The following is a 55,848-nucleotide window of genomic DNA, read 5'->3' on the forward strand; positions in this document are numbered from 1 at the left end:
CGATTTGATGAACATTATTCGCTTTAATTTCGCTTGGTAACAAATGTACGCTACCGACTAAATGTCCTGCTTTAAATTCATCATCTGAACGCAAATCCACTACAACACCATCAGAATTATTAACCAATTGGGTCGCAATCGCGTTGTTAATTACGCGATATTTACTGGTTGCGCCTTTATAGAAATTCATCAAAACTGCGCAGAAGATACCTACCCACGCCATCACCATCACAGGATGATGGCTAACAAATTGTTGTAGTTGCTGAGTAAATGTTAAGTCCATTGTTCCTCTCTCTGTGAAATTCAAGCGGTCGGATTTTGCAAAACTTTTGCGCAAATCCACCGCTTGTGTGTCATTTTCCCTCAATATGAAGGCAATTTATGAAAGATTAAGCTTGAACTTGAGATTGCATTAACTCATCAAAAGAAAGTGCTTTATCTGTTACTTTCGCTTTTTCAAGTACAGCATCAACCGCTTGCTCTTCTAACACCACATTACGGATGTTTTCAGTTAATTGACGGTTTTTCGCATAGTATTCTACCACTTCAGCTGGTTGTTCGTATGCTGATGCGATATCTGCGATCATTGCTTCAACGCGTGCTTCATCGACTTTTAATTCGTTTTGGCTGATTACATTTGAAAGTAATAAACCTACTTGAACACGGCGTTTTGCATCTGCTTCAAATAATTCAGCTGGTAATTGTGCTGCCATTTCTGGTTTACCACCAAAACGTTGAACCGCTTGTTGACGTAATACATCCACTTCTTCCGCGATTGCTGCCGCTGGTACTTCAATATCATTTTGTGCGATTAAACCATTGATAACTTGGTTTTTCACACGTGCAGTCACTGCATTTTTCAATTCACGTTGCATGTTTTTCTTAATTTCTGCGCGTAAATCTTCAACTGATTTTGCGTTACCGAATTTTTTCACGAATTCTTCAGTTAATTCAGGTAATACAATGTTTTCTACTTTTTTCAAGATAATTGCGAATTTCGCTGCTTTACCTTTTAAGTTTTCTGAATGGTAATCTGCTGGGAAAGTCACATCAATATCAAATTGTTCACCCGCTTTGTGGCCAACGATACCCTCTTCGAAACCAGGGATCATACGACCTTGACCCATTGCAAGTGCGAAATCAGTTGCTTTACCGCCTTCAAACTCTTCACCATCTACAGAACCTACGAAGTCGATAACAACGCGATCTTCTGCTTTCGCTGCTTCTTGAGATTCAGCCCAAGTTGCTTGTTGTTTGCGTAATACATCAACCATTTTGTCTAAATCTGCTTCTGTGATTTCAACAACTGGTTTTTCAACTTCAATGTTTTCTAAGCCTTTTAATTCTACTTCTGGGAATACTTCAAAAGTTGCAGAGAAAGAGAAATCTTGACCTGGTTGATAGTTGTTTGGTGTGAATGTCGGACGGCCTGCTAGGGCAATTTTTTCTGCCATTACGCCTTCGAAGAATGCGCGTTGCATTTCATCAGATAACACGTCTTGACGTGCTGCTAAACCGAAACGTTGTTCGATGATTGAGTGTGGCACTTTACCTTTACGGAAACCATCTACGCGTGCATTTTTTGCATAGCCTTTTAATTGCTCTTTATATGCTGCTTCGATTTTGTCTGCTGGCACAGTGATAGTAACGCGGCGTTGTAAGCCTTCTAAAGTTTCGATAGAAATTGACATTCTTAAACCTCAATGAGATATATTATTAGATACAAAAATAGACAATCATTGTACTCATCAAAAGAAGATCTGGCAAGCCTTTGCCACAAAAACCATAAAAAAACGGAGCGTGTCTTCAACACGCCCCGCTTCTATATCATTGATTATAATCCTTTTGGAATACGGATTTTTTGACCTGGGAAGATCTTATCCGCATCTTTGATCACTTCTTTATTCGCATCAACAATCGCCGTATATTTTGCGCCATTGCCGTAAGCTTTTTCAGAGATCTTCCAAAGGGTATCCCCTTTCTCAATCACATAAAACTCATCATCGCTACCAAGTGACTCACCGTTTGCAATTTGTAAATTGTCGATATTTACGCTTGCAATACCAGCAATGTTACCTGTCATCAATACCGCTTTTTCAACTGCTGCCGCTGTTGCTGCCACACCAGTAATACTCGCAATACCATTTTCAACTTTCACTTCTACATTTTCAACGCCTGGATTATCGGCATTTAAATGCGCAGTAACTGCAGAAGAAGCTTCTTCTTCTTTGTTGAATAATTTGTTACCAATGTTTGAAACAAAATCAAATAAGCCCATTTTTGCATCCTCATTTTTTGCTGAAAGGGAGTTAATTTTACCACCATTTTATCGAAAATATGTCATCCTTATGTTAGAGTATTGTAAAAGTCTGTGATGAGGAGAATACAAATGAAACTCGCAGAAGCACTCATTGAACGTGCGGATTTACAACGCCGTTTAGCGCAATTAAAACAGCGTTTAATCCAAAATGCGCAATATCAAGAAGGCGAATCGCCTGCTGAATCGCCCGCACAATTACTGATTGAATATCATCAAACAAGCTTGGCTCTTGCCAATTGGGTCGTCAAAATTAACGTGGCTAATCATCAGGTGACGCTTGAAAATGGCATGAATATGGTTGAAGCACTGGCTCAACGCGATCGTCTTAAAACCGAACATGCTGCTTTGCTTGACCTTGCTAATGCAGCCATGCCAACCATGGATCGCTATAGCCATAGCGAAATCAAAATGCTCGCGGCTGTGGATATTCAAGCACTTCGCAAGCAAATTGATGAATTAGCTAAATCACTGCGCCAACTTGATACGCAAATTCAGCAAGCAAACTGGCTGACTGAAATTTAATCAATTTGGTGTTTCAATTTCAAGGCGAATACGACCTCGCTTAAGGGATAGCAAATTTATTCATCGAGATGAAGAGCAATCTCACTTTATTTATCGTGTCGCTCTGTAATGCTTATTGTGTAAATTGTATTGTGTACACTGTACTACCATGTATTGATTGAAATTGAAAAGGGTGGGATTGGGGTTTTACGAACAAGCGGTCGGATTTTGTAAAAGTTTTGCAAAATCCGACCAGTTCTATTTTTCATCGCTAGGATTTCAGATAGAATATCTGACAATTTTTACATTTATTGTTAAAGGACTCGTTGTGAAACAAGTGCAATTTTACTTGCTAAATCAGCCTAATAGTGAGCTCAATCTTGCTTGCGAATTAGCCGCTAATGCGTGGCGATTAGGCAAACGCGTGTTAATTGTCTGTGAAACGGAACAACAAGCCTTTGAAGTAGATGAATTACTTTGGGCACGCGATCCAAACGCCTTTGTCCCCCATAATCTTTCTGGTGAAGTCACGCAATATCCCACGCCAATTGAAATCACTTGGGCTGATAAACGTAATGCGCAACGCCGCGATGTGCTGATTTCTTTACAACATCACATCCCGAATTTTGCACAAAGCTTTACCCAAGTTATTGATTTTGTCCCGACAGAAGAAGAACAAAAAGCACTTGCGCGCGAACGTTACAAACAATATCGCGCAGCTGGCTGGCAACTTTCCACTCAACCAGCCTAAATTATACCATCTACATTTTAACGAGATTTTTATGAACCCAATGGATTGGCTTTATATCTTACCTGCAGTGGTATTTTTTAGTCTATTGATTCTTTACTGCTACTTTCTTGAACGACAGATTATTTATTTTTACGTCAGCTGCGATAATCTTTTGGATATTGATTATCCTGATTATGTCTTTAACGGTGCATTTTTCGATACTGTAAATAAACAGCTAGAATCGCATTTGGTGCTATACGCACAATCACATTTCTATCAATTAGGCATTGAACATCAATACGTAAAAATTACAGCTAACGTTAATTACGAAAAAGTGTCTATTGCCTGCTATATTGAAGCAACCCGTCAGCAACAAAAACGGATTCAGCAAGAAAGCCTAACCAGCATCAACATTAGCAAAGAAATTGAAGCGTTTTACCGTTTTATTGAAATTATCAAAAAACCGAAATACGCCCAAATTACCAAAACAAAAAATAGTACGCTCGAAAAATACGAGCTGGTCAAATAATTCAAGGGAGCACCAGGCTCCCTTTTCTTCAAGCATTTAGCACCATTGTTTGCTAAAATATCTGCAACAATTTTTCATCTGCGCCATTCTTATGATTTACTTTATCGCCGATCTACACTTAAACGAAGCCCAACCTGAAATTACTACGCATTTTTTGCAATTTATGCAACAAAAAGCACCGCTTGCAGAGGCTGTTTATATTTTAGGTGACCTTTTTGATTTTTGGATTGGCGATGATGAAGATTCAGCCCTTATCGGCCAAGTTAAGCAAGCTATTTCTAGCCTGACTCAAACAGGCGTGCCTTGCTATTTCATTTGCGGAAATCGGGATTTTCTCATCGGCAAGCGTTTTGCAACTGCCTGTGGCATGCAATTACTCCCTGATTATGCAACGTTAGATTTATATGGTAAAAAAACCTTAATTTGCCATGGCGATACGCTGTGCATTGATGATGTGAAATACCAACAATTTCGTCGGAAAGTGCATCAAAAATGGCGCCAACGCCTCTTTTTATGTTTACCCCTTGCGCTTAGATTGCTTATTGCACGGAAAATCCGCCAGAAAAGCCAACAAGATAAGCAAGGAAAAAGTGCACAAATTATGGATGTGAACCCACAATTTACGGCGCAAATTATCGAAAAATTTGATGCGACGCAGTTGATTCACGGGCACACACACCGACAAGCGGTACATTTTGAACCGAAATTTACTAGAATTGTGCTGGGAGATTGGAAAGCAGATTATGCCTCAATCTTAGCAGTCGATGAACAAGGCGCGAGATTTGTATGATTGATGTCATAATCCCTTGCTTTAACGCAGAAAAAACGTTAATGCGCGCAGTAGAAAGCGTGCTTGCGCAGCCTGAACTTGGCACACTTTGGCTCATTGATGATGCCTCAACCGACCATACGCTTGTTGTTGCAGAACAACTGGCACAAACTTTTTCAGCGCAAATTAAAGTTGAATCTTTACCTAAAAACGGGGGCGTTGCTAAAGCGCGCAATTGGGGGGCATTACAAAGCCAAGCAGAATTTGTCGCCTTTTTAGATGCTGACGATGCTTACGAACCAAACGCTTTGCAAGTTGCTCAAGCCATTTTTCAAGCAAGAAATGATGTCAGTTTGGTACGCTTAGCACTTAACCCCATTGATCTCCCTGCTCGTTATCATGAACATCCCAACTTCCCCCAAATATGGCAAAGTATGCGAATGACCTGTGGGGGTAATGTTGTTTTTCGTCGTGCATTTTTTCTTGCTTGCGGTGGCTTTCCACAAGATGAATTATTTCGCACCTTTGGTGGGGAAGATGGCGCACTTGGCATTGCCACAACGCGGTCCGCATTAGTCGCAACTGCTTTTGACTCACCGGGCGTGCAACATTACTGCAGAGATGGCATGCACGCAGAACGCCTGCTTGATGCTCTCTTATTTAACAAGCTACCTGAAGGCATTACCCCAGAACATATTGCTGAAGCTGAAGCTGTTACTGCGCGTATCTGCCAACAACTCCACTACTTAAAAACCGGCTTAACATCTGCTCAAACGGGTATCATCCCGATGACCATTACTTGGGCATAAAAAATCTGCAGCTTAATCAGTTAGCCAATTTATCTAACTTTTAGATGCAGATCTCTATTTTATTATTTAGCGCAAAGCGATTGGAGTGATTCAAGCGTTTTATAAGCAGTCATATCTGCTTGAAGTGGGGTAATTGACACACAATCTTGGTTGATTGCAGCAAAGTCTGTTCCTTCTCTTTCATCAATCGCGACACCGTTCGCGCCTAACCAATAAACACAACCACCGCGAGGGTCATTGGTTTTCACAATTTCAGCTGCTGGTGAGCGCTTGCCTAAGTGGGTGATTTTTACCCCTTTAAGCTGTTCATAAGGTAAATCTGGGACATTGATATTAAGAATTTCCCGCTGAGTCACCATGCCTTCTTTCAGCTTAGGAAGTAAATCCACTACCACGCGTGCTGCTGTTTCAAAATGATTTTTTCCAAAAAGAATGCCGTGGTATTTATCCTCTCCCTTTCTACCAACTAAAGAGACTGCAATACTTGGTAAAGGTAAATAGCGCCCCTCTAAAGCTGCAGCTACTGTGCCTGAATAAACCACATCATCCCCTAAGTTAGCCCCATGATTGATACCCGAAATCACAATATCAAAATCATTCAGAAACAAACCATTTAATGCTAAATGGACACAATCTGCAGGCGTACCAGCAATGACCGCATAATTGAACTCATCAAAAGCATGTACTCGTAATGGTTCAGTTAAGGTTAAGCAGCTTGATGCTGCGGTTCGGTTGCGATCAGGGGCAATAAGTGTGACTCTATGTCCTGCTTGGCGTAAAGCGCGTGCCAAAGTTTGGATGCCTTCAGCATGGAAACCATCGTCGTTACTAATTAAAATGTTCATTATTTATGCCTCTTCATCCAATTGAATCAATTCACGCACTAAGGCTGTCGCATAGCTACCACTTTCTAAAAAGAATCGTAGTCGTAAGCCTTCTGCTTCAAATACCCAACTCAGTTCTTTAGGCTGGCAAAGCATCGCTCGACGTGCTTCGTTCATTCGTGCATTTTTCATTAAGCCGATTAAGGCTTGTTGTTTTTCGATTATTGCTTTTTCTGCCGGATTTGCTTGGCACTCAAGCGAACGTTCGCCAATTAACGGGGCTGTCAGGTGAACATCACCTTGTAATAAACGTGTTTGACAGTTTTCAACTTCTTCAGGCGAAACATTAAAAAAGCTATTCGTGCCATTAAGTTGTAAATAGTCATAGGCTTCAACTTGCCCTATTTTTCCACTGGCAATTCGATCGGAAACCACTAAATTAAACACTTCGCTACGTGCCGCAGAAAGATAGAAGCTGCGCTTTTTGCGATCTTTAACTTGAATTTCACCTGCTGCCCAGCGGTGTGCTTGGGTTAAATTATGTCCATCTCGTCCAAAACGCTGTTCGGTAAAATAGTTTGGAAATCCGCCCGCTTGTAATTGGGTTAAACGTGTTTGGAGATCTTCACTTTCTTTCACATCACGCAAGAAAATCTCAAAATGGTTACCCGCTAATGCACCAACACGAATTTTTCGATTGTGACGAGTCACCGCAAGCACTTCTACGCCTTCACAAACAAATTGACTGAAATCAGGCGTTTCTTTACCTGCAAGGTGTAAACAGAACCATTGCTCAGTAACTGCATGGCGATCTTTTAATCCTGCATAACTCATATCACGATCGCTAATGCCCGCAAATTTTGCTAATTTTTCGCCAACAAATAACGTGTTTGCATCAGTTTTACGAATGTGTACAACAACAAATTCACCTTCTCCAGCTAATGGATAACCTAATTCTTCACGCACAATAAAATCTTCATAATAAGCCTTAAGGCGGCCAACTTGTTGTGGTTTGCCCAATAAATAATTTAATTTCATTTAAGATATTTTTAAAAGAGTAGAAAAGGGCTAGATTATACGCTAGTCCTTGTGATTGAGATCACAAAAAATGGATAAAATAAGCAAATTCTCCCTAAAATTTGGTATAGTTTGCACGTTTATTTTAACTTTATAGGAGAAATCAAAATGGCACGTCGTCCACTAGTAATGGGTAACTGGAAATTAAACGGCAGCAAAGCATTCAATGCAGAGCTTATCAGTGCATTAAAAGCTGAATTACACGGCGTTACCGGCTGTGATGTTGCAATTGCCCCACCTGTTATGTACTTAGCGCAAGCTGAAGTTGCTTTACAAGGCTGTGGTTGCAGCTGCAGCGGTAAAGGCGTGGTACAACTTGGCGCACAAAACGTAGATGTGAATGTACAAGGTGCATTTACAGGTGATATTTCAATTGAAATGTTAAAAGAGTTTGGCGCGAAATATATCATTATCGGCCATTCTGAGCGTCGCACTTACCACAAAGAAAGCGATGAGTTTATTGCGAAAAAATTCGAAGTGATTAAAAAAGCAGGTTTAGTGCCAGTATTATGTATCGGCGAATCTGAAGCAGAAAACGAAGCAGGTCAAACTGAAGCGGTTTGCGCACGTCAAATCGATGCGGTCATTAACGCATTAGGCGTTGAAGCGTTCAATGACGCAGTCATTGCGTATGAGCCAATTTGGGCAATCGGTACTGGTAAATCTGCAACTCCAGCGCAAGCGCAAGCCGTTCACGCATTTATCCGTGGTCATATCGCAGCAAAATCACAAGCTGTAGCAGACCAAGTGATTATTCAATACGGTGGTTCTGTAAACGATGCTAACGCGGCTGAATTATTTACCCAACCAGATATTGATGGCGCATTAGTGGGTGGTGCATCATTAAAAGCACCAGCATTTGCAGTGATCGTTAAAGCCGCAGAACAAGCAAAAGCATAATGACAAGCGGTCAGATTTTGTGAATCTTTTGCAAAACTGATAATCATAAAACTGAAAAATCGACACCTTTGGGTGTCGATTTTTTATCTTATCACGCTAGCACCAACGTTTAATTTTATGCCCAGCTGAGGCAAATAATGCCCCGAAAACAACAATAAATGCCCCAATAATACTTAAAAAAGGTAAATCTGGTTCATGGAAATATGCGGGTTTCCATAGGTAAGCCAATTCGGAAAAGCCTAAGGTAAAAATCGGAATAAGTGGCATGAGCAAACTAACTTTAGAAACATCCCAACGGTTTAACGCCTCAGCATAGCTGCCGTATGCAATAATCGTATTTAAACAACAATAAATTAAACAAATCAATGCAAATGGGCTTAATTTCTCACTTTGTGAAATATCTGCAAAGGGGGTAAAAACAATGCTGCAACCAATATAAATCACCAATAAAATTTGCAGGGAATTAAATTTCTGCAACATGATTTTTTGTGCTAACCCGTAACCAATCCACACAAGGCTTGCCACAAAGCCACAAAAGATACCGAAAGCATAATTATTCATTGCCGCAAAATCAGCAAATCGGTTATGGAAGAAAAGCCCAAGCCCAGTCAGCACCATAACAAAGCCTATTTTTTGGTGAGATTTGATGCTTTCTTTAAAAATAAATACCCCACAGAGCATCATCATAAAAGAAGATATTGGGCTTAAAACTTGGCTGGCCATGGGCGGAATATAGCGTAGCGCAACATTAAAAAGAAAGAAATTACCAGATAATCCAATGATCCCGATAAGCACGAAATAACGATAATTCAGACTAAAAGCGGTCAATTTTGGTAATTTTTTTGCAAAGGCTAACAGGATAAATACACCAACAGCTGCCGCAACAAAACGATACCAAACAATAGTTTGTGCGTTCAGTTCTTTAAGCACGGGCTGTAAAGCAATGGGTAAGGTTCCCCACATTAAAATAGCACTGAGCGTAAAGAGAAAACCTACCAACGGTTGTTTTTTCATAATTGTGTTATGTTTAAATACAGAAAAGCCTCGCGAAATTGCGAGGCTTTTAATTTTTCATTTTGAAATGAAGTAAACTCGTTATTATTCAGCAACGATGCTTACATATTTGCGATTTTTCTCGCCTTTCACTTCAAATTTAACTTTACCGTCTGCAGTTGCAAATAAAGTGTGGTCTTTACCCATACCTACATTTGAACCTGCGTGGAATTTAGTACCACGTTGACGAACAATGATGCTACCTGCTAAAACAGACTCGCCACCGAAACGTTTAACACCAAGGCGTTTAGCTTCAGAATCACGACCGTTACGAGTTGAACCACCAGCTTTTTTAGTTGCCATCTACTTGATCTCCTCTGAAATTATGCTTGAATCCCAGTGATTTTCACTTCTGTGAACCACTGACGATGACCTTGTTGTTTACGGCTGTGTTTACGACGACGGAATTTAACGATTTTAATTTTTTCGCCACGACCGTGTGCAACAACTTCAGCCACTACTTTAGAACCCGCTACAACTGGGGTACCGATTTTAACATCTTCACCGTTAACGACCATTAACACTGAGTCAAATTCAACTTTTTCACCAGTTGCTACTTCAAGCTTTTCTAAACGAACAACTTGACCTTCACTTACTCGGTGTTGTTTGCCGCCACTTTGGAAAACTGCGTACATATTTACTCCGCTATGTGTGCTATTTGCTATCTTGCGTAAGCACGATTTAAATTCATAAAAATAGGGCTTGAATTCTACGCAAAAACACATCAAAGAGCAAGTCTGAATTTCACAAAAATAGAAAATAATTGCAATTTATTTTCCTTTTCTTGGTCTTTAATGTGATGCTCCACTAGAAAATAGATTGATGACTAAAACGCCGAGAATAATCAATCCCATGCCAATAAACCCTGCAACATCTGGTTTTTGTCCGAAGACAAAATAAGCCACTACAGCGGTTAACACAATGCCTACGCCTGACCATACCGCATAAACAATGCCTAGCTGTAATGATTTTGTAATAATAGAAAGTAAATATAATGAGACGGCAAAAGCAATCAACGACACAACGGTTGGAAGTGCTTTTGAAAAACCTTCGCTGGCTTTGATACAGTTGCTGCCAATGACTTCAATCACGATGGCAAAGCCCAATAAAACCCATGGATTCATTTTTTCTCCCAATGAAAAAGCCCATCACAATTGTGATGGGCAATCTTTTATCTTTATGTAATTAGCCTGCAACTGCGATACGTTTCATATCTGTCATATAGCCACGTAACTCTTGACCAATTAATTCAACCGGGTGGTTACGGATTGCATCGTTTACATCACGTAAAGTAATGTTGTCGATAGCAACAGCTGGCGTTGCTTCACCTAAGTCACCTTTTTGTAAGGTTGGGATGATTTCTTTAGCAAGAATTGGGGTTGCTACGTTAGAGAATAAGTAGTTACCGTATTCTGCAGTATCAGAAATTACTACGTTCATTTCATATAAACGTTTACGCGCGATAGTGTTAGCGATTAACGGTAATTCGTGAAGTGATTCATAGTAAGCTGATTCTTCATAGATACCGCTTGCTACCATCGCATCAAAGGCTAATTCTACACCTGCTTTCACCATTGCTACCATTAACACACCGTTATCAAAGTATTCTTGTTCAGAAATTTTGATGCCGTCTGCTTTTGGTGCATTTTCAAAGGCAGTTTTGCCAGTTGCTTCACGCCATGCTAATAAGTCTTTATCACCGTTTGCCCAGTCAGCCATCATGGTTGCTGAGAAGTGACCGCTGATGATGTCATCCATGTGTTTGTAATATAAGAAACCAAGGCTTTCTTTGATTTGTTCAGCAAGTTCAAATGCACGTAATTTTGCGCTATTTGATAAGCGATCCATCATTAATGTGATACCGCCTTGTTTTAAGGCTTCAGTAATGGTTTCCCAACCGTATTGGATAAGTTTGCCTGCGTATGCTGGATCTTTACCGTCGGCAACTAATTTGTCGTAACATACGATAGAACCTGCTTGTAACATACCGCAAAGAATGGTTTGTTCACCCATTAAGTCAGATTTTACTTCTGCAACGAATGAAGATTCTAATACGCCCGCACGGTCACCACCAGTTGCTGCCGCCCATGCTTTCGCAATTGCCATACCTTCACCACGTGGGTCATTTGCTGGGTGAACCGCGATTAATGTTGGTACACCGAAACCACGTTTGTATTCTTCACGCACTTCAGTACCCGGACATTTTGGTGCAGTCATCACTACAGTGATGTCTTCACGGATTTGCTCACCCACTTCAACAATGTTGAAACCGTGTGAGTAACCGAATGCAGAATCTTTTTTCATTAATGGCATCACATCAGCCACCACTTTAGAGTGTTGTTTGTCTGGTGTTAAGTTAATCACTAAGTCTGCAGTTGGGATTAACTCTTGGTAAGTACCCACTTTAAAACCGTTCTCAGTTGCACGTTGGAATGAAGCACGTTTTTCCGCAATCGCTTCAGGGCGTAATGCATAAGAAATATCTAAGCCAGAGTCACGCATATTTAAACCTTGGTTTAAACCTTGTGCGCCACAGCCTACGATAACGATTTTTTTGCCTTTTAAGTAGTTGCAACCGTCAGCAAATTCGCTGCGATCCATAAAACGACAACGACCTAATTGGTCTAATTTTTCGCGTAAATTTAAAGTATTGAAGTAGTTGTTTGCCATAATTGTGTTCCTTTTTAAAATCGGATTGAATTGATGTGGTGCAGTATAACGTAATCGTTTAATTGCGTAAATTGAAGTTATCAGGATTTTATATTGCAATTTTTGCAATTAAAATAGCGCTTATTCCTAATTTCCTTATCAAATTCATGTAATTGTTTTTTGCCCCTTGCAAACCTTTCCGATAAAATGACCGCTTCACAAAGAAGCAGAAATTAACATGAAGATAAACCGATTAACTCTTGAAAAGTGCAAAGAGTGTGATGAACTGGTAAAGGTTCCGCATCAACTACACGGCCATATTGCACTCTGCCCAAATTGCCACGATGTGTTAGATAAAGATAACACTTGGAATTTACGCCGTTGTGCGATTATTGCTTTGGCAATTCTTATTTTAATGCCGTTTGCTTTTACTTATCCGCTCATGAGCATTGACTTGCTTGGCATGCCAATCCACGCAACTGTTTGGGGGGGCGCTTGGAAAATGGCCACAGAAGGTTATCCTTACACGGCGTTTATGGTGCTGTTTTGCTCCATTATCATGCCTATAGCCTTTGTTATTTTAGTACTGACTATCAGCGTTCAGCGAATTATTCATCAGCGCCCGCGTTATACGCTGATTTTTCTGACGAAAATTCAAGAATGGGTAATGTTAGATGTCTATTTGGTTGCACTTGGGGTCGCAGCGTTCAAAATCAAAGACTATGCTAGCCTGAGCTTTAGCATGCAATTAAGTGCTTTCGTGATTGTGACTATTCTCACCACGCTATTATTCATTAAGATTAACCCGAAAACTGGTTGGGCGTATTTTTACCCAGAATATCGCCCATTGCCATCAGATCACGTTGGGCATCCAACGCTTTGCCCAACTTGTGAATATACCTTTGATGAAAATATTGTTGACTTAAAAGGCAGACGACGTTGCCCGCGTTGTGAAAGCAATCTTTCTGTTCCCGATAGCATAAAGCTACAACGCGTGTGGGCGGCACTTATTGCAGGGGTAATCATGATGATTCCGGCAAATACTTTGCCGATTTCCGCTACTGGACTGGCTGGTGCGGTATCTGCTGATACGCTGTTTTCTGGTGTGCTAACTTTTATTAGCCTAGGTAGTTATTCAGTTGCGGCGATCGTTTTTATTGCAAGTATCGCAGTGCCATTTAGCAAAGTTGCCGTTCTTTTTTATCTATTATTGGCGATTCATTACAAATGGAAGCACCCAATTCATTTACAAATGAAACTGCTTCATTACGTGCATTTTGTTGGGCGTTGGTCGATGCTCGATTTGTTTGTATTAGCGCTAATGATGTCATTGTTAGAACGTGGGCAAATCCTCAGCTTCTCGGTAGGTGATGCCGCATTCTTCTTTGGCGCTGCAGTCTTTTTAACGATGATTGCCTCAAGCCAGCTCGATTCACGAATGCTTTGGCGAATTCATTACGAACACAATAATCAAGCATCCTCTTGATAAATCATACATAATATAAAAATAGGGCGTACTAAGTACGCCCTATTTACGTTTTTGAGTGAACAAGCGGTCGAATTTAACGATCGTTTTGCAAAAAAAAGCGTGGAGAATTTTCTCCACGCAACATCAAAAATTACTGCTCAATTTCTACCACACGCTCATTTAGCGGTTGCGTTGGGCGGTTATTTTTGCCTTCAATTGCTTCTATAGCTGCAATCTGTTCAGCACTTGCTTGAATTGGAGATTGGAAGATCATCCAAGAGACGTTCTCACTACAAGGTGGGGTTGTGAGCGAGCCGTTTAATCTGAAACGAATCATCTCTTTTGGCAATAGCGCTTTCGCATCAAGCGGTTGGGCTAATTTTTCTTTCTGTCCAACAGCCAATTTTTTCTCAACCACTTGCGCTAACGCAGGGTTTGCTTGACCTTCTTGAACCATTACTGCCATCACCGCTAAAGCTTTATCTTCGCTTTGATGTACAAAATGAATCTCTAAAGGATAATGTTTACGTTTAAAGGTGTGTTCACTCGGGGTATGGAAGTGGAATTGTTTTAAATAAAACGGTTTATCATTTAGTGTAATGAAAGGCGCATTTTCTTGGGCAACATTCACTTGTAATGTATGGCCGTTATTTTCTGCTTGGAAAGCTGTAGGGAAATAATTCATATTAAGTGGTTTACTCACCACTTTCATGCCATTATCAGATTCCAGATCAACTGGCGATTGAATTTTACCCAATTTACAGGTTTGATAATCGGTCAGTAAGTCCCCCCAATGTTCAGGGCTCTCCTTTCCGTTATAAGACCAATGCGCCTGATGGGTTTGGGCAAAGGTAGTTGCGCTTAATGCGACAAATAGACCAGAGATTAAGAAACGATTTCTCATAAATTTTCCTCTTTTTTTGTGGTATTTGCCTCATTGATTCTACCTACTTTGCGTTAATTCATGTTGATTCTGGTCAAATTAAGCGCAGTTCCTGCACTCATCGTATCAGTTAGAAAATATAAGAAATAAATAAGCAGTCAAATTTGCAAAATATTTTACAAATTTAACCGCTTGTCCTATTTTTAAAGAATAAGAATCAGCTATTTTTAGTCAATTGGGCGACAAGTGAAATCTGTTGGGTCTTCCGCCCCCACTCGTTCTGCCCATACCATACTGCCAGTACACATCTCACCCGTTTTTTTGTTCACTGTGTAGCTTAATAGACGGGGCGCAGTTGCTTCATCACCGCCACATCGTTTATTATGAACTTCTCTTATGTCGATCTCATATGTTTCTTTATCTTCTTGAACATAAAATCCAGTACAATCAAGAGAGCTTAAAAGCCTATGTTTCATAACGGATTTCTCAACCGCTTTAATCGCGGTCTCTTCGCTAGTAATTGGATTCGCTTTAAGATCGGTACTTAACGCATTAGCTTTAACCCACCCTGAAACATCGTGGCCGGCTTTGGTTCGATAAATAATGAAATCATATCCATTGTAATGCGCATAGGTTTTCGCAAGATCGTTTTTAATAATAAAGACTTTCGGTGTTTTACATTCAGAGTGTGGTGCGGTGTGAAAATATAATCGCCCTTGTTGCACCACTTTTTTAGTCACACCTTGCTCAAAAAACTTTCCTTCTTGATCGGCACGTTCTTGTACTAGATCACAATCTACAGCCGCATTTGCAGCTCCAATGCCACTGAATGCCAGTAAAGCAGAAAAGATAATTTTTTTCATGGTTATTTTATCCTTTATATAGATGAGGTTTGATAGATAAATCAATTATCTACATTTTAATAATATTTTCTTCCAACCATCGACATCAGAAATTTTACAAGTACCATTAGAGCAACTTACTGAATAATCAACATGACGCCCAGACAGTAACGCTCTTACTTTGCCGTTAGATAATACTGAAACACGCACCTTTTCTTGATAGTCAGGGTCTTGGCTATTCCAAATAGGATCGGCATCAAAACAGCCTTCTTCTGCACGATCTGCTACATTTAGTGCTTTTTTAAATGAAGGATCGGCATATTTTTTCAGGATATCTGAAGATAAACGCTCTGGATTACGTGCTTCTTGATACACTTGTTTAATCAAGTTAATTTTGGCTGCACTGTCATCATTTGCATATGAGAGTGAAGGCACAAGTAATGCAAGACAGACGAAAGATAATGTTTTTTTCATAAAGGTTCTCCTAAAATTGAATGTGGATAAAAAATACTCACACCAATCATAATTAGAAGTAAATATTTTCTCCATCTCTTTTTGCATAAAAGTCAATAAAACTCCAAATTTTGCAAAATATTTTCAAAAAGCAACCGCTTGCGTGAGAAGAATTTTCTGTTATGCTAGCAACAATCTATGTGTTACATAGAGAAATATAACAAGTTTTGTTTATTGGAATCACATTATGAAAAAATTACTTCTCGCAAGCTTACTTGCATCTGCAGCTGTTTCAGCACAAACCCTTCCGAATACGAATACTGACGCTCATACTTACGAATTCGTACAATCTTATGATTTAGTCCCACCACAAGGTTCAAAAGGTGAAACCAACCTTTGGGTGCCATTGCCATTTAGCAATGATTACCAAACGGTACAAGCGGTCGAATTTGAAGGAAATTATGCAAAAGCCTATGTAACTGAAAACAATCAATATGGTGCTAAAACCCTTTATGCTAACAGGGATGCCAATGCAGATAAGCGCTTGCTCAAAGTGAAATTAACCATTGAAACCAAAGATCGCGAACCAATGGCGAAAGGGGCATTAAAAGATTACCAAGTGCCAGAAAAAATCGTTTATTCAGTGGATGTTCAAGAATATCTAAAACCAACTACTCACATTAAAACGGACGGCGTGGTGAAACAATTCGCCGATAAAATCGTAGGCAGTGAAACCAATCCGCTTAAAAAAGCACAGTTGATTCATCAATGGATTGTGGAAAACATGGAGCGTGATAATTCTGTGTTAGGTTGCGGCGAGGGTGATGTTGAAAAAATGCTCACTAGCGGCGTGTTAAAAGGCAAATGTACCGATATCAACTCTGTCTTTGTTGCGCTTGCCCGTGCAGCAGATATTCCTGCACGAGAAGTCTTTGGCATTCGTTTAGGTGCTGCGAAAAAACTTGAGCCATACTCAAAAACCGCATTTGGTAGCGCGAAAGATGGCGTGGCGAATGTTAATGGTGGACAACACTGCCGTGCAGAGTTTTACTTAGCCGGTTTTGGTTGGGTGCCTGTTGATTCAGCCGATGTCGCCAAAATGCGCTTAACCGAGAAAAAAGCGGTGAATGATAAAGAAACACAAGCTGTTGCAGATTATCTTTTCGGTAACTGGGAAGCAAACTGGATGGGTTATAACCATGCGCGCAATTTCGATCTTTATCCGCAACCAGCGTTAACCCCGATCAATAACTTTGGTTATCCGTATGCGGAAATTGGTGGCGATCCTCTTAACTCTTATGATGCAAAAGCATTCGGTTATGAATTCATCTCAACCCAAATCAAATAATCGACTCATTGCAATGTTGCTGACTGCGGTAAGTGCCGCAGTCGGCTCTACGCTTTGTTGCATTGCCCCGCTTATTTATTTGCTTTTTGGTGTTTCTTCGCCGTGGCTGATGAGTTTAAGTGAATACGATTATTTGCAACTGCCATTGCTGATTCTCTCAATCGGCGCTTTTGGCTATGGCTTTTGGCAACTGTTCTTTTCTAAGAAAATCATTTGCACGCGCTATTTTTCTCGTCGCACATTGATGATTTTCTATGGCGTAGCATTAGTTGTGATTCTATTTTTCTTAACTTACCCCTACATTCTACCTTGGATACTCTCATGAAAAAAATGCTCAGCGTGTTATTAGCAGCACTGCTATTTTCTCCATCACTTTATGCAAATCAAGCACAAACACCTGCTACGCAGCAAACAGAAAATCGAGAGGTGCTACTCTATATTAAAGAGATGCACTGCCAACTTTGCGTGTATTTAGTAAATAAAGAGCTACGAGCAATAGAAGGGGTTGAATCAACCAAAGCAGATATGAAAGCCCGCCAAGTGAAAGTTGTGGCAGCACCGAATGTTACAGATGCACAACTAATTGAAGCGGTAAAGAAAATTAACTACACCGCAGAAGTACGCTAATGATTTTTTACAAGCGGTCGAATTGGTAAAAGATTTTGCAAATTCGACCGCTTGTCGTTTTTCTTGTGGAAAAGCGCGCCTTTCTATGTTAAAAAGTGAGCCGAATTTTTACTTTTCATTTGATATGTTTAAGGAACACAACAATGTCTTTACAAGCAATTATTGAAGCGGCATTTGAGCGCCGTGCGGATATCACCCCTAAAACTGTAGATGCTGAAACACGTTCAGCAATTGAGCAAGTTATTGAAGGATTAGATAACGGAACTTACCGTGTTGCAGAAAAAATTGATGGCGAATGGGTAACTCACCAATGGTTGAAAAAAGCGGTATTACTTTCATTCCGTATTAATGATAACCAAATCATTGATGGTGCCGAAACTAAATATTATGACAAAGTGGCATTAAAATTTGCTGACTATACTGAAGAACGTTTTGCACAAGAAGGTTTCCGTGTGGTGCCTTCTGCAACTGTGCGTAAAGGGGCATATATTTCTAAAAACTGCGTGTTAATGCCATCTTATGTGAACATCGGTGCTTATGTTGGTGAAGGCACCATGGTGGATACTTGGGCAACCGTAGGTTCATGTGCACAAATTGGTAAAAACGTACACTTATCAGGTGGCGTGGGCATCGGTGGCGTATTAGAGCCATTACAAGCAAACCCAACTATCATCGGTGACAACTGCTTTATCGGTGCACGTTCAGAAGTGGTTGAAGGCGTGATTGTTGAGGATGGCTGCGTAATCTCAATGGGTGTATTTATCGGTCAATCTACTCGTATTTACGATCGCGAAACAGGCGAAATCCACTACGGCCGCGTACCAGCAGGTTCTGTGGTAGTTTCTGGTAGTCTTCCATCAAAATGTGGCAAATATAGTCTTTACTGTGCGGTTATCGTGAAAAAAGTTGATGCAAAAACTTTAGGTAAAGTGGGTATCAACGAATTACTTCGTACAATTGAAGAATAATTTTTAATCGGTGTCACATCCTTGTATGTAAGGGCGTGTTGAACACGCCCTCACTCTTCTAAAAATAAATACAGAAAAGGATACAGCACCTTGGAGGTTTCATGACGACCTATTCTCTACATCTTAAAGCCAAAAACGAACTTACCCCTCATCCGACCGCACAATATTGGCGAAAATGCCAAGTTGAAGAACTTTTCGATCTTCCTTTTATGGATTTAGTTTTCCGTGCAGCAAGTATTCATCGAGAAAATTTTGATCCGAATGCGATTCAACTTTCAACCTTGCTTTCCATTAAAACCGGTGGTTGCGCTGAAGATTGTGAATATTGCCCGCAATCTGCCCGTTACGATACAGGCGTTGAAAAGCAAACCATGTTAAATGTGGATTACATTGTTGAAAAAGCACAAATTGCTAAAGCACGTGGTGCAAGCCGTTTCTGTATGGGGGCTGCATGGCGTGGGCCAAAACCGAAAGATATTGAAACGGTTTCAAGCATCATTAAAGCCGTTAAATCACTTGGACTAGAAACATGTGGCACTTTCGGTATGTTAGAAGATGGCATGGCAGAAGATCTTAAAGAGGCCGGCTTAGATTATTACAATCACAACCTTGATACAGATCCAGAACGCTATAATAAAATTGTGCATACCCGTTCACATGACGATCGTATGGATACCTTAGGCAAAGTGCGTCACGCAGGCTTAAAAATTTGTTGTGGTGGGATTGTTGGCATGAATGAAACGCGTGCAGAACGCGCAGGCTTGATTGCAAGTTTGGCTAATCTTGATCCACAGCCAGAAAGCGTACCGATTAACCAGTTAGTGAAAGTGCCAGGCACGCCGCTTGAAAATGCCGAAGATCTCGATTGGACAGAATTTGTGCGTACTATTGCCGTTGCGCGTATTACCATGCCACACAGCTATGTTCGCTTATCTGCAGGTCGCAGCAATATGCCAGAATCTATGCAAGCGCTTTGTTTTATGGCTGGAGCGAATTCGATTTTCTATGGTGACAAATTGCTTACCACCGAAAACCCAGAAGAAGATGGCGACCGTATGCTAATGGAAAAACTGAATATGTATCCGTTAGCTTATGAAGTTGACGATAGCAATTCGCAAAACGTTGCGGAAAATTGACCGCTTGTTATATGATTTTCATCGTAGGGGCAAGTTTGCCTCTACGAATTATTTTATAACAGGGGAAGTTTTCTTATTAAGGGTAGTAAATCCATGAAAAAAATTCTTCTTTTAAATGGCCCGAACCTCAACATGTTGGGCAAACGTGAGCCACAAATTTATGGCGCTCAAACCCTTGCAGATATTGAAGCACACTTACAAACCGAAGCCGCTAAACAAGGTTACGCGTTAGACTATTTCCAAGCAAATGGCGAAGAGCCGCTCATTAACCGCATTCATCAAGCCTTTGAAAATGTAGATTTTATTATCATCAATCCCGGTGCTTTTACGCATACCAGCGTGGCCTTGCGCGATGCCCTGCTTGCCGTATCAATTCCATTTGTTGAAGTACATTTGTCTAACGTCCATGCACGTGAACCTTTCCGCCATCACTCTTATCTAAGTGATATTGCTAAAGGCGTAATTTGCGGCTTGGGCGCTAAAGGATATGATTACGCATTAGATTTTGCGATAACTCAACTCGAAAAATAATTGATTAAAAATAAGAAACCGCTATGTCAGTAAAATATGAAAAATTTATTGTGCTATGCAATGGCTTATCTCGTTTGCTTGGCAACATTGTGAAAATGCTAAGCTATCCATTTCATGCACTTTTTCCCAAAAAACGCTTTACCATTCCTGAGTTTAGCCCTGCAAAATTAGGCACACATCGTAAAGACAAAATTAACCGCACCATTTGGCAAACCAACTATTCCAATAAAGTGACCTTGCCAATGTATTGTAACTACTTATTCAACCGTTTGATGTCGCTCAGTTACGATTATCGTTATGTCAGTACTGAAGCACGCGAAGAATATATCAAAGCACACGCAGAACCTCATGTTTTTGCAGCTTATAGCCAATTAACCGATGGCGCAGCGCAGGCAGATTTTTGGCGCGTTTTTACCCTTTGGCGTGAAGGCGGCATTTATATCGACATTGATGGACATTTAGTTTTCCCACTCTCACAAATTATTCAAGAGCAAGATTCAGAAGTGCTCATTAAGCGTCGAGACAAATACACGAACTTCTTTCTCGCTTGCGAAGCTGGGCACCCAATTATGAAAGCAACGCTTGATTTGATTGTGAATAATATTGAAAACCGACGTATTGAGGGTGGCGTGTTTGTGATGACTGGGCCAGATACGCTGAACAATGCGATTGGCGATCAAGTTGTGAATACTCGCCGAGATAAAATTACTTGCACACAAGGCACGTTTACCAACGAGTATTTCCAATATATTGATAAGCCTCGTAGCAAGTGGAACTATAAGAAAAACGAAGAACTACTGAAATAACAAGCGGTAGGATTTTCTAAATATTTTGCAAATCGCAAGGGGAATCAAACCGCTTGCGATTTTTTTCTTGGCTTTCATGGAATCAATCAGCTTCCACGATGCCTTTTATGTCGAACCTTAAATACGGCTCAAATCAAATTTCTCTAACTCAATTTTATCTGGCGTGCCATAAAACTGGCTAAGCGCATGGCGTAAAGTTTCTGCGCGTTTCGGTAACCCTTTTTCTGCATAGGTTTTCACTTGTTCATACACTGCTTGTTTAAACGCAGTATTATCGCCAGGGTTGCCGGTTAAATTATCACTGCTGGCGAAATAACGGAAATTTGCCACGGTGGCGAGAATCCATTCAATCGCTTGTGGTTTAACTTCTACTTGCTCAAACTCACGTTGGCGTTCAGCCGATCTACCATCAGGCTCATACCAATAACCAAAATCTTCTAATTTTCGACGTTCACGCCCTGCAACTAACCAATGCGAAATTTCATGTAATGCGCTGCTGTAATAACCGTGCGCAAATAAAATCACATGATAAGGGCGCTCCGATTTTACGCCATCTTCATCTAAAAATTCAGGCAAGTAAATTGGGTAATCTCCGCCTTTTTCTAAGCGTGTGTTAAATTCTTCAGCAAAGCATTGATTGAAAATCGCAATAATATCTTCGATATGATGTTGTTCTTGATTCATAAGCTATTTTGGTAAAAAAAGAGAAAAATCTGACCGCTTGCTAGCTGTTATTTAAAGTTAAATAGGCTGTCTTGGCACTGAACCTTGATAGCCAAATTGGCGCCATGCTTCATAAACCACAACGGCTACCGTGTTAGATAAATTCATACTACGGCTGTCTTTACACATTGGTACGCGAATTTTTTGTGACATCGGCAAAGTATCTAAAATTGACATCGGAATACCACGACTTTCTGGCCCGAACATCAAGAAATCGCCTAACTCATACTGTACTTCACTATGGTTTGGCTCGCCTTTTGTGGTGAGTGCAAACAGACGTTTCGGTTTAGCGCGCGCAAGGAAATCTTCAAAATTCTTGTATTTCTGAATATCGACAAATTCATGATAATCCAAACCAGAACGCTTGAGTTTTTTATCATCCCAAGTGAATCCAAGAGGTTCAATAAAATGAAGGCGAAAGCCACAATTAGCACATAAACGGATAATATTCCCGCTATTTTGTGGAATTTCAGGTTCGTATAAAACAATATCTAACATAATTTTTAATAACGATGTAAATCAGTTAATCCAGAAGAAATTTTTTCTGGAATATCTGCTTCAATTTGTTGTACTGCGTAATTGATAGCGTGAAAAAAGGCATTTTCGCTCGCGCCACCATGGCTTTTTACCACTACTTTGGAGAGTCCAAGTAAGGTTGCACCATTATGGCGATCAGGGTTAATTTCTTGTAATTTGCGATAATAGCGATAAAACAGTACGCGTAAAAAACAACGTTTCACTATCTGCCACATCCACATACTTTCACTAGGTTTCTTCAGCAAAGCTAAAATATTTTTAGCCGCCCCTTCAAGCGCTTTTAACGCAATATTGCCACTAAATCCATCACAAACGATAACATCAGTTTGATGATTCATAAGCTTATCGCTTTCGATAAACCCTTGATAATTCAGGTCATAACGCCCTTTTAAATATTGGTGTGCTTTTTTTAAGACCTGATTACCCTTACTCTCTTCCGTACCGATGTTAAGCAAATTGAGTCTTGGATAAACCAACCCTAACATGGTTTGAGCAAAAATATTTCCCATTTCGGCAAATTGCTGTAGATGTTTCGGTGTTACTTCAACATTTGCCCCGAGATCTAACATTACCGTAGATTTCCCATCCATCGTTGGAATAAGTGAGGTCAATGCCAAACGTTCAATATTAGAAAGCGGCGCTATCAATAATTTTGCAAGCCCCATTAACGCACCGGTATTCCCACCACTCACACAACCTTGTGCTTGACCATTTACGACCGCTTCAATAGCAAGACGCATAGAGCTATCTTTGCTTTGACGAATGGCAAGCGGAAACGGCACATCATTTTCAATTTGTTTTTTAGTATGATGAAATAAGATTCGACTTTGTTGTGCTTCAGGGAGCTTTAAAAGAAAGGGATTGGCAATATGCTGATCGCCAAATAAAAGAAAATTAAGCCTTGGATTTTCAGCCAATGCTTTTGATACGGCTGGGATAGTAACACGGGGACCGAAGTCCCCGCCCATGACATCTAACGCAAGCGTTAGTTGTTTCAAGTGAACCCCCTAAAGGATTACTTGTTGATTACTTTACGACCACGGTAGTAACCGTCAGCAGTAACGTGGTGGCGGAAATGAGTTTCGCCAGAAGTTTTATCTACTGATACTGCAGCAGTGGTTAATGCATCGTGTGAACGGCGCATATCACGACGTGAACGAGATTTTTTATTTTGTTGAACAGCCATTGGCTATACTCCTAAGTTAGTTCTTTTTTAAATTAGCTAATACAGCGAACGGGTTCGGTTTTTTCGCCAGTTCTTCAGGCAATTCGCCAAAAACCTGTTCCTGCGTGGACACTTCACAGTGTGCAGCATCATGCATCGGGACTAATGGCAATTCAATGATAAATTCATCTTCTACCATATCTAGTAAATTTACTTCGCCAAATTCGTTAGTTTCGATAGGCTCATAAATTCCGGGCAAGTCGTCCGCCTGATCCATATTCGACACTGGACTGAAACAAAATGTGCAGTCGAGCGTTTGCGTAAATGGGTTACCGCAGCGTTGACAGTCAAGCGCCACATCAACTGTTGCCGAGCCTTTAATCACGACCAGTTTTTGTGGATCAACATATAACGAGAGAGTAACTTGTGCATCGCTTAGCACTTTGCTCACAGATTCACCCAAGCGGTTTAAAAGCGCCATTGGAATGATGCCTTCATAATCCATTCGACGCTGTGCGTCTTTGTATGGGTCAATAGTGAGGGGTAGTTTTACCTTTTGCATAGGGTCGATATATTACAGAGAGAATGTCAAATAGTCAAAAGGAAAATCAGCGTTTTTATGAAAATCATCTGGCTTTCTATGGATAATTCAAATTTGTTAAACGTTAAAATCCATCTATAATCTCAAGCATTTTATATCTTCTATAAACAAGGTAATTATGCAGCCAATCAAAAACAACTCCTCATTACTTAAAACAATATTAGGGCTATACATGTTCCTAATTATTGTGAGCACTGTAAATGACTTTATCACACTTCATATTTTGAACAATTTTGGAAATGGCATTATTCCTGATTATGTCGACCAATTTGATGACTATACCACTGTATTCAACATTCTATTTCTCGTTACACTTATTAGTATCTTTATTATTTCAGGAATTTGGCTCTACCGCTCGCATAAACGCTTACGATTTTGGGGCGTTGAAAATTTAAAATTTAGCGATGGCAGTTGTGTATGGTGGTATTTTGTGCCTTTTATGGCTTTATTTAAGCCATATCAAACCATGCGAGAAACGTGGTTTGCAAGCCAAAAGCCGTCTGACTGGTCTTTATCTTCATCGCCAATGTTGTTAAAGATCTGGTGGGGATTATGGATTTTTTCTAATATGGTCGATAGTGCTTATGCGCGACTATCATTTAAAGTAGATTCTGAAGATTTAAATGCGCTGGCTTTTTTGACCAATTTTTCTATTTTTAGCAACATTTTTGATTTCTTATCTGCCCTTATGTTCTTTCTTGTTGTCAAACAAGTCAATGAAATGCAAATGGCTTATCAAAATAGCATCCAAGCCACGCCATAAAACAGTAAGTGGTTGTATCTCTTTATGAATTTGCAAAATTACTAAGAAATACAACCGCTTGCATTTTTCCTTTCATTTTCAAACTTTGACCTAAGGTAAATTTTTTAACACTTTTTGGGGAAAATGCTCACTCAGCATAGCCAAACGCGCAGAAAACTGCTAACTTTAGCATCCTATTGAAAATAATTCTTAATTGACGGAAAAATCATGATTTTTGCTATTTTCGCGATAATCGCTTATGCCGGCGCACTATTATGGGTAGTCCCAACCTTGGTTAACCTAGAAAATCAAACCGGTAAGCAAACTCAGCCAAATATCAAAGCAGTGTTTAGCATTGGTTTGGTGGCGGTTGTTTGCCATTTTGCTAGCCTTACCACAAACTTTATTTTAGAAGGTGGCAGTCAAAATTATTCTTTAGCGAATGCCAATGCGTTGATGAGTTTTTTCCTGAGTGCATTTGCAACCTTAGCCCTTCCCCGCTTAAAAACCATCTGGTTTCCACTGATGGTGGTTTATACCTTTGCTATTTGTAGCATTGTGTTAACCTTGTTTACAACGGGTAATTTTATTCGGAATTTAGCACAGAATTCAGGTTTGGTTTTCCACTTAGGGATTGCGCTATTCTCTTATGCGCTCTTTTTTCTCGCACTTTTATATGCATTACAGATCAAATGGTTAGATAAAAAACTGAAAAGCAAAAAATTTATTTTCTGCCAAATGCTTCCACCATTGATGACGGTTGAGCGCCACTTTTTTACGCTAACGGTTGCGGCACAAGCATTATTAACCGTGACGCTCATTAGCGGTATTATTTACTTACATAATTTCTTTGCGCCAGAACAAGTGCATAAAGCCGTCTTCTCTTTTGTTGCTTGGATAATGTATAGTGTTTTAATATTAGGGCAGTGGAAATGGCGCTGGCGTGGAAATCGGGTGCTTATTTACTCGATTTCAGGTATGATATTACTCACAGTTGGCTATTTTGGTAGCCATTTAATCAAGTAATTGATTAGGTAAGCGGTCGAATTTTCTCTGTTTATTGCAAAAACAGAACTAAAATATCGACCGCTTGAAGATTTACTTATCATAGGATTTTTATTTTGGACAGTATCCCCCTGAGTAGTCTCTTTATTACTCTTACTATTCTTCTTTTGCTCTCTGCATTCTTTTCTGGCTCTGAAACTGGGCTAATGTCTCTAAACCGCTACAAAATGAAACACCTTGCTGAGCAAGGGCATAAAGGGGCGAGACTAGCAGAAAAACTCCTCGAAAAAACCGATGTTTTATTAAGCCTCATCTTAATTTGTAATAACTTAGTCAATATCGCAGCCTCTGCGATTGCAACCATGATTGGTATGCGATTAGCTGGCGATATGGGGGTGGCGATTGCCACTGGGGCATTAACTTTTGTGATGTTGGTTTTCTCCGAGATCTTACCAAAAACCATCGCAGCAATTTTCCCTGAACGCGTGGCATTTGTCGTGAGTTATGTCCTCACGCCACTGAAAAAAATCGCACTGCCACTAGTGTTCTTAATGAACCTAATCATTAACGGCTTAATGAAATTGTTGCATATTCGCAAAAATGAATCGCAAGGATTAAGCGCAGAAGAGCTAAAAGGTGTGGTGCTTGAAGCCGGTAAATTTATTCCAACCGAACACCAAGACATGTTGCTTTCTATTTTAGATATGGAAAAAGTGACGGTGGATGACATTATGGTGCCACGCAACGATATCGGTGGCATTGATATCGAAGACGACTGGAAAGCGATTATGCGCCAACTGACGGGCGCTGCACACGCACGCGTCGTAATTTATAAAGGCAATATGGACAAAAACGTACTCGGTATGCTCCGTGTGCGTGAAGCATTCCGCCTAATGCTTGAGCGTAACGAATTCACCAAAGAGATGTTAATTCGTGCTGTTGATGAAGCCTATTTCATTCCAGAAGGCACACCATTAACAACCCAGCTCATGAACTTTAAAACGAATAAAGAGCGTATTGGTTTAGTGGTCGATGAATATGGCGACATTAAAGGGTTAGTTACACTGGAAGACATTTTAGAAGAGATTGTCGGTGAATTTACTACTTCGACCGCACCAACCCTCGCTGAAGAGGTGAAACCACAATCAGATGGCACGGTGATTATTGAAGGTTCCGCCAACTTGCGTGATTTAAACAAATTGTTTGATTGGCAACTACCTGTGGATGAAGCCCGCACCTTTAACGGCTTAATCCTAGAACATTTAGAAAAAATCCCTGAAGAAGATACGCAATTCGAGCTATATAATCTGAAAGTGACCATTATGGAAGTGGCAGATAATATGGTAAAACAGGCTCGAGTTGAACCACTTCAAACTGAGAACGAGCCAGCTTCAGCCTAATATTACAAGCGGTCAGATTTTGCAAATATTTTGCAAACTGACCGTTTTTTCATCGTATAAAAAAATAATTCTTTCTGCTGTTTTTCTCTAATCCGACAAGTGCAAAAAACTAATTTTCCTTACAAAATATAGCAAATATCACTAAATTAACCTCTATTATTAGTTTAAATCACTATAAAAAAACTAAATTTACCACCCTTGCAACACTTTACACCCTTTACATCCCTAAATATTCATCATATTCTTGCCTCCACTTGCGAATTATTCGCAGAAATTTTGATTTAAAACAAACATTCTATTTTTTAGAGGAAACTTTCCGTGTCTAGTCAACCTACTCAACAAAAACGCGCGACTTTCTCTGGTCGTCAAGCGTTTATTATGGCCGCAATCGGTTCTGCCGTCGGCTTGGGAAACATTTGGCGTTTCCCGTATGCTACTTATGAAAACGGCGGTGGTGCATTCATCATTCCTTATATCGTGGCATTATTAACCGCTGGGATTCCATTACTCTTCTTAGACTTTGCTATCGGGCACCGCCATCGTGGGGGCGCACCACTCTCTTTCCGCCGCTTAAACAAACACTTTGAAACCTTCGGTTGGTGGCAAGTTATGGTGAACGTCATTATCGGGGTTTACTATGCTGTCGTGCTTGGCTGGGCCGCTATTTACACTTACTTCTCTTTCGCAAAAACTTGGGGCGATAAACCAGCAGATTTCTTCATTGGCGAATTCCTTAAAGCTGGCGATATCGCTAACGGTATTAGCTTTGAATTTGTTGGCATGGTCATTGGGCCATTAATTGCAGTTTGGCTAATCTCACTTGTGGTATTAGCACTAGGCGTAGAAAAAGGGATTGCGAAAAGCTCAAGCATCTTAATGCCAGTATTAGTGGTAATGTTCTTAGTTCTTGTTGTTTATTCCCTTACTTTACCAGGTGCAGCAAAAGGCTTAGATGCATTATTTACACCAAACTGGGAAAAATTAGCCGAGCCTAGCGTGTGGATTGCTGCTTACGGGCAGATCTTCTTCTCCCTCTCTATCTGTTTCGGGATTATGATTACTTACTCATCTTACTTGAAAAAAGATTCAGATCTCACTGGCACAGGCTTAGTGGTTGGTTTTGCGAACTCAAGCTTTGAAGTTCTTGCAGGTATCGGCGTATTTGCTGCACTTGGCTTTATGGCAACAGCGTCAGGCCAAGAAGTGAGTGAAGTGGCAAAAGGTGGTATCGGATTAGCTTTCATCGCATTCCCAACTATTATTAACGAAGCACCATTAGGCTCTGCCTTAGGGGTATTATTCTTCGGTTCATTAACCTTTGCTGCATTAACTTCTTTCATCTCAGTAATTGAAGTAATCATTGCTGCAATCCAAGACAAACTAAAATTAAGCCGTGTAGCAGCAACCTTTACCGTTGGCTTACCAATGATGTTAATTTCAACTGTGCTATTCGGTACCACGACTGGTTTACCAATGTTGGATGTCATGGATAAATTCGTCAACTACTTCGGTATTGTTGCTGTAGCCTTTGCTTCATTAGTGGCTATCGTGGCAAAAGGCAAACTCAGCACTTTAGGTCACCATATTAACAAAACATCCTCACTTAAAGTGGGAACTCTATGGCGTTTATGTGTAATTATTACGACAGGCGTATTAGCGTTCATGGTATTTAGTGAAGCCATTAAAATCTTCAATGAAGGCTATGAAGGCTATCCAAGCTGGTTCGTGAACATCTTCGGCTGGGGTATGGCAGGATTATTATTAGTTGTTGCATTTATCCTTTCGCTACTGCCTTGGAAAAATGAAGCTGAATTTAAAGTGGAGGAATAATCATGAGTAGTTCTGCAATTATTATGATGAGCATTGCGCTAGTGATTATTTGGGGCGGTTTAATCCTTTCGATTAAACGCTTACCAAAAGAATAATTAGCAAAATAACCATAAAAAATGCCCGCTTGTTGTTTCACTCAAGCGGGCGTTTTTTAGATTTTTTGTAAATTAACGGTTAACCACATATTGGCCAACACCAAGTTCATCTTCTTTACGCGTACGCGCAATCACACTTGCTGCGGACTCAACCACACGTAACCCCATTTCATCTTCAGTGCGAATGACCTCGCCACGTAATGAGTTGGTGTAAACATCTGTGATTTTCACATCCACAAATTTACCGATCATATCTGGCGTCCCCACGAAGTTCACTACGCGGTTGTTTTCCGTACGACCAGTTAATTCCATGATGTCTTTCTTCGACGGGCCTTCAACCAAGATACGTTGTTCTGTACCAAGCATCGCACGACTAAATTGCATGGCTTGGAAGTTAATACGTTGCTGTAAGCGTGCTAAACGTTCTTTTTTCTCTTCTTCCGACACATCATCTGGTAAATCAGAGGCTGGTGTACCTGGACGCGCAGAATAGATAAAGCTAAAGCTCATATCAAAGTTTACTTGTTCAATCACTTTCATTGTTTGCTCAAAGTCTTCGGCAGTTTCACCCGGGAAGCCAACAATAAAGTCTGAACTGATTTGAATATTCGGTCGTACTTCACGCAATTTACGAATAATCGCTTTATATTCTAATGCGGTGTGGTTACGTTTCATCATCGTTAATACACGATCTGAACCACTTTGAATTGGTAAGTGTAAAAAACTCACTAACTCTGGTGTATCACGGTATACTTCCACAATATCATCGGTAAACTCAATTGGGTGGCTTGTGGTATAACGCACACGGTCGATGCCATCAATAGCTGCCACTAAGCGTAATAATTCTGCAAAGCTGCAAATTTGGCCATCGAAAGTATCGCCACGATAAGCATTTACGTTTTGACCTAATAAGTTAACTTCACGCACGCCTTGTTCAGCCAATTGCGCAATTTCAAATAATACATCATCTACGGGACGAGAAACTTCCTCACCACGCGTATAAGGCACCACGCAGAATGAACAGTATTTGTTACAACCTTCCATGATAGACACGAATGCGGTTGGGCCTTCTGCTTTTGGCTCCGGTAAGCGGTCAAATTTTTCAATTTCTGGGAAAGAAATATCTACGATAGCACGATCGCCACCACGGATTTTGTTAATCATTTCAGGTAAGCGGTGCAACGTTTGTGGACCGAAAACAATATCAACGAAAGGCGCACGATCACGGATATGCTCACCCTCTTGCGATGCAACACAACCACCTACGCCGATAATCAATTCAGGCTTGTCTTTTTTCCAGTTTTTCCAGCGACCTAATTGAGAAAACACTTTCTCTTGCGCTTTTTCACGAATTGAGCAGGTATTTAATAATAAAACGTCTGCTTCTTCTGGATTTTCAGTTAATTCTAAACCGTGTGTTGCTAATAAAAGATCTGCCATTTTAGATGAGTCATACTCATTCATTTGGCAGCCCCAAGTCGTAATATGTAATTTCGCCATAATCAAAAAATAATAGATTTATCAATAAGTTAGAAAATAAAAGCGTAGAGGCTGGCTCTACGCTAAAAAATCGAGGGGTATTCTACCCGATTGTTCATTTTTTCGCTATAACTAATCCGGAGAAATCGTTAAGCGCGGCTTAAATAATCCCCTTCGCACACCCATTTATAAGTGGTCAGTGCTTCAAGTCCCATCGGGCCTCGCGCATGAAGTTTTTGCGTACTTACTGCAACTTCCGCGCCTAATCCAAATTCTCCGCCATCTGTAAATCGCGTACTGGCGTTAATATAAACTGCAGCGGCATCAACTTGTGCAACAAACTGACGTGCGAGCTTATAATCTGCCGTTAAAATCGCTTCTGAGTGTTGTGAACCATATTTACGAATATGTGCCACCGCCCCTTCTAAACCGTCTACCACAACGACACTTAAATCTAAAGAGAGCCACTCTTGACGTAATTTTTCTTGATCAAGCGGTGCAATTTTATCTGTTTTTTGCAATTCATCTGTATGCAGCGTTACGCCTAATCCTGCCATTTTTTCAGCTAATTTTGGCAAGAATTCTGCAGCAATAGCACGATCAACTAACAACGTTTCTAACGTATTACAAGTGCTTGGGCGTTGCGTTTTAGCATTCGCAATCACTTCCAGCGCCCGCGCTTGATCTGCGCTCTTCTCCACAAAAGTGTGACAAACACCAATACCGCCTACAATAACCGGAATGGTTGAATTTTCTTTGCAAAACTGATGCAATCCCGCGCCACCGCGTGGAATCAGCATATCAATATAGCGGTCAAGTTTGAGTAATTCTAGCAATAAAGCACGATCAGGATCGGTGACCGCCTGCACTGCAAATTTTGGCAATCCGCTTTGTTCTAATGCTTGTTGCACAACTTCAACTAGCACTGCATTTGTAAATTTCGTTTCTTTACCACCGCGCAAAATAGCAGCATTCCCCGTTTTTAAACAGAGCGAAGCAACATCAATCGTCACATTCGGGCGTGCTTCATAAATCGTTAGCACTACGCCTAATGGCACACGCTCGCGCTGAATTTTTAAGCCTGAATTTAATAATCCACCATCCATCACTTGCCCGACTGGATCGGCCAATTTCGCTACATTACGCACATCATTCGCGATGCCTTGCAAACGGCTTTCTGTTAGCAACAAACGGTCAATAATCGCAGGGGAAATCCCTTGCGACTCGGCAAATTCAATATCTTTTGCATTTGCCACCAAGATTTCTGCTTGGCGCGCTTCAAGCTGTTCAGCAATCGTCAACAATGCCTGATTTTTCTGCACGTTACCTAATTGTGCCAACACCACACTTGCGGCTTTAGCCTGTTTGGCAATGTCTAACATATTTTGCATAAAACTCCTTATCGCCTTGCAATTAGGCTGAAATTTGGTGGCGAATAATCCAACAGTTATGAATATGCGGATTGCGCTCGAAATCTAACGGTAGTGTTTTCTTCGAAATATTTTCCGCCGTTAAGCCAAGTTCTGCTAATGCATCGAAATCCATTTTAAAACCGCGCTTATTGTTGGAAAACACAATGGTGCCATCGTTTGTTAAAATGCGTTTAAGTTGAGTAAGCAGCTTAATGTGATCACGCTGTACATCCCAGCTCTCATCCATACGTTTTGAGTTAGAAAACGTTGGTGGGTCAACGAAAATCAATTCGAAACGCTCACGACATTCTGCAAGCCATTGTAAGCAATCTGCTTGGAACAAGCGGTGGTTTTTACCTAATAAATTGTTAAGCTCTAAATTCTGCTCTGCCCAATTCAAATAAGTGTTCGACATATCCACCGTCGTGGTCGCTTTTGCACCATGTAAAGCCGCATGGACGGTAGCCGATCCGGTATAAGCAAACAGATTTAAGAAGGTTTTACCTTTTGCCATCTCGCCGACCATTTTGCGAGTTAAGCGGTGATCAAGGAACAATCCAGTGTCGAGGTAATCAGTCAAATTCACCCATAATTTCGCGCCGTACTCATTTACATAGAAATAATCGCCTTTGTTCGCCAATTTTTCATATTGATTGGTGCCTTTTTGTTTTTGACGAACTTTCAACACTAATTTATTAGTTTCAACCCCCGTCACATATAGCGTTGCAGAAACAGCATCTAACAAGCGCTGACGGGCTTTTTGTTCATCAATACTTTTCGGCGCAGCATATTCTTGTACAACGATATGATCTGCATATCTATCGACTGCTAAGTTATATTCTGGCAAATCTGCATCATATAAACGATAAGCATCAATGCCCTGCTGTTTTGCCCATTTTTCAATTTTCTTAATGTTTTTCGCTAAGCGATTGGCAAAATCAGGCGCAACTTGTGCATTTTGTTCAAATGTCAGGTTTTCTGCTTGCTCCTCTGCTTTTCGTTCACTTAATTGATAGTTTTTCTGCAAACATTCAAGCGGGCCATTTTTCGCTTTAAATTGGCGATGCGCACGCAAGCGTAAACAGTTAAGCAATTCAGGCTCACCACTGAAAATCGACACATTCCAGCCAGCAAACTCACGTTTTAAGCGTTGACCAAACACAGAGTAAAGTGCAATAAGCGCAGGCGTTGTGCCTAAACGTTCCCCATAAGGCGGGTTACACACCACGGTACCAACTTCTGTTTCACATGGATTTTTCAAAGCGGCAATATCGCCTTGTTGCCAGTGAATTAAATGCCCCACCCCTGCGTTATTCGCATTTTGTTTTGCTTTTGCTAACACGCGATGATCAAGGTCGAAGCCATAAAATAGCGGTCGAATTTCTTCATTTTTTTGCAAATAGGCTTCATCTAACACCGTTTTCCAAATGGCTTGTTGATGGCCTTTCCAGGCATTAAAGCCCCAATATTTACGATGAAGCTGTGGGGCAATTTTTGCCTGCATTTGCGCGGCTTCAATCAATAATGTGCCTGAACCGCACATTGGGTCGACTAATGGGGTATCTGGCTGCCAACCAGAACGTAAAATAATGGCGGCTGCTAATGTTTCACGCAATGGCGCTTTACCTGTTTCTTCACGATAGCCGCGCATATGTAGCGCTTCGCCACTTAAATCCAATGAAACAATTAAATCATCGCGATTGAGGTAAACATGCAAGCGAATATCTGGCTGGATTTTATCTACCGTAGGACGCGCAAAACCTTTACGCTCAAAGTGATCCACAACCCCATCTTTCACACGCATGGCACCAAATTGTGTGTTACGAATTTCACGGTTCGTCCCGTTGAAATCGACATAAAAAGTATCGCGCGGGTCGAATACCGTTTCCCAAGCATAACCAACTATTGAGGCATATAAATCTAACTCGCTGAAAATTTTTGTCGTAATCAGTGGTAATAGAATTCGAGAGGCGAGACGGCTATGTAATAACGCTTTATACATGCCTTCTTGTGTGGTGGTGAAATGCACACCGCCTTGTGCAACTTGGCATTGCGCTTGGCAAATTTGTTCTAATTCGGTTTTAAGCATTTCCTCAAAACCGCGCGCCGCTGTGGCGAAATAAGTGGTTGTTGTCATGGTCAATTTTTCAGAAAAAAAGTTACCCTTATTATAGCGGATCAAGCGGTGATTTTCTTGGAAAGTTTTGCAAATGCGCTAGACAAGCAAGATAGGAAGATCAAAAATAGACAAATTACCTCAATTAGGTAACTTGATTTAGGCACAATAGCACGGAAAATAGCCGTTTTTGAGGAGTGTAGCAATGACATACAAAATTATTTTAATTGACGATCATCCATTGATGCGCCAAGGCATGCGCCAAATTTTATCTTTAGAAGATAATATTGAAGTGGTCGGCGAAGCAAGCAACGGCACCGAAGGTGTTGCATTAGCTTTAGCAACCGAGCCCGATTTAATTATTCTAGACTTAAATATGAAAGGCATTTCTGGCTTAGATACTTTGCGTGCTTTACGCGCAAAAGGCGTAGATGCTCGCATTGTAGTGTTAACGGTTTCTGATGCGCAATCTGATATTTTTGCATTGATGGATGCTGGAGTAGATGGTTATTTATTAAAAGACAGCGATACAGCTGAGTTAGTCGAAAACATTCAGCGTGCACTGAAAGGTGAAATGGTATTAAGCGACAACGTACGTCAACATATCCTAAATCGCCAACCAGAAAGCGATCCATTACATACACTTACCGATCGTGAGCGCGATGTATTACAGTGGATTGCCACCGGTATGTCGAACAAACAAATTGCCGCCCAACTCTTTATTTCGGAAGAAACGGTAAAAGTACATATCCGCAACTTACTTCGTAAGCTCAACGTACATTCACGTGTTGCGGCAACAGTGCTTTACTTAGAACAGCAAAAAGGCTAATATCGCCGACTTTTGCAACCAAGAGAATTCATCAGGTCATGGCGTTACTCATTACTTCCAAATGTACCAATTGTGACATGTGCTTACCCGAATGCCCAAATGAGGCGATTTCTGTCGGGGAAGAAATCTATGTTATCGATCCTGTTTTGTGTACGGAATGTGTAGGCCATTACGATAACCCGACTTGCCAGAAAGTTTGCCCAATTAGCAACTGTATTATTCCGGATCCGGCGCATCAAGAAACGACCGAAGAACTTTGGGAACGATTTGTGCTCATTCATCATGCTGATGATGTTTAACCGCAAGCTACGTCCTGAATTTTAACGCTGTTCATCTTGCTATTTCCTCTCCCATCAAAGGAGAGGAAATTTCATATTCCACCAAAGATTAAAGAAAACTATGCACCAAACCTACTACCGCGGACGTTTTTCCGTTGCGCCAATGCTTGATTGGACAACCCGCCACTGTCGCTATTTTCATCGTCAATTTACGCAACACACGCTGCTTTATACAGAGATGATTACAGCACCAGCAATCATTCACGCAAAATATGATTTACTTGCATTTGATCCCGCTGAAAATCCAGTTGCATTGCAATTAGGAGGAAGTGATCCAACACAATTAGCGCATTGTGCAAAGTTAGTTGAAGAACGGGGTTATGCGGAAATTAACCTTAATGTTGGCTGCCCCTCAGATCGCGTACAAAACGGCATGTTTGGTGCTTGCTTGATGGGTAAAGCTGATTTGGTTGCAGATTGTATGAAAGCGATGCGCGATGCGGTAGATATTCCCGTGACAGTGAAACATCGCATCGGCATTGATGATTTAGATAGCTATGAATTCCTGTGCGATTTCATCGAAAAAGTGCAGCCTTATTCACAAGATTTTATCGTACATGCGCGTAAAGCATGGCTTTCAGGTCTCAGCCCGAAAGAAAATCGCGAAATTCCACCGCTGGATTATGAGCGGGTTTATCAGCTTAAGCGTGATTTTCCGCATTTAAATATTTCGATTAACGGTGGCATTAAAACTATCGAAGAAATCAAAACCCACCTACAATTTGTTGATGGCGTGATGGTTGGGCGCGAAGCCTACCAAAATCCTTCGCTACTGGGTGCGATTGATTCGCAAATTTTTGGTGAAAATCAACCGCTTGTTACCGCCAAAGAAGCCGTGGAGAAGATGTTCCCTTACATTGAACAACAACTCTTACAAGGCGTTTATCTTAACCATATCGTGCGCCATATGCTAGGGGCTTTCCAACAATGCAAAGGCGCTCGCCAATGGCGTCGCCATTTAAGTGAAAATGCAACCAAACCAGGCGCAGGCGTGGAAGTGGTTGAGCAAGCATTAGCATTCGTGCAAGCAGATTAACGAATAATCGAAAAATTTTCAAAAATTGTAGTGGTTGGGTAATCTAACTCAACCACCCGCTCTACCTCTGCCGTTTTCGGCCCATGTTTAAGCCAAGCAGCCATCGCCTCTAATTGTACTTCACTGCCTTGTGCAATCACTTCTACACTGCCATCAATCCGATTTCTTACCGTACCATTTAGCCCAATTTTGCTCGCCTCTTGCAAAGTAAAAAAGCGAAATCCCACGCCTTGTACTTCTCCAAAAACAAAAAAATGTTTTGTTTGCATACTGCCTCTCCTCATTCTTAGTCTGAGTTTTAATCAATTATACTAAAAAATGCTAAAGGTTCATTCCGCTAAAAAGTCTAAAAAACCTCAAACAACCCGCCAAGAAAAAGATGATATTTAGAATATTATTCTAAGCAATCTTAAAACAGAGTCATTATTTGCTGATCGCATAGCATAAAAGTCGAAAAAAAGTGACAAATTTGCATTTTACTTTCGTTTTTTAAGCCGTTATAGTGAATGGCATTCACACAAGCGGTGATTTTTGCAAAATTTTTTGCATATTCCACCGCTTGTTCTGTTTAAAATTCAATTGATTTAAAAGTGGGATTATTATGGCAAAAACACTCTACGATAAACTTTTCGATGCACATGTCGTGTATGAAGCCGAAGGCGAAACACCTATTCTTTATATTAACCGCCACTTAATTCATGAAGTGACCAGCCCACAAGCATTCGACGGCTTACGTGTAGCCGGCCGCCAAGTTCGTCAAGTCAGCAAAACTTTCGGCACGATGGACCACAGCATTTCTACCCAAGTGCGCGATGTCAATCAACTAGAAGGCCAAGCCAAAATTCAAGTACTGGAATTAGCCAAAAACTGCGAAGCAACGGGGATTTCGTTATTTGATATGCAAACCAAACAGCAAGGGATCGTCCATGTTATGGGGCCAGAACAAGGCTTAACCCTACCTGGGATGACCATTGTCTGTGGGGACTCTCACACCGCCACACACGGAGCCTTCGGCGCGTTAGCCTTTGGTATCGGAACTTCTGAAGTAGAACACGTTCTTGCCACCCAAACTTTAAAACAAGCCCGCGCAAAAAATATGAAAGTGGAAGTACGCGGTAAAGTTGCGCCCGGCATCACTGCAAAAGATATTGTATTAGCCATTATCGGTAAAACCACAATGGCGGGTGGTACAGGCCATGTTGTGGAATTCTGTGGTGAAGCTATTCGTGATCTTTCGATGGAAGGCCGCATGACGGTATGTAATATGGCGATTGAATTCGGTGCAAAAGCAGGCTTAATTGCGCCAGATGAAACGACTTTTGCATACTTAAAAGGTCGTCCGCACGCGCCAACTGGTCAGGATTGGGACGATGCTGTCGCTTATTGGAAAACCTTAAAATCAGATGACGATGCTCACTTTGACAGCATTGTTGTGCTAGAAGCGAAAGACATTGCACCACAAGTGACTTGGGGGACAAACCCAGGGCAAGTTATTGGAATTGATGAACGCGTTCCAAACCCAGCAGAAATGGCTGATCCAGTAACAAAAGCTTCGGCAGAAAAAGCATTAGCTTATATCGGTTTAGAAGCAGATACCGATTTCAAAAATGTTCCCGTTGATCAAGTCTTTATCGGCTCTTGCACCAACTCCCGAATTGAAGACTTACGCGCAGCCGCAGCGGTCATGAAAGGCCGTAAGAAAGCGGATAATGTCAAACGTGTGTTAGTCGTTCCGGGCTCAGGTTTAGTTAAAGAACAGGCCGAAAAAGAAGGGTTAGATAAAATTTTTATTGAAGCCGGTGCAGAATGGCGTAACCCAGGCTGCTCAATGTGCTTAGGGATGAATGATGACCGTTTAGGTGAATGGGAGCGTTGTGCTTCAACCTCTAACCGTAACTTTGAAGGCCGCCAAGGTCGTAATGGTCGCACTCACTTAGTTAGCCCAGCAATGGCAGCCGCCGCGGCAGTATTTGGTAAATTTGTTGATATTCGTGATGTGAAACTCAACTAACCCTCAGATAAGAAAGGATAAGAAAAATGGCAGGTATTAAACAACATTCAGGCTTAGTGGTTCCACTTGATGCAGCAAACGTGGATACGGATGCAATCATTCCAAAGCAATTCTTACAAGCAATTACTCGCGTGGGTTTTGGTAAACATTTATTTCACGAATGGCGCTATTTAGATGCGGCAGAAACTCAACCAAACCCAGATTTTGTGCTCAATTTTCCACAATATCAGGGCGCAACTATTTTATTAGCGCGTAAAAATTTAGGCTGTGGTTCTTCACGCGAACACGCACCATGGGCATTAGCTGACTACGGTTTTAAAGTGATGATTGCCCCAAGTTTTGCAGATATTTTCTACAATAACAGCCTAAACAACCATATGTTGCCAATTCGTTTAAGCGAAGAGGAAGTGGAAGAGATTTTCCAATGGGTGTGGGCAAATGAAGGCAAGCAAATTCATGTCGATTTAGAAGCCATGACAGTGACCGTTGGCGAAAAAGTATATCATTTTGAATTAGATGAATTCCGCCGCCACTGCCTATTAAACGGCTTAGATAACATCGGCTTAACCCTTCAACATGAAGATGCGATTGCTGCTTACGAGAAAAACATTCCCGCATTTCTTCGCTAAGTTAAACATTGAGCATCAAAAAGCCCCAAATCAAATTGATTTGGGGCTTTCCCGTTTTATTAGCTTATCACGACAACTTTTCTAATGGCGCCATTTTTGCAATCAGCCATTTAATGCCATTGCCTTGGAAAGCAATCTGCAGGCGCGTTGCCTCACCACTCCCTTCAACGTTAACAATGGTGCCTTGCCCGAATTTCGGGTGCATCACTTTTTGCCCCATCTTCCAGCTGCTATCATTGAGAATAGAAGCGGTCGTTTTTGTAACCTGTTTTGCAAATGTGTTATTTTGTACAAAACTCGCAGCACGGTTAATGTTACCACGTAAGCGAATTTCACGAATATGCGCTTCTGGGAGCTCTTCAATAAAACGAGACGCGACATGGCGCTCTTCTTTGCCATATAAACGGCGTAATTCCGCATAGCTAATGGTTAATTTGCGTTTGGCACGCGTAATACCTACATAAGCAAGACGGCGTTCTTCTTGCAATCGCCCTTCATCAAAACTCATGCCACTTGGGAAAATACCTTCTTCAACGCCCACCATGAACACGCGCGGAAATTCCAAACCTTTTGCTGAATGTAGCGTCATCAGTTCCACATAGTCTTGGTTCGGAGAGGCTTGCGCTTCGCCGGCTTCCAACGAAGCATGCGTTAAAAAAGCGGTTAAATCAGAAAGATCTTCTGCTTCATCCGGTTTAGTAAATTGCTTTGTGGCCGTCACTAACTCTTCCAAGTTTTCAATGCGGACTTCGCCCTTTTCACCTTTTTCTTGCTGATACATCTCATACAAGCCCGATTTTTTGATTACAAAATCAGTCTGTTCAGATAAATTCATCTGTTCGGTTTCTTGATCGAGCGCGTTAATTAAATCTACAAAGCGCAACAACGCATTCGCTGCTCTGCCTGATAACAATTCCTCATTTACCGCCACTTGAATTGCTTGCCATAGTGTAATTTGACGATCACGCACTAGCTGACGAATAGTTTCTAACGTGCGCTCCCCAATACCTCGCGGCGGGGTGTTAATAACACGCTCGAAAGCGGCATCATCAAAACGATTACTAATCAAGCGCAAATAGGCTAATGCATCCTTAATTTCTTGGCGTTCAAAAAAGCGCATTCCCCCATAAATGCGGTACGGAATATTTGCTTGAATCAGCGCTTCTTCAATCACACGTGATTGACTGTTGCTCCGATAAAGTACCGCACATTCAGATAATTCACCCTCATCTTCTTTCCACTGTTTAATTTGTGCAGCCACAAAACGCGCTTCGTCCAATTCGTTAAATGCGCAATAAATTTCAACTGGGTCACCATCACCACTTTCTGTCCAAAGATTTTTCCCCAAGCGGTTATCATTATTGGCGATTAACTCATTAGCGGCGGAAAGAATATGCCCTGTGGAACGATAATTTTGCTCAAGACGAATAGTCTCTGCCTGTTGGTAATCATTTAAAAAGCGCTGAATATTTTCAACTTGCGCACCACGCCAACCATAGATAGATTGGTCATCATCGCCCACAATCATCACTTTACCGGTTTGTCCTGCTAACAAATGAATCAGGTCATACTGAATGTTGTTGGTATCTTGAAACTCATCAATCAAAATATGTTGGAAACGTTGCTGATAGCGTTGCAAAATCAATTTATTGTGTTTTAGCAATTCATAAGCGCGAATCAATAATTCGGCAAAATCCAACAAGCCTGCGCGATCACAAGCCTCTTGGTACAAACGATAAATTTCAACTAATTTTTTCTCATTCGGATCGTTGTGGTGATCAATATCTTTGGCACGCTTACCTTTATCCTTTTGCGCATTGATATACCACGCGACATGCTTCGGTGGAAAATTTTTCTCATCAATATTATGTAGCTTGAGTAAGCGTTTAATCAGGCGTTGCTGATCTTCCGTATCCATGATTTGGAAATCTTGTGGTAAGTTGGCATCCAAATAATGCGCGCGCAACAAACGGTTTGCAATGCTATGGAAAGTCCCTACCCACATTCCAAATAGACGTCCGCCACTCATGTGATCTTCTGCAGTTTGTGCTAACGTATATTCAATTCGATGACGCATTTCCGCTGCCGCTTTATTGGTAAAAGTCACAGCTAAAATGTTCGATTCTGGCACATTCTCCACGCCAATTAACCACGCAATGCGGTGAGTAAGTACGCGTGTTTTGCCAGAGCCTGCCCCTGCAAGTACTAAATAATTACCAATCGGGGCAGCAACTGCTTCACGTTGCTTATCGTTCAGCCCGTCTAAGAGTAAAGAAAAATCCATGATGAAACCTATCTATTGTATTTTTATCCATTATATCGCAAGCGGTCGTTTTTTTGAAATTTTTTGCAAATCCCACAAAGAAAAAAGCCATTCTTTCGAATGGCTTAAAATCAATGTCCGCTTAAGACTTGCGCAGGAGAAAGTTTTGCAGCACGCGAGGCTGGATAGAGGCTCGCACACAAACTTAACACGAGGGTGGCAAGTAATACATAAACAATATCTTGCCAATGTAATTCGCTTGGGAGGAAATCAATAAAGTAGATACCATCTGAAAGCAATTTAACCCCGAAGAATTGTTCTAAAGATTTGATAATAGCGGTTAAATTGAGTGCTAGCAATACACCTAAAATTAAGCCAATTACCGCACCTTTCATGCCTGAAATCAGGCCATACCAAAGGAAAATCTGCTTAATAAAACGATTATTCGCGCCAAGCGTACGCATAATCGCAATATCGCCTTGCTTGTCTTTTACCGCCATAATTAAAGTGGAAATAATATTAAAACAAGCCACGCCAATCACTAATACCATTGCAATATACATCACCGCACGAATCAGCTGAATGTCGTTATACATATAGCCAAATTTGTCTATCCAAGTATTGAGATAAAGTGGTTGCTCAAAAGTATTTAACTCAGGGAGCGCCAATTGATTAACCGCAAACGGCGCTTTTAAAGAGAGCTCAACCCCTGAAATTTCTTGAGGACTATATTCCAACAGCTCTTGTGCTTTGGTTAATGGCAATAACGCATAACTGTGATCTAACTGCCCTTCTAATTTCAAAATACCCGTTACTGGCAAACTAAAACGTAACGGCTGGGCTAATTTGCCATCTTCAGTCGGTTGCGGAAGTAATAAAGTAACTTCATCGCCTGCTTCAACCGATAAATCTTTAGCAATGCCCGCACCTAAAATAAGCCCACCCTCTTGGTGAAACGCTTGCCATTGTTCCGCTGGGATATAATGACTTAATTGGCTCACTTGGTCTTGCTTTTTCGGGTCAACTCCACGCACTTGTGCAATTTTAAGTTGGTTACCGTTTTCAATCAGCCCAGTAAAACTCACGAATGGCGAAACAGCGCTCACATTCGGATTTTCGCTAACTAATTTCTCTAAACGCTCCCCCGCCTGAATTGGCACATTTTCATTTCCATTGTAAGAATAGAGTTCTGCGTGTGGCACAACAGAAAGTACGCGCTGATTAAGCTCACGCTCAAAACCATTCATCGCACTTAAACCAATAATCAACACCGCAACTCCAAGTGCAATCCCTACGCTTGAAAAAAGGGAGATTAGTGAAACAAGGCGGTTTTTATGCTTGCCTCGCTGATACCGCCAGCTAATAAAAAATGGGGTATTCATTAGGCTTCCTCAGTTAAAATACCATCACGCATGACAAAACGACGAGAGAGTTTTTGCGCGAGATTCAAATCGTGTGTCACTAATAAGAAGGCAATGTTTTGCTCATGATTTAGCTGTTTGATTAAATCAAAAATACTTTCAGTAGTTTTCTGATCCAAATTCCCTGTAGGTTCATCTGCCAATACAAGTGATGGGTTATTGACTAAAGCACGCGCAATTGCAACCCGTTGGCGCTCACCACCTGAAAGAGCCGATGGACGATGCGTAATTCGATGTGATAATCCGACCGCTTGTAGCATTTTCTCAGCACGATCTGCCGCTTCGCTTTTATTCTGACGCCCGATTAACATCGGCATCATGACATTTTCCAGCGCAGTAAAATCTGCCATCAAATGATGGAATTGATAAACGAATCCTAAATAGCGATTACGCAAATCGGCTAACTGATTGGCACTCAATTTTTGTAACGATTGATCCGCAATCCAAACTTCGCCAGCACTCGGTTGGTCTAAGCCGCCCAAACTATGTAGTAAGGTACTTTTACCTGAACCAGAACTCCCAACGATTGCCACTAGCTCACCTTTTTCCATCGAAAAAGAAACATTTTTTAATACTTGAACTTGCTGTTCGCCTTCTTCATAAAACTTGCTGATATTTTCACAGCGCAATAATGTTGTCATGGTTTAGCCTTTTTATTATTCATATCTCAACGCCTGCGCAGGTTCAATTTTTGCTGCGCGGTAGGCTGGGTAAAGGGTGCAAAGCAGCGATAATCCAATCGAGCTTGTAATAATCACTGCAATTTGTGTACTAGAAATTTCCGTCGGTAGAAGCAGCATTGGGTTAAAGAGTGCAACAATTTGGTCTAAGTAGTGGCTAATTAACACGCCTAGCCCACCACCAATAAATGCGCCAATGACACCCACAATGGCTCCTTGGAAAACAAAAATGGCCATAACCGATCTTTTCTTAAGCCCTTGAGTTTGTAAAATGGCGATCTCACCTTGTTTATCCACCACCATCAGACTTAATGAAGTCACAATATTAGAAATTGCAACAATAATAATTAGGCTAATCAATAACCCCATCATATTTTTTTCCATCCGGACAGCTTGGAAAAACTCACCTTTTTGTTCACGCCAGTCGCTAATTTGGTAATGTGCTTCATCAAAAGTTTGTGCAAGTTCTGTTACTTGGAATGGGTCTTGCAAGAATAAGCGCACGCCTTGTACTTCTTCAGGCGCAATACGAAGAAGACGCCCTACATCCGTCAAATTCGCAAATAGCGTATATTCGCTGGCACTGCTTTGACTTGGATAGATACCCGAAATTTCAAATAAACGCTGAACTGGAATTCTTCCCATTGGCGTATATTGGCTATTCTCGGTAATCATCAAACGAATTTTCTCGCCTATACTTAAATTTAGTTTATGCGCTAATTGGCTACCGATAAGTACCTTAAATTCACCTGCGGGCAAACGCTCAGCAACTGCTTGTTCATCTAGCAATGGATCGTCTTCTGCTTTCGTCACACCAATTAGCTGCCCTGCTTGAATACCACTTTGGCTTTGAATAATGACATTCGCACGGTTAATCGCCGTGCTTTTTTGCACAAAATCTGGCAGGGTTAATTTTTCATTCTGCGTAAAATGCCCTTCTTGCGGGGCAATAATGGCATGCGGTAAATGGGAAAGGAGATTGCGCTTTTGCATATTTTCTAAACCGTTCATCACAGAAAGCACAATCACAAGCGCCATCACACCTAGCGTAATGCCAAGGCTGGCGAGATTAGTTACCAAACGCCCGAAACGGTCGGCGCTTTTCGTGCGCCAATAACGAAAGGCAATAAATAAAGGGGTTAAATTCATATTTCTGGTCATAAAATAAAACAAGCGGTCAAATTATACTGAATTTTTGCAAAACTCTGCATAAAAATAACCGCTTGTTTTGAGGGAGATAAATTAAGCCGGATGACGCTCAGCGACTTCTTTTAATAAGCTTTGTAATTCGCCTTTTTGTGCCATTTCTAAAACAATGTCACAACCACCCACTAATTCGCCTTCTACCCATAATTGTGGGAAAGTTGGCCAGTTTGCAAATTTTGGTAATTCTGCACGAATATCTGGGTTAGTTAAAATATCTACATAACCAAATGGTACTTGGCAGCTAATCACTGCTTCTACTGCACGCGCAGAGAAACCACATGAAGGGAATTTTGGAGAACCTTTCATGTAAAGTAAAATTGGGTTCTCGCTAATTTGTTTTTTGATTTTTTCAATCGTTTCCATTGTTACCTCTAAGGATTATCTAAAAAATAGCCGAGTGATTGTATCAGATTTTATTAAGAACTAAAGTGCAATCTCTCGTCTACCCGTAAATGCATGAGAAAGGGTTGTTCCATCTACCATTTCTAATGAACCACCAACCGGCACACCGTGCGCAATACGACTGGTTTTTACATTATATTGATGACACATTTCTGCAATGTAATTGGCGGTTGCATCACCTTCAATGGTTGGATTCGTCGCTAAAATCACTTCATGGAAAGATTCATGCTCTAAGCGCTGTTGTAATAAATCTAACCCGATTTCGCGTGGCCCAATACCATCAATCGGCGACAAATGTCCCATCAATACAAAATAACGTCCTGAAAATTGACCGGTTTGCTCAATCGCTTGAATATCTTCCGGCATTTCCACAACACAAAGCTGTCCGCTCATTTGACGACGCGGATTCTTGCAGATGTTACATTCCTCTTCTTCGGTGAAGGTACGGCAACTTTGACAATGCCCAATATGAGTCATAGCTTCATGCAACGCTTTAGCAAGGTTCACGCCCCCTGCACGATTGCGTTGCAGCAGATGAAATGCCATTCGCTGAGCCGATTTTGGCCCCACTCCCGGCAATGCCCGCAAGGCTTCCATCAAATTTTCAAGTAAAGGACTGGTTTGCATAAAATTTTACCGACAAAACAAAACGGCACATTCTAGTGCTTTTCACCCAATTTTGCTACTTTTTCCAAGATAGGTTGAAGCAAACAAGCGGTCGATTTTTCAGAAAATTTTGCAGAAACCGGCACATACCACCAATTAGATTGCGCAAAGGCTTGGCACTTCACGGCATCTTTTTCTGTCATCAATAACGGTGTGTCAACTTCAGCTAATGCCTGTAATTGTTTAAGTTCAAAAGGTTGATGATCAGCAAAACCTACTTCATCACGCAATCGAATGCCTAAGCCTTTTAACATTTCAAAAAAGCGTGGGGGGTGACCAATCCCTGCAATCGCAACGCAAGGCGTTTTAGTAAATTCGGTTAATAAACGGCGTTCGTGGGTCACAAGATTGACTGCCCATTCAGGTTCTAATGTCATGAAATGTTCGCCAGTTTGCGGCTGCCCACCGTTGCAAATGACTGCTTGCACCTGTTTGAGTCTACTCGGTAGCTCACGCAGCCCACCTGCTGGCAGTAAAAAACCGTTACCAAAACGGCGCACGCCATCAACAACAACCCATTCAATATCGCGTGCGAGCGCATAATGTTGCAAACCATCATCTGCAATAATCAAATCCAGCGGAAACTGACTGAGCAATAGCTCAATACTTTGGCGGCGATTTGGTGATATTGCTAATGCCACGCCTGTTCGCTGTACAATGAGCACAGGCTCATCACCCACCATTTCGGCAGAGCTTGAATTTGTGACTAACTGCGGAAACTGTTTTGTTTTACCGCCATAGCCACGAGAAATAACGCCTACCCTTATGCCTTTTGCCTGCAGCTGTTCTACTAGCCAAACAACGACTGGCGTTTTACCATTTCCCCCGACGGAAATATTCCCCACAACCAATACAGGTACAGGAGCACGGTAAGATTTCAAAATATTTTTCTGATATAACCATCGGCGTGTTTGGCTAATCAGCCAAAAAAGCATGGAAAGGGGCGAAAGCAGCCAAGTCAGTACAGATTTTGTTTGCCAAAGTTTCATTATTTTTTTAATGTCTCGATCATTTCACGCAGTAACAATAATTCGCGTTTTTGATTTTCAATAATTTCGTTTTTATGTGCGAGCAATTCCTCTTTATGCAAAAGAATCAGCCTAAGTGTTTCAGTTTCTTGATCCGCGTTGCGTGCATAAAGGTTTCCTTCTTCACCATAAGATAATAATTGGCAAATATGCATGCCAAAAATTTCGGCAATTTGCTCAAGTCGAGGCAAATTAGACAGCGTTTCGCCTCGCTCTATTTTGGCATAGCCTTTTGTTGTCATATTCAGCTTCTGCGCCATTTCTTCTTGGGTCCATTGGCGCACTTCACGAAGCTGTTTAATTTTTTCATTGATTTTCATATCAAACACCCACAAACTGTAGAGCAAAGGATAACATTTGTTCCCTAAAGGAGCAAATTTGTGGATTGTATCCTTTTCATACAATCCTTAGAATACTGCCTTCTTTAACTCTACTATTATCACGAGGTTTTATTATGAATTGGTATTTAGCCGTTCTTAAGAAATATACAACTTTCTCTGGTCGCGCAAGAAGAAAAGAATATTGGATGTTCACACTTTTCAATATCATCGCCGCTTGCATTGCCATGGTAATTGATGGCGTATTAGGTGGTACAGGTATTGTGACTATCATTTACGCTTTAGCAACTCTTTTACCAAGCTTAGCGGTAACCGTGCGTCGCTTACATGACACAGGTCGTAGCGCGTGGTGGTTATTACTTGGTCTTGTTCCATTTGTTAGCATCGTTTTAATTATCTTTATGTGCCTTGAAGGTCAGCTACAAAGCAACCAATATGGTGACAATCCTAAATTAGTAGATCCAGCATAATCCTAATTTGATTATCTTGCTAAAACAAAAAAACCGCCAATAGGCGGTTTTTTTATGTTTTATTACATCGTTACAATCAAACATTCAGCTACGCTACGAGCGTTAGATTGCGCATTGGCTGCAGCTGCACGGTCGCCAACTGGGCCGACAAAGACTCGATTCCATTCTCCGCTGCTCACAATACGTGCATTAAAACCTGACATTGCTAAACGAGCCTGCATATTCTCTGCTTGTGCTTTATTTTTAAATGCCCCGCATTGTAATCCAAAACGCCCTGCAGTAGCAGCTGGTTTTTCTGCTGGTTTAGCTGTGGTTTCTTTTGGCGTTTCAGCTTTTTTGGCTGTTTCCACTTTTGCTTGTTCCGCCGCTTTAGCTGCTTCAGCCTGTTTAACTTGTTCTGCTTTTTTCGCTAATTCTTGCTGTTTTTTGAGCTCTGCCTGCTTACGCTTTTCTTCTGCAGCTTTTTGCTCTTGAGCTTTCTGAGCAGCAATTTGTTCAGCGCTTGGCGCTGGCGTTGCAGAGGTAGTTGGCTGCGCGGTAGCCGTATTATTTGCTGTACTTTGAGCAGTTTGCGTTTCAGTATTTGTTGCGGTAGTTTCTACTTGCTGCGTTTTTTCTGCATTTAAGCGGGCTGCTTCTTCTTGCTTACGCTTTTCTTCAAACTGTTGAATCTGTTCTTTAGTCAGTTGAGCTAATTTTTCTTGTGATTTTTTGCTACTATCGGTTATCACTTCTCGAGATTCTAAATCACGAATATAGCTGTACACTTCTTCTGGTCGGCTAGGCAAATTGCTTGATTTTTGTGTTGGCACCTGAACTTGCACATTGTTCGGAATCACAGGAGCTGGCGCATTTTCTTTTAAGAGCCATAAACCTAGTCCTGCTGCTAACAATAAAACAATGATGAGCGAAAATAATGTTGATTTGTTCATGCCGCCCTTTTTCTTTTTAGAGCGAGCCATATAGTCACGTTGAGGCACAATGGTTACCTTATCAATTTTATATAGAATGAAATTCGTAAATTTTACTGAAAAAACAACCGCTTGCCTATCGTTTAAAAAACAGTTGTATCAAAATTATTGTAAACTTTTGTGAATAAAAGTTTAATTTAATTTCCCGATTGATGAGAAAGATAAATATCGAAACGATGATTTTTGGTAGTATGCGAAAAATCTGGCTTCATATCTGCCATAAACTGCGCATAATCCGGACGTTTCACAACCACTCGTTTTCGTGCTAAAGCTTTTGCGGGTAAAAATAAACTATCTGCGTCTAAATCCGCTCCAACCAAATGTTGAAAAACACGCATCTCTTTTTTCACTAATGCACTTTTTTGTTTATGCGGATACATCGGATCTAAATAAACCACGTCAGCTTGTTCTTTCTCACAATCCAGTTGTGCAATATGAGAAACAGCCACTAATTGCATCCTTTCTTGCATAAACTTGCCGATTTCTGCATCAGCATACGCACGAGCTAAACCATCTTCTAATAATGCCGCGACGACTGGATGGCGCTCAACCAAACGCACTTTACACCCAATTGCAGCTAATACAAAAGCATCACGCCCAAGACCTGCTGTTGCGTCAATGACCGTTGGGCAATCATTCCCTTTAATTCCAACTGCTTTGGCAACCGCCTCTCCTCGTCCACCACCAAACTTACGGCGATGAGCCATCACCCCTTCGACAAAATCCACGGCAATTGCCCCTAATTTAGGCTCATCTAGCTTACGGAGCTCTAAACGCTTGTCTGTTAAGACTAAAGCAAGCGGACTTTCTGATTGATGTGTAAGTTGCCACTTATCACAAATTGCGTGAAATTTCTCTTTTTGCGCAGACTCGTTAATTAGTTGAATCATACAAACCACTCATCCAAATGTGCTAGTAAACAATCTTTGCCTGCAAGCGGTTCATTTTGCCAAGCGATTTGCAACATTTCTGCATTAAATTGTTTTTCATATCGTGCTGAAATTGATTGATAACTGATATGCCAAGGCTCAAAGCCAACCTGTGTATTGTGAATGCCATCAAATGGAAAATAGAAGCCAAACTCAGCGGCATGTTGATGTAACCATTCAGCTAACGGTGCAAAATATCCGCCTTCTTCATATTCCCAAGGCTCAAGCTGCAAAGTTTTGCCTTCAGGGAGAAGATCTGGGTCAAAAATATCAATTTCAGTTCCCCAATGGTGGCGACTCATTCCCGGCACCGCAGACCAACGTAAAATCGCTTGAATTTTCTGCCATTCATCCAATTTGCTTACGTCTATTGGATTACCAGCATCATCATGCACCTTGCGTTGTCCTTCAAACTTCGCATTCCAAATTGACAGTTGACGCTCAAAGTCTCGATACGTAGAAGCGGGTTGCAAATTAAACCCTGCTTGTTTTGCCGCTGCTTGTAAAGCCAGAAATACTTCCACCACTTCAGCTTGTAAGTAATGTTTATCTGATAATGGATTTGGTAAAGCAACCAAATGTGCTCGACTTTTGCCTGTTAATAAAGCCGTTAAATTATCCATATACTTTCCTATGCTTCGAGTAAATTGGTTAAAATTTGATAATAAACTTCACCACATTTTGCCAAATCTTCAACACTGACACATTCATTGACTTTATGAATAGTGCGATTTAATGGTCCGAATTCGACGACTTCTGCGCCCATCAGAGCAATAAAACGACCATCAGACGTCCCACCACTAGTATCTAATTTCGGTGTAATTTGCGTTACATTTTCGACCGCTTGCTTAGCAGCTTGAACTAACTTTCCGTGACCTGCAAGAAATGGCTTACCCGATAAATTCCAACTGATTCGATATTTCAAACCATGCTTTTCTAGCATTTTGGCAACCGTGGTTTTAATGATTTCATCAGTAACTTCTGTGCAATAGCGTAAGTTAAATTGAACATAAAGTTCACCTGGAATCACATTATTACTGCCAGTTCCTGCTTGAATATTCGCAATTTGCAAGCTTGTTGCTGGGAAAAATTCATTTCCCTGATCCCATTGATACGTAGTTAATTCGGTTAAGAAACCTAAGGCTGTATGCACTGGATTTTCCGCTAAATGCGGGTAAGCAACATGGCCTTGAATCCCTTCTATATAAAGGTTACCCGTGATTGAACCACGGCGTCCGTTTTTAATCACATCACCCAATACTTGGCTACTTGAAGGCTCGCCTACCACAGCATAGTTCACGATTTCTTGGCGTGCCATTAAGGCTTCAACCACTTTAACCGTTCCATCTTTTGCCGCTGCTTCTTCATCAGAGGTAATCAGCAGCGCAATTTTGCCACGATGATTAGGATGATGCTTCACAAAATTCTCAGCCGCAATCACCAAAGCTGCCAGTGAACCTTTCATATCTGCAGCACCACGCCCATAGAGCATGCCATCCACAATTTCCGCAGAGAATGGTGGATATTGCCAAGCTTGTAAATCACCAACTGGCACAACATCAGTATGCCCAGCAAAAACCACACAAGGTTCAGCATCGCAACCGTGAGTAGCCCATAAATTTAATGTTTCACCAAACGGCATCCATTCAATTTGAAATCCTTGTGCTGCTAGCCTATTCGCAATCACTTGTTGACAACCCGCATCTTCAGGGCTAATTGATTCTCTGCGAATTAACGCTTGAGCAAGCTCAATAATTTGTGATTTCATCTTCTGTTGATTCCTTATTTAAAGCATTAGGGAAAAGCTACACCATACGCTTTCTCGTCAAATCCAATCAGGGCAAGCTCATCTTGTAAAATAATTGGGCGCTTAATTAGCGTTGGTTGTTCAGCTAATACTTTTAATGCGCTGGCGCGATCTAGATTATCCTTAACTGCTTGATCAAGGTTTCTCCAAGTCGTTGAGCGCTTATTGACTAATGCTTCCCAGCCAAAAGCCTTTTCCGCTTGATTTAACCAATTTACATCTAACCCATCTACACGATAGTCATGCAAACGATGCTCAACATGATGCGCTGAAAGCCAATTAAGTGCTTTTTTTACCGTGTCACAATTTTTAATACCATAAACAATAATCGTCATATTATGCCCTTTTAATTAAAATTATATTTACCCATCACTTCTAGTCGGATTTCTTGCTATAATTGATTCGATCTACAAAATGAGGAAATATTATGAATAAAATTCTGCTTACTTGCGGAATGATATGCTTACTCAGTGCCTGTTCTAGTGAAACATACACGAGGGCTAATCATACCGCAAATCAACCCAAACCAGCCACAAAATATAAAATATCTGATGAATTAGCCAAAAAATGGGTTATCGAGAAAAATAAGGCGCAACAATGCTTGTTCCCTAAAGAGAGCAATCGCATTGCTGCTGCGCAACCGTTTCTATATCAAATGGCTATTTATAATCACCCATTATTACAAGTCATTGGTGAGCAAAATTATCAAATCTTAAGCCAAAGCCCATCTTCACAACAATATGCAGCGGCAAAACTACGTAAATTTAACCACACCAAAAAAGCAAAATTTGGCAAAAGTTGGTGTAATGAATTACGTAAAGAATACGGCACTTTAGTGAAATTGGCACAAGCGCAACCACAAGCAACTAAAACGCTTGAGAATAAAGTTACCAAAAAGAAAAATGTACAACTAAACCGCCAAGCAATTAAGATTAAATTGCCACCAATACCAAACGTGTATAGCGAAAGTGACATTTTAGATGAAGAAATTACCACACAGGATACTGCGCCAATGTTGCCAATGCCACCGGCTCAATCAACGACGCCAACAGCACCAGCAACACCAGTAACACCAGTAACACCGCCAAAACCGGAAACGACACCAACGCCACCAGCTGTGGGGCCGGCCCCTTCAAGCTATGATGGTGATGAGCAAATTCGTATCAATAACGAACCGTTTAAAAGCGAAGTAATTCATTTCTAGTTTTAAGATACAAGCGGTTAAATTTACTGGCTGATTAACTAAAACTCACAAGCGGAAAAGAAACTATTCTTTTCCGCTTTTTATTATACATTTGGTAAATTTTAGGTAAGAAAAAACCGCTTGTAAAAACAAGCGGCTTAAATAATGGCGGAGGAAGTGAGATTCGAACTCACGGAGGGCGTAAACCCTCGCCGGTTTTCAAGACCGGTGCCTTCAACCACTCGACCATTCCTCCGTTGAAAACAGGCGCAATCATACCGAGAGAAAGTTGCGCTGTCAAATAGAATTCATAAAAATACTTTTGATTGTATTTATATTAAACAAAAAAGCTATTTTCTGATTAACCAAACGCCACTTTCAATATGATGGGTATAAGGGAACTGATCAAATAATGCTGCTCTCTCAACTCTATGTGTTTGGCAAAGCTGGTTTAAGTTTTCCGCTAATGTTTCAGGATTGCAAGAAATATATAAAATACGCTCATAACCTTGCACCATATCTAAAGTTGCTTGATCTAACCCAGCTCTTGGTGGGTCAACAAAAATGGTGTTACATTCATACGCTTTTAAATCAATGCCTTTTAAACGATTAAACTCACGCACACCATTCATTGCTTGAGTGAATTCTTCAGCCGACATTCGAATAATCTGTAAATTTTCTACACCATTTTGCACAATGTTATATTGTGCAGAATTCACAGAAGATTTAGAAATTTCAGTCGCCAATACTTTTCGAAAATTTTCAGCTAATGCAATGGAGAAATTCCCGTTACCACAGTAAAGCTCTAACAAATCGCCTTCACTATTTCGGGTACACTCTCTTGCCCATTCAAGCATTTTAATGTTCATCTGTGCATTAGGTTGGGTGAAACTATTTTCAACCTGACGATAAATCAACGATTTACCATCCACCTTAAGCACTTCTTCTACATAATCACAATCTAAAGCAATTTTTTGCTTGGTTGCGCGCCCAATAATTTGAACATTAAATCCTTGCTTCGTCAGTCGCGTTTTAAGCGCTTTTGCCTCACTTTCCCATTGTTCATCAAGCTTTTTATGATAAAGCAAAGAAACTGCAATTTCGCCACTTAATGTGCTGAGGTAATCCACCTGAAATAGCTTACGGGTGAGCACTTCATTACCTTGAATTTCAGCTAATAACGCCTTCATCATTTGATTGATGAGGACACTCGCAATCGGAAACTCATCCACACGATAGCGCTGCTTGGTCGCTTGATCAAACATAATGTGATACAACTCATCCTCGCCAGCCGCATTTTTATCATGCCAAAGGCGAAACTCTGCGCGCATACGAAAATGATTTGGCGCAGATTCAAATACATCTAAAGCTGGTGGATTAAATGGCGCTAATAAAGCGGTCAGATTTTCTACTTTTTTTGCAAGTAGTTCGGGGTATTGCTCAATAGGTAATGTCATAACAGGAAATGAAAAAAATGCCCCTCTGATAGCAGAGGGGTAGAGATTAGGACTATTCTGTCGCGCTGAAATCATCGCCGGCATCGCTGCCTGCATTGCCTGAAAGGGTATAAATACGTTTGGTTTTAGTCGTTAAAGAACGATATTTTAACCAAGATTTCTCAATAATGCTTTGGGCAATTTCATCACCTTTCATCACAGCAACAAAGCGTTCTTCTTCTTGAGTTACCGGCTTACGCTCGCCTAATTCTAATGCTAAACACGCTTGACCGAATTGCTCTAAAGTTTGTGCTTCACGGATAGTAAAATCGCCGTGGCGAGAGAAACCGCGTGGATAGTTTTTATCATCAAAATAACGACGGGTAACACTAAAACTTTCTGCCATAATATGCCTCTTATTTTTACTTGAAATTGCCAAAAGAAAATTAACGCTCTATTAAAGCAAACCGCTAACGAATATGCAAGATTTAATGCAACAAGCGGTCGATTCTCATCAATTTTTTACAAAAAAACCTTCAAATTTGACCGCTTGTCATTCGAAATTTATGAGGAATACTCACAATAAATAGCGCCATAACAAAGCAATCCACAGCACGTACAATCCAAATTCCATGTTGTTTTAATGGAATAAAATCCATCATATTCCAACCAACAAAAGTAACACTAGATAACACGAAAGTTAGCAACCAAAATTGGCTTTTTTGGCGAGTTGTTTGCGTGCTAGTATGAGGATAACGTTTCGCCGTCGTCCGCAAATACCACGCAATACAAACCAATCCTAAAACAGTTCCGCCATACTGACACCACTTATACATTGGAATATAAAATTCTTGTTGTAAAAATGGCAACGCACGAACGAAAGTGCCTGATCCATGCGTGAAGTTATCTAAGAAAATGTGCGACAACATACCTACCCAAGCGGAAAAGAGAAAAATCAGTAGCCATAACCACAGGGGACGACGAGGTGAATCAGGCAAACGGTGCGACCAACGTTGAGGCAAATTAGCCCAAAGTGGCACTTTTAATACCGCAACATAGATCGCATAAAAGCATAAGCAAAGCGGTAAATTCAGCCACTCGCTATGAAAAATCGTATGCCCGCCATCTGCCGGCTTTCCTGATAAATAGTAAATAAAATCAGGCGACATTGAGCCCAAAACTAATGCTGGAAAATGAAAATATCGATGAGAAAGAGGCAAAATAATTGCAGGATGTGCAAGTGTAAATGGCATAGCAATTCAGATTGTTACGAGAATAAATTAACCGCTTGTATAAATTCTCTCATACAAGCGGTTATTTTTAGAGGCTAATTTACCAATTAGTCAATCGGGGGTACATAGGTGCCGTTTGCAATCGCATCTTTAATGCGGTTTGCTTCAGCTAAGACTTGAGCCAACAATGCTTTTACGTTTTCAAGCGTAGCAATCGGGCTTAATGTCGTCATTTTCAGGGATTGCTTATCGCCAACTTTAGTAACACCAATATTCGCTTCGCCACGGGCAAAAAGTTCATCCGCCACATTTTGGTTTAAGGCATCTAAAAATTCTGCTGGATAGCCTTTTGGCACTACACGGAATAGCACTGATGCGAACTGCGTTGGCACGAGCATTTCTAACTCTTCGGCTTCATTGATATAACCTTCTACTTCTTTGGTCAATTTGACACCATGGTCAATCATTGAAGCGTAGAGTTCTTCGCCTAATGCTTCCACGGTAAACCATAATTTTAAGGCATCAAAACGACGCGTTGTTTGTAGAGATTTTGCCACTAAGTTTGGTACGCCGTGCTCTTCATCATATTCTGAATTAAGATAATCTGCTTTGTAATCAATAAAACGATAGTTCGCTTGATCTTTA

At 40.9% G+C, this 55,848-nt stretch carries 65 protein-coding genes and 1 tRNA gene (2 of these 66 running past the window's edge); 26 read left to right on the forward strand and 40 right to left on the reverse strand.

Going from position 1 to position 55,848, the window contains the following annotated elements:
* The 3 genes from HMPREF1128_RS09405 to lysM form a co-directional block, all read right to left on the reverse strand.
* Positions 1–283 carry the 5' portion of a rhodanese-like domain-containing protein gene (locus HMPREF1128_RS09405; RefSeq protein WP_007526862.1) on the reverse strand. The gene continues 164 nt to the left of window position 1, outside the view, so the window shows 283 of its 447 coding nt (coding positions 1–283); the start codon lies at positions 281–283; the stop codon falls past the left edge of the window.
* A gap of 106 nt (positions 284–389) precedes the next feature.
* Positions 390–1,691 (reverse strand): trigger factor, encoded by a 1,302-nt coding sequence (gene tig / locus HMPREF1128_RS09410; protein WP_007526787.1) that lies wholly within the window; start codon positions 1,689–1,691, stop codon positions 390–392.
* A gap of 143 nt (positions 1,692–1,834) precedes the next feature.
* A complete protein-coding gene (gene lysM / locus HMPREF1128_RS09415; protein WP_007526930.1) occupies positions 1,835–2,278 on the reverse strand; it encodes a peptidoglycan-binding protein LysM in 444 nt (147 codons plus the stop codon).
* 111 nt (positions 2,279–2,389) lie between these two features.
* Between lysM and HMPREF1128_RS09420 the strand changes: the two genes are divergently transcribed.
* The 5 genes from HMPREF1128_RS09420 to HMPREF1128_RS09440 all read left to right on the forward strand — a co-directional run bounded on the left by HMPREF1128_RS09420 (position 2,390) and on the right by HMPREF1128_RS09440 (position 5,658).
* On the forward strand, positions 2,390–2,842 hold the full coding sequence (locus HMPREF1128_RS09420) for a DIP1984 family protein (protein ID WP_007526687.1): 453 nt from the start codon (positions 2,390–2,392) through the stop codon (positions 2,840–2,842).
* A gap of 307 nt (positions 2,843–3,149) precedes the next feature.
* Positions 3,150–3,572, forward strand: a complete 423-nt coding sequence (locus tag HMPREF1128_RS09425) for a DNA polymerase III subunit chi (protein ID WP_007526942.1) — start codon at positions 3,150–3,152, stop codon at positions 3,570–3,572.
* A gap of 31 nt (positions 3,573–3,603) precedes the next feature.
* Positions 3,604–4,080 (forward strand): hypothetical protein, encoded by a 477-nt coding sequence (locus HMPREF1128_RS09430; protein ID WP_007526730.1) that lies wholly within the window; start codon positions 3,604–3,606, stop codon positions 4,078–4,080.
* Positions 4,081–4,171: 91 nt separating this feature from the next.
* Positions 4,172–4,870, forward strand: coding sequence for a UDP-2,3-diacylglucosamine diphosphatase (lpxH, locus tag HMPREF1128_RS09435; protein WP_007526944.1), 699 nt, complete (start codon positions 4,172–4,174; stop codon positions 4,868–4,870).
* A complete protein-coding gene (locus HMPREF1128_RS09440; protein WP_007526892.1) occupies positions 4,867–5,658 on the forward strand; it encodes a glycosyltransferase family 2 protein in 792 nt (263 codons plus the stop codon). Before lpxH ends, HMPREF1128_RS09440 begins: the two co-directional genes overlap by 4 nt.
* A gap of 62 nt (positions 5,659–5,720) precedes the next feature.
* Here HMPREF1128_RS09440 and surE read toward each other — a convergent pair whose 3' ends face one another.
* Both surE and truD read right to left on the reverse strand, forming a co-directional pair.
* Positions 5,721–6,503, reverse strand: a complete 783-nt coding sequence (gene surE, locus HMPREF1128_RS09445; RefSeq protein WP_007526772.1) for a 5'/3'-nucleotidase SurE — start codon at positions 6,501–6,503, stop codon at positions 5,721–5,723.
* Positions 6,504–6,506: 3 nt separating this feature from the next.
* Positions 6,507–7,520, reverse strand: coding sequence for a tRNA pseudouridine(13) synthase TruD (truD, locus tag HMPREF1128_RS09450; RefSeq protein WP_007526657.1), 1,014 nt, complete (start codon positions 7,518–7,520; stop codon positions 6,507–6,509).
* 147 nt (positions 7,521–7,667) lie between these two features.
* Here truD and tpiA point away from each other — a divergent pair, with 147 nt between their 5' ends.
* Positions 7,668–8,459, forward strand: a complete 792-nt coding sequence (tpiA, locus tag HMPREF1128_RS09455) for a triose-phosphate isomerase (protein ID WP_007526833.1) — start codon at positions 7,668–7,670, stop codon at positions 8,457–8,459.
* Between the two features lie 96 nt (positions 8,460–8,555).
* Here the strand turns inward: tpiA and HMPREF1128_RS09460 are convergent, their stop codons facing one another.
* From HMPREF1128_RS09460 to ilvC, 5 genes are all read right to left on the reverse strand, one after another.
* Positions 8,556–9,473 (reverse strand): DMT family transporter, encoded by a 918-nt coding sequence (locus HMPREF1128_RS09460; protein WP_007526759.1) that lies wholly within the window; start codon positions 9,471–9,473, stop codon positions 8,556–8,558.
* Between the two features lie 84 nt (positions 9,474–9,557).
* Positions 9,558–9,815, reverse strand: a complete 258-nt coding sequence (gene rpmA / locus HMPREF1128_RS09465; protein ID WP_005621788.1) for a 50S ribosomal protein L27 — start codon at positions 9,813–9,815, stop codon at positions 9,558–9,560.
* A gap of 20 nt (positions 9,816–9,835) precedes the next feature.
* Positions 9,836–10,147 (reverse strand): 50S ribosomal protein L21, encoded by a 312-nt coding sequence (gene rplU, locus HMPREF1128_RS09470; protein ID WP_007526734.1) that lies wholly within the window; start codon positions 10,145–10,147, stop codon positions 9,836–9,838.
* Positions 10,148–10,303: 156 nt separating this feature from the next.
* Positions 10,304–10,636, reverse strand: a complete 333-nt coding sequence (locus HMPREF1128_RS09475; protein ID WP_007526705.1) for an SMR family transporter — start codon at positions 10,634–10,636, stop codon at positions 10,304–10,306.
* 61 nt (positions 10,637–10,697) lie between these two features.
* Positions 10,698–12,182, reverse strand: a complete 1,485-nt coding sequence (gene ilvC, locus HMPREF1128_RS09480; RefSeq protein ID WP_007526797.1) for a ketol-acid reductoisomerase — start codon at positions 12,180–12,182, stop codon at positions 10,698–10,700.
* Between the two features lie 217 nt (positions 12,183–12,399).
* Between ilvC and HMPREF1128_RS09485 the strand changes: the two genes are divergently transcribed.
* Positions 12,400–13,647 (forward strand): paraquat-inducible protein A, encoded by a 1,248-nt coding sequence (locus HMPREF1128_RS09485; RefSeq protein ID WP_007526691.1) that lies wholly within the window; start codon positions 12,400–12,402, stop codon positions 13,645–13,647.
* A 133-nt stretch (positions 13,648–13,780) separates the two neighbouring features.
* Here HMPREF1128_RS09485 and HMPREF1128_RS09490 read toward each other — a convergent pair whose 3' ends face one another.
* The 3 genes from HMPREF1128_RS09490 to HMPREF1128_RS09500 form a co-directional block, all read right to left on the reverse strand.
* Entirely contained in the window at positions 13,781–14,533 is a 753-nt protein-coding gene (locus HMPREF1128_RS09490; RefSeq protein WP_007526894.1) for a carbonic anhydrase, read from the reverse strand.
* A 206-nt stretch (positions 14,534–14,739) separates the two neighbouring features.
* Positions 14,740–15,375, reverse strand: coding sequence for a hypothetical protein (locus tag HMPREF1128_RS09495; protein WP_007526853.1), 636 nt, complete (start codon positions 15,373–15,375; stop codon positions 14,740–14,742).
* Positions 15,376–15,420: 45 nt separating this feature from the next.
* Positions 15,421–15,828, reverse strand: coding sequence for a hypothetical protein (locus HMPREF1128_RS09500; protein WP_007526905.1), 408 nt, complete (start codon positions 15,826–15,828; stop codon positions 15,421–15,423).
* A 226-nt stretch (positions 15,829–16,054) separates the two neighbouring features.
* Between HMPREF1128_RS09500 and HMPREF1128_RS09505 the strand changes: the two genes are divergently transcribed.
* The 7 genes from HMPREF1128_RS09505 (at position 16,055) to HMPREF1128_RS09535 (ending at position 21,223) form a co-directional block, all read left to right on the forward strand.
* Positions 16,055–17,155 (forward strand): transglutaminase-like domain-containing protein, encoded by a 1,101-nt coding sequence (locus HMPREF1128_RS09505; RefSeq protein ID WP_007526751.1) that lies wholly within the window; start codon positions 16,055–16,057, stop codon positions 17,153–17,155.
* Positions 17,127–17,480, forward strand: coding sequence for a mercuric transporter MerT family protein (locus HMPREF1128_RS09510; protein WP_007526745.1), 354 nt, complete (start codon positions 17,127–17,129; stop codon positions 17,478–17,480). The genes HMPREF1128_RS09505 and HMPREF1128_RS09510 overlap by 29 nt, the downstream gene beginning before the upstream one ends.
* A complete protein-coding gene (locus HMPREF1128_RS09515; RefSeq protein WP_007526823.1) occupies positions 17,477–17,782 on the forward strand; it encodes a heavy-metal-associated domain-containing protein in 306 nt (101 codons plus the stop codon). The genes HMPREF1128_RS09510 and HMPREF1128_RS09515 overlap by 4 nt, the downstream gene beginning before the upstream one ends.
* 143 nt (positions 17,783–17,925) lie before the next feature.
* Positions 17,926–18,750, forward strand: coding sequence for a 2,3,4,5-tetrahydropyridine-2,6-dicarboxylate N-succinyltransferase (gene dapD / locus HMPREF1128_RS09520; RefSeq protein WP_007526855.1), 825 nt, complete (start codon positions 17,926–17,928; stop codon positions 18,748–18,750).
* 101 nt (positions 18,751–18,851) lie between these two features.
* Positions 18,852–19,886 (forward strand): biotin synthase BioB, encoded by a 1,035-nt coding sequence (gene bioB / locus HMPREF1128_RS09525; protein ID WP_007526890.1) that lies wholly within the window; start codon positions 18,852–18,854, stop codon positions 19,884–19,886.
* Between the two features lie 93 nt (positions 19,887–19,979).
* The gene (gene aroQ, locus HMPREF1128_RS09530) at positions 19,980–20,417 is read left to right on the forward strand and encodes a type II 3-dehydroquinate dehydratase (protein ID WP_007526895.1); all 438 of its coding nucleotides are present in this window, start codon (positions 19,980–19,982) and stop codon (positions 20,415–20,417) included.
* Positions 20,418–20,440: 23 nt separating this feature from the next.
* Entirely contained in the window at positions 20,441–21,223 is a 783-nt protein-coding gene (locus HMPREF1128_RS09535) for a glycosyltransferase (RefSeq protein ID WP_007526749.1), read from the forward strand.
* A 117-nt stretch (positions 21,224–21,340) separates the two neighbouring features.
* Here the strand turns inward: HMPREF1128_RS09535 and HMPREF1128_RS09540 are convergent, their stop codons facing one another.
* Genes HMPREF1128_RS09540 through yceD form a run of 5 tightly spaced genes read right to left on the reverse strand, consistent with a single transcriptional unit; the run spans position 21,341 to position 24,210 of the window.
* Positions 21,341–21,907 (reverse strand): elongation factor P hydroxylase, encoded by a 567-nt coding sequence (locus HMPREF1128_RS09540; RefSeq protein ID WP_007526655.1) that lies wholly within the window; start codon positions 21,905–21,907, stop codon positions 21,341–21,343.
* 57 nt (positions 21,908–21,964) lie between these two features.
* Positions 21,965–22,444: a tRNA (uridine(34)/cytosine(34)/5-carboxymethylaminomethyluridine(34)-2'-O)-methyltransferase TrmL gene (gene trmL, locus HMPREF1128_RS09545; protein ID WP_007526825.1), complete on the reverse strand. Its 480-nt coding sequence runs from the start codon at positions 22,442–22,444 to the stop codon at positions 21,965–21,967.
* A 5-nt stretch (positions 22,445–22,449) separates the two neighbouring features.
* Complete coding sequence (plsX, locus tag HMPREF1128_RS09550) at positions 22,450–23,481, reverse strand: phosphate acyltransferase PlsX (protein WP_007526699.1); 1,032 nt, start codon at positions 23,479–23,481, stop codon at positions 22,450–22,452.
* 17 nt (positions 23,482–23,498) lie between these two features.
* Positions 23,499–23,669: a 50S ribosomal protein L32 gene (rpmF, locus tag HMPREF1128_RS09555; RefSeq protein WP_006251723.1), complete on the reverse strand. Its 171-nt coding sequence runs from the start codon at positions 23,667–23,669 to the stop codon at positions 23,499–23,501.
* 16 nt (positions 23,670–23,685) lie between these two features.
* A complete protein-coding gene (gene yceD / locus HMPREF1128_RS09560) occupies positions 23,686–24,210 on the reverse strand; it encodes a 23S rRNA accumulation protein YceD (protein WP_010128259.1) in 525 nt (174 codons plus the stop codon).
* Positions 24,211–24,367: 157 nt separating this feature from the next.
* On the opposite strand from yceD, the gene HMPREF1128_RS09565 reads away from it, so the two are divergent.
* The 5 genes from HMPREF1128_RS09565 to HMPREF1128_RS10270 all read left to right on the forward strand — a co-directional run bounded on the left by HMPREF1128_RS09565 (position 24,368) and on the right by HMPREF1128_RS10270 (position 29,321).
* The gene (locus HMPREF1128_RS09565; RefSeq protein WP_231287876.1) at positions 24,368–25,012 is read left to right on the forward strand and encodes a DUF4328 domain-containing protein; all 645 of its coding nucleotides are present in this window, start codon (positions 24,368–24,370) and stop codon (positions 25,010–25,012) included.
* 207 nt (positions 25,013–25,219) lie between these two features.
* Positions 25,220–26,017, forward strand: a complete 798-nt coding sequence (locus tag HMPREF1128_RS09570; protein ID WP_007526901.1) for a cytochrome C assembly family protein — start codon at positions 25,220–25,222, stop codon at positions 26,015–26,017.
* Positions 26,018–26,112: 95 nt separating this feature from the next.
* Positions 26,113–27,396: an HlyC/CorC family transporter gene (locus HMPREF1128_RS09575; RefSeq protein WP_081466969.1), complete on the forward strand. Its 1,284-nt coding sequence runs from the start codon at positions 26,113–26,115 to the stop codon at positions 27,394–27,396.
* A 318-nt stretch (positions 27,397–27,714) separates the two neighbouring features.
* On the forward strand, positions 27,715–29,226 hold the full coding sequence (locus tag HMPREF1128_RS09580) for a sodium-dependent transporter (protein WP_007526883.1): 1,512 nt from the start codon (positions 27,715–27,717) through the stop codon (positions 29,224–29,226).
* A 2-nt stretch (positions 29,227–29,228) separates the two neighbouring features.
* Entirely contained in the window at positions 29,229–29,321 is a 93-nt protein-coding gene (locus HMPREF1128_RS10270; protein ID WP_010128261.1) for a methionine/alanine import family NSS transporter small subunit, read from the forward strand.
* A 72-nt stretch (positions 29,322–29,393) separates the two neighbouring features.
* Here HMPREF1128_RS10270 and miaB read toward each other — a convergent pair whose 3' ends face one another.
* The 3 genes from miaB to rlmKL all read right to left on the reverse strand — a co-directional run bounded on the left by miaB (position 29,394) and on the right by rlmKL (position 34,349).
* Positions 29,394–30,821: a tRNA (N6-isopentenyl adenosine(37)-C2)-methylthiotransferase MiaB gene (gene miaB / locus HMPREF1128_RS09590; RefSeq protein WP_007526928.1), complete on the reverse strand. Its 1,428-nt coding sequence runs from the start codon at positions 30,819–30,821 to the stop codon at positions 29,394–29,396.
* Between the two features lie 128 nt (positions 30,822–30,949).
* Positions 30,950–32,191, reverse strand: a complete 1,242-nt coding sequence (proA, locus tag HMPREF1128_RS09595) for a glutamate-5-semialdehyde dehydrogenase (protein WP_007526837.1) — start codon at positions 32,189–32,191, stop codon at positions 30,950–30,952.
* A 22-nt stretch (positions 32,192–32,213) separates the two neighbouring features.
* On the reverse strand, positions 32,214–34,349 hold the full coding sequence (gene rlmKL / locus HMPREF1128_RS09600) for a bifunctional 23S rRNA (guanine(2069)-N(7))-methyltransferase RlmK/23S rRNA (guanine(2445)-N(2))-methyltransferase RlmL (RefSeq protein ID WP_007526676.1): 2,136 nt from the start codon (positions 34,347–34,349) through the stop codon (positions 32,214–32,216).
* 184 nt (positions 34,350–34,533) lie between these two features.
* Between rlmKL and HMPREF1128_RS09605 the strand changes: the two genes are divergently transcribed.
* From HMPREF1128_RS09605 to dusA, 3 genes are all read left to right on the forward strand, one after another.
* A complete protein-coding gene (locus tag HMPREF1128_RS09605; protein ID WP_007526835.1) occupies positions 34,534–35,157 on the forward strand; it encodes a response regulator in 624 nt (207 codons plus the stop codon).
* A 38-nt stretch (positions 35,158–35,195) separates the two neighbouring features.
* Positions 35,196–35,456, forward strand: coding sequence for a YfhL family 4Fe-4S dicluster ferredoxin (locus tag HMPREF1128_RS09610; protein WP_010128268.1), 261 nt, complete (start codon positions 35,196–35,198; stop codon positions 35,454–35,456).
* Between the two features lie 100 nt (positions 35,457–35,556).
* Complete coding sequence (gene dusA / locus HMPREF1128_RS09615) at positions 35,557–36,531, forward strand: tRNA dihydrouridine(20/20a) synthase DusA (RefSeq protein WP_007526673.1); 975 nt, start codon at positions 35,557–35,559, stop codon at positions 36,529–36,531.
* Here the strand turns inward: dusA and HMPREF1128_RS09620 are convergent.
* Positions 36,528–36,800: an acylphosphatase gene (locus HMPREF1128_RS09620; RefSeq protein WP_007526946.1), complete on the reverse strand. Its 273-nt coding sequence runs from the start codon at positions 36,798–36,800 to the stop codon at positions 36,528–36,530. The two genes, dusA and HMPREF1128_RS09620, sit on opposite strands and share 4 nt — an antisense overlap.
* 332 nt (positions 36,801–37,132) lie before the next feature.
* Here HMPREF1128_RS09620 and leuC point away from each other — a divergent pair, with 332 nt between their 5' ends.
* Entirely contained in the window at positions 37,133–38,542 is a 1,410-nt protein-coding gene (gene leuC / locus HMPREF1128_RS09625) for a 3-isopropylmalate dehydratase large subunit (RefSeq protein WP_007526897.1), read from the forward strand.
* A gap of 26 nt (positions 38,543–38,568) precedes the next feature.
* Positions 38,569–39,171, forward strand: a complete 603-nt coding sequence (gene leuD / locus HMPREF1128_RS09630; RefSeq protein ID WP_007526878.1) for a 3-isopropylmalate dehydratase small subunit — start codon at positions 38,569–38,571, stop codon at positions 39,169–39,171.
* Positions 39,172–39,238: 67 nt separating this feature from the next.
* Here leuD and uvrD read toward each other — a convergent pair whose 3' ends face one another.
* The 8 genes from uvrD to HMPREF1128_RS09670 form a co-directional block, all read right to left on the reverse strand.
* Complete coding sequence (uvrD, locus tag HMPREF1128_RS09635) at positions 39,239–41,455, reverse strand: DNA helicase II (RefSeq protein WP_007526764.1); 2,217 nt, start codon at positions 41,453–41,455, stop codon at positions 39,239–39,241.
* Positions 41,456–41,565: 110 nt separating this feature from the next.
* The gene (lolE, locus tag HMPREF1128_RS09640; protein ID WP_007526647.1) at positions 41,566–42,816 is read right to left on the reverse strand and encodes a lipoprotein-releasing ABC transporter permease subunit LolE; all 1,251 of its coding nucleotides are present in this window, start codon (positions 42,814–42,816) and stop codon (positions 41,566–41,568) included.
* Positions 42,816–43,496 (reverse strand): lipoprotein-releasing ABC transporter ATP-binding protein LolD, encoded by a 681-nt coding sequence (gene lolD, locus HMPREF1128_RS09645; protein WP_007526793.1) that lies wholly within the window; start codon positions 43,494–43,496, stop codon positions 42,816–42,818. Before lolD ends, lolE begins: the two co-directional genes overlap by 1 nt.
* Before the next feature lie 15 nt (positions 43,497–43,511).
* On the reverse strand, positions 43,512–44,684 hold the full coding sequence (locus HMPREF1128_RS09650) for a lipoprotein-releasing ABC transporter permease subunit (RefSeq protein ID WP_007526783.1): 1,173 nt from the start codon (positions 44,682–44,684) through the stop codon (positions 43,512–43,514).
* Between the two features lie 93 nt (positions 44,685–44,777).
* Positions 44,778–45,104: a Grx4 family monothiol glutaredoxin gene (gene grxD / locus HMPREF1128_RS09655; protein ID WP_007526903.1), complete on the reverse strand. Its 327-nt coding sequence runs from the start codon at positions 45,102–45,104 to the stop codon at positions 44,778–44,780.
* Positions 45,105–45,164: 60 nt separating this feature from the next.
* The gene (gene recR, locus HMPREF1128_RS09660) at positions 45,165–45,770 is read right to left on the reverse strand and encodes a recombination mediator RecR (protein WP_007526704.1); all 606 of its coding nucleotides are present in this window, start codon (positions 45,768–45,770) and stop codon (positions 45,165–45,167) included.
* 32 nt (positions 45,771–45,802) lie between these two features.
* A complete protein-coding gene (lpxK, locus tag HMPREF1128_RS09665) occupies positions 45,803–46,798 on the reverse strand; it encodes a tetraacyldisaccharide 4'-kinase (RefSeq protein WP_007526874.1) in 996 nt (331 codons plus the stop codon).
* Complete coding sequence (locus HMPREF1128_RS09670; RefSeq protein WP_007526727.1) at positions 46,798–47,157, reverse strand: helix-turn-helix domain-containing protein; 360 nt, start codon at positions 47,155–47,157, stop codon at positions 46,798–46,800. The genes lpxK and HMPREF1128_RS09670 overlap by 1 nt, the downstream gene beginning before the upstream one ends.
* A gap of 134 nt (positions 47,158–47,291) precedes the next feature.
* Between HMPREF1128_RS09670 and HMPREF1128_RS09675 the strand changes: the two genes are divergently transcribed.
* A complete protein-coding gene (locus HMPREF1128_RS09675) occupies positions 47,292–47,645 on the forward strand; it encodes a DUF805 domain-containing protein (RefSeq protein ID WP_007526918.1) in 354 nt (117 codons plus the stop codon).
* Between the two features lie 62 nt (positions 47,646–47,707).
* Here the strand turns inward: HMPREF1128_RS09675 and ftsN are convergent, their stop codons facing one another.
* From ftsN to HMPREF1128_RS09700, 5 genes are all read right to left on the reverse strand, one after another.
* Positions 47,708–48,625 (reverse strand): cell division protein FtsN, encoded by a 918-nt coding sequence (ftsN, locus tag HMPREF1128_RS09680; RefSeq protein ID WP_010128277.1) that lies wholly within the window; start codon positions 48,623–48,625, stop codon positions 47,708–47,710.
* 128 nt (positions 48,626–48,753) lie between these two features.
* Positions 48,754–49,506 (reverse strand): class I SAM-dependent methyltransferase, encoded by a 753-nt coding sequence (locus tag HMPREF1128_RS09685; RefSeq protein ID WP_007526799.1) that lies wholly within the window; start codon positions 49,504–49,506, stop codon positions 48,754–48,756.
* Positions 49,503–50,168 (reverse strand): M15 family metallopeptidase, encoded by a 666-nt coding sequence (locus HMPREF1128_RS09690; protein ID WP_007526701.1) that lies wholly within the window; start codon positions 50,166–50,168, stop codon positions 49,503–49,505. The genes HMPREF1128_RS09685 and HMPREF1128_RS09690 overlap by 4 nt, the downstream gene beginning before the upstream one ends.
* 8 nt (positions 50,169–50,176) lie before the next feature.
* Positions 50,177–51,313 carry a succinyl-diaminopimelate desuccinylase gene (gene dapE, locus HMPREF1128_RS09695; protein WP_007526885.1) on the reverse strand — a complete coding sequence of 379 codons (1,137 nt, stop codon included), beginning with the start codon at positions 51,311–51,313 and terminating at the stop codon, positions 50,177–50,179.
* A 26-nt stretch (positions 51,314–51,339) separates the two neighbouring features.
* Entirely contained in the window at positions 51,340–51,687 is a 348-nt protein-coding gene (locus HMPREF1128_RS09700; protein ID WP_007526707.1) for an ArsC family reductase, read from the reverse strand.
* Between the two features lie 92 nt (positions 51,688–51,779).
* Between HMPREF1128_RS09700 and HMPREF1128_RS09705 the strand changes: the two genes are divergently transcribed.
* Positions 51,780–52,556, forward strand: coding sequence for a DUF5358 family protein (locus tag HMPREF1128_RS09705; RefSeq protein ID WP_007526864.1), 777 nt, complete (start codon positions 51,780–51,782; stop codon positions 52,554–52,556).
* Positions 52,557–52,701: 145 nt separating this feature from the next.
* On the opposite strand, the gene HMPREF1128_RS09710 is transcribed toward HMPREF1128_RS09705, so the two are convergent.
* From HMPREF1128_RS09710 to ddc, 5 genes are all read right to left on the reverse strand, one after another.
* Positions 52,702–52,791, reverse strand: a tRNA-Ser gene (locus HMPREF1128_RS09710).
* A 94-nt stretch (positions 52,792–52,885) separates the two neighbouring features.
* A complete protein-coding gene (gene trmA / locus HMPREF1128_RS09715; RefSeq protein WP_007526664.1) occupies positions 52,886–53,992 on the reverse strand; it encodes a tRNA (uridine(54)-C5)-methyltransferase TrmA in 1,107 nt (368 codons plus the stop codon).
* Between the two features lie 52 nt (positions 53,993–54,044).
* Positions 54,045–54,377 carry a DUF413 domain-containing protein gene (locus HMPREF1128_RS09720; protein ID WP_007526857.1) on the reverse strand — a complete coding sequence of 111 codons (333 nt, stop codon included), beginning with the start codon at positions 54,375–54,377 and terminating at the stop codon, positions 54,045–54,047.
* 130 nt (positions 54,378–54,507) lie between these two features.
* Positions 54,508–55,224 (reverse strand): DUF4184 family protein, encoded by a 717-nt coding sequence (locus HMPREF1128_RS09725; protein ID WP_007526781.1) that lies wholly within the window; start codon positions 55,222–55,224, stop codon positions 54,508–54,510.
* A gap of 86 nt (positions 55,225–55,310) precedes the next feature.
* Positions 55,311–55,848, reverse strand: partial view of an L-2,4-diaminobutyrate decarboxylase gene (gene ddc / locus HMPREF1128_RS09730; RefSeq protein WP_007526962.1) — the 3' portion only. It continues 998 nt past the right edge of the window; only the last 538 of its 1,536 coding nucleotides appear in the window; its start codon lies off the right edge, out of view — the gene reads right to left on this strand; the stop codon is at positions 55,311–55,313.

The organism is Haemophilus sputorum HK 2154 (assembly GCF_000287615.1).
GTDB classification, from domain to species: domain Bacteria; phylum Pseudomonadota; class Gammaproteobacteria; order Enterobacterales; family Pasteurellaceae; genus Haemophilus_A; species Haemophilus_A sputorum.

Excerpts from the sequence above, each read along its gene's own strand:
- tig (WP_007526787.1), bottom strand. The coding sequence starts at position 1,691 with ATGTCAATTTCTATCGAAACTTTAGAAGGCTTACAACGCCGCGTTACT.
- lysM (WP_007526930.1), bottom strand. The coding sequence starts at position 2,278 with ATGGGCTTATTTGATTTTGTTTCAAACATTGGTAACAAATTATTCAAC.
- HMPREF1128_RS09420 (WP_007526687.1), top strand. The coding sequence starts at position 2,390 with ATGAAACTCGCAGAAGCACTCATTGAACGTGCGGATTTACAACGCCGT.
- HMPREF1128_RS09430 (WP_007526730.1), top strand. The coding sequence starts at position 3,604 with ATGAACCCAATGGATTGGCTTTATATCTTACCTGCAGTGGTATTTTTT.
- lpxH (WP_007526944.1), top strand. The coding sequence starts at position 4,172 with ATGATTTACTTTATCGCCGATCTACACTTAAACGAAGCCCAACCTGAA.
- HMPREF1128_RS09440 (WP_007526892.1), top strand. The coding sequence starts at position 4,867 with ATGATTGATGTCATAATCCCTTGCTTTAACGCAGAAAAAACGTTAATG.
- surE (WP_007526772.1), bottom strand. The coding sequence starts at position 6,503 with ATGAACATTTTAATTAGTAACGACGATGGTTTCCATGCTGAAGGCATC.
- truD (WP_007526657.1), bottom strand. The coding sequence starts at position 7,520 with ATGAAATTAAATTATTTATTGGGCAAACCACAACAAGTTGGCCGCCTT.
- tpiA (WP_007526833.1), top strand. The coding sequence starts at position 7,668 with ATGGCACGTCGTCCACTAGTAATGGGTAACTGGAAATTAAACGGCAGC.
- HMPREF1128_RS09460 (WP_007526759.1), bottom strand. The coding sequence starts at position 9,473 with ATGAAAAAACAACCGTTGGTAGGTTTTCTCTTTACGCTCAGTGCTATT.
- rpmA (WP_005621788.1), bottom strand. The coding sequence starts at position 9,815 with ATGGCAACTAAAAAAGCTGGTGGTTCAACTCGTAACGGTCGTGATTCT.
- rplU (WP_007526734.1), bottom strand. The coding sequence starts at position 10,147 with ATGTACGCAGTTTTCCAAAGTGGCGGCAAACAACACCGAGTAAGTGAA.
- HMPREF1128_RS09475 (WP_007526705.1), bottom strand. The coding sequence starts at position 10,636 with ATGAATCCATGGGTTTTATTGGGCTTTGCCATCGTGATTGAAGTCATT.
- ilvC (WP_007526797.1), bottom strand. The coding sequence starts at position 12,182 with ATGGCAAACAACTACTTCAATACTTTAAATTTACGCGAAAAATTAGAC.
- HMPREF1128_RS09485 (WP_007526691.1), top strand. The coding sequence starts at position 12,400 with ATGAAGATAAACCGATTAACTCTTGAAAAGTGCAAAGAGTGTGATGAA.
- HMPREF1128_RS09490 (WP_007526894.1), bottom strand. The coding sequence starts at position 14,533 with ATGAGAAATCGTTTCTTAATCTCTGGTCTATTTGTCGCATTAAGCGCA.
- HMPREF1128_RS09495 (WP_007526853.1), bottom strand. The coding sequence starts at position 15,375 with ATGAAAAAAATTATCTTTTCTGCTTTACTGGCATTCAGTGGCATTGGA.
- HMPREF1128_RS09500 (WP_007526905.1), bottom strand. The coding sequence starts at position 15,828 with ATGAAAAAAACATTATCTTTCGTCTGTCTTGCATTACTTGTGCCTTCA.
- HMPREF1128_RS09505 (WP_007526751.1), top strand. The coding sequence starts at position 16,055 with ATGAAAAAATTACTTCTCGCAAGCTTACTTGCATCTGCAGCTGTTTCA.
- HMPREF1128_RS09510 (WP_007526745.1), top strand. The coding sequence starts at position 17,127 with ATGAATTCATCTCAACCCAAATCAAATAATCGACTCATTGCAATGTTG.
- HMPREF1128_RS09515 (WP_007526823.1), top strand. The coding sequence starts at position 17,477 with ATGAAAAAAATGCTCAGCGTGTTATTAGCAGCACTGCTATTTTCTCCA.
- dapD (WP_007526855.1), top strand. The coding sequence starts at position 17,926 with ATGTCTTTACAAGCAATTATTGAAGCGGCATTTGAGCGCCGTGCGGAT.
- bioB (WP_007526890.1), top strand. The coding sequence starts at position 18,852 with ATGACGACCTATTCTCTACATCTTAAAGCCAAAAACGAACTTACCCCT.
- aroQ (WP_007526895.1), top strand. The coding sequence starts at position 19,980 with ATGAAAAAAATTCTTCTTTTAAATGGCCCGAACCTCAACATGTTGGGC.
- HMPREF1128_RS09535 (WP_007526749.1), top strand. The coding sequence starts at position 20,441 with ATGTCAGTAAAATATGAAAAATTTATTGTGCTATGCAATGGCTTATCT.
- HMPREF1128_RS09540 (WP_007526655.1), bottom strand. The coding sequence starts at position 21,907 with ATGAATCAAGAACAACATCATATCGAAGATATTATTGCGATTTTCAAT.
- trmL (WP_007526825.1), bottom strand. The coding sequence starts at position 22,444 with ATGTTAGATATTGTTTTATACGAACCTGAAATTCCACAAAATAGCGGG.
- rpmF (WP_006251723.1), bottom strand. The coding sequence starts at position 23,669 with ATGGCTGTTCAACAAAATAAAAAATCTCGTTCACGTCGTGATATGCGC.
- yceD (WP_010128259.1), bottom strand. The coding sequence starts at position 24,210 with ATGCAAAAGGTAAAACTACCCCTCACTATTGACCCATACAAAGACGCA.
- HMPREF1128_RS09565 (WP_231287876.1), top strand. The coding sequence starts at position 24,368 with ATGCAGCCAATCAAAAACAACTCCTCATTACTTAAAACAATATTAGGG.
- HMPREF1128_RS09570 (WP_007526901.1), top strand. The coding sequence starts at position 25,220 with ATGATTTTTGCTATTTTCGCGATAATCGCTTATGCCGGCGCACTATTA.
- HMPREF1128_RS10270 (WP_010128261.1), top strand. The coding sequence starts at position 29,229 with ATGAGTAGTTCTGCAATTATTATGATGAGCATTGCGCTAGTGATTATT.
- miaB (WP_007526928.1), bottom strand. The coding sequence starts at position 30,821 with ATGGCGAAATTACATATTACGACTTGGGGCTGCCAAATGAATGAGTAT.
- proA (WP_007526837.1), bottom strand. The coding sequence starts at position 32,191 with ATGCAAAATATGTTAGACATTGCCAAACAGGCTAAAGCCGCAAGTGTG.
- rlmKL (WP_007526676.1), bottom strand. The coding sequence starts at position 34,349 with ATGACAACAACCACTTATTTCGCCACAGCGGCGCGCGGTTTTGAGGAA.
- HMPREF1128_RS09605 (WP_007526835.1), top strand. The coding sequence starts at position 34,534 with ATGACATACAAAATTATTTTAATTGACGATCATCCATTGATGCGCCAA.
- HMPREF1128_RS09610 (WP_010128268.1), top strand. The coding sequence starts at position 35,196 with ATGGCGTTACTCATTACTTCCAAATGTACCAATTGTGACATGTGCTTA.
- dusA (WP_007526673.1), top strand. The coding sequence starts at position 35,557 with ATGCACCAAACCTACTACCGCGGACGTTTTTCCGTTGCGCCAATGCTT.
- HMPREF1128_RS09620 (WP_007526946.1), bottom strand. The coding sequence starts at position 36,800 with ATGCAAACAAAACATTTTTTTGTTTTTGGAGAAGTACAAGGCGTGGGA.
- leuC (WP_007526897.1), top strand. The coding sequence starts at position 37,133 with ATGGCAAAAACACTCTACGATAAACTTTTCGATGCACATGTCGTGTAT.
- leuD (WP_007526878.1), top strand. The coding sequence starts at position 38,569 with ATGGCAGGTATTAAACAACATTCAGGCTTAGTGGTTCCACTTGATGCA.
- uvrD (WP_007526764.1), bottom strand. The coding sequence starts at position 41,455 with ATGGATTTTTCTTTACTCTTAGACGGGCTGAACGATAAGCAACGTGAA.
- lolE (WP_007526647.1), bottom strand. The coding sequence starts at position 42,816 with ATGAATACCCCATTTTTTATTAGCTGGCGGTATCAGCGAGGCAAGCAT.
- lolD (WP_007526793.1), bottom strand. The coding sequence starts at position 43,496 with ATGACAACATTATTGCGCTGTGAAAATATCAGCAAGTTTTATGAAGAA.
- HMPREF1128_RS09650 (WP_007526783.1), bottom strand. The coding sequence starts at position 44,684 with ATGAATTTAACCCCTTTATTTATTGCCTTTCGTTATTGGCGCACGAAA.
- grxD (WP_007526903.1), bottom strand. The coding sequence starts at position 45,104 with ATGGAAACGATTGAAAAAATCAAAAAACAAATTAGCGAGAACCCAATT.
- recR (WP_007526704.1), bottom strand. The coding sequence starts at position 45,770 with ATGCAAACCAGTCCTTTACTTGAAAATTTGATGGAAGCCTTGCGGGCA.
- lpxK (WP_007526874.1), bottom strand. The coding sequence starts at position 46,798 with ATGAAACTTTGGCAAACAAAATCTGTACTGACTTGGCTGCTTTCGCCC.
- HMPREF1128_RS09670 (WP_007526727.1), bottom strand. The coding sequence starts at position 47,157 with ATGAAAATCAATGAAAAAATTAAACAGCTTCGTGAAGTGCGCCAATGG.
- HMPREF1128_RS09675 (WP_007526918.1), top strand. The coding sequence starts at position 47,292 with ATGAATTGGTATTTAGCCGTTCTTAAGAAATATACAACTTTCTCTGGT.
- HMPREF1128_RS09685 (WP_007526799.1), bottom strand. The coding sequence starts at position 49,506 with ATGATTCAACTAATTAACGAGTCTGCGCAAAAAGAGAAATTTCACGCA.
- HMPREF1128_RS09690 (WP_007526701.1), bottom strand. The coding sequence starts at position 50,168 with ATGGATAATTTAACGGCTTTATTAACAGGCAAAAGTCGAGCACATTTG.
- dapE (WP_007526885.1), bottom strand. The coding sequence starts at position 51,313 with ATGAAATCACAAATTATTGAGCTTGCTCAAGCGTTAATTCGCAGAGAA.
- HMPREF1128_RS09700 (WP_007526707.1), bottom strand. The coding sequence starts at position 51,687 with ATGACGATTATTGTTTATGGTATTAAAAATTGTGACACGGTAAAAAAA.
- HMPREF1128_RS09705 (WP_007526864.1), top strand. The coding sequence starts at position 51,780 with ATGAATAAAATTCTGCTTACTTGCGGAATGATATGCTTACTCAGTGCC.
- trmA (WP_007526664.1), bottom strand. The coding sequence starts at position 53,992 with ATGACATTACCTATTGAGCAATACCCCGAACTACTTGCAAAAAAAGTA.
- HMPREF1128_RS09720 (WP_007526857.1), bottom strand. The coding sequence starts at position 54,377 with ATGGCAGAAAGTTTTAGTGTTACCCGTCGTTATTTTGATGATAAAAAC.
- HMPREF1128_RS09725 (WP_007526781.1), bottom strand. The coding sequence starts at position 55,224 with ATGCCATTTACACTTGCACATCCTGCAATTATTTTGCCTCTTTCTCAT.